This is a genomic window from Microbacterium californiense, assembly GCF_047246625.1.
In the GTDB taxonomy this organism is placed as follows: domain Bacteria; phylum Actinomycetota; class Actinomycetes; order Actinomycetales; family Microbacteriaceae; genus Microbacterium.
The window spans coordinates 275,367-331,332 of the sequence record NZ_JBFOKQ010000002.1; the positions used below are offsets into that span (position 1 = coordinate 275,367).

The following is a 55,966-nucleotide window of genomic DNA, read 5'->3' on the forward strand; positions in this document are numbered from 1 at the left end:
CTCACGACGCTGACCGGAGTCACGGTTGTAGCCACCCTCACGGCGCTGACCGGAGTCGCGGTTGTATCCGCCCTCACGCCGAGGCGCGGAGTCGCGGTTGTAGCCGCCCTCACGCCGAGGCGCAGAGTCACGGCTATACCCGCCCTCACGGCGCTGACCGGAGTCACGGTTGTACCCGCCCTCACGACGCTGGCCGGAGTCACGGTTGTACCCTCCCTCACGACGAGGCGCAGCGGAGCGATCACCCGAAGGACGACTGCCGCGCGATCCCCTGTCGTCGTTGCGACGCGGGCGGCGCTCTTCGTCTTCCGGCATGATGATTCCTATCTGTAACGCGCTGTAAAACGCAAAATGGCCACCCAGCGTTGGGTGGCCATTTCACTAAAAGGAGTCCGGCGGTGTCCTACTCTCCCACAGGGTCCCCCCTGCAGTACCATCGGCGCTGTGAGGCTTAGCTTCCGGGTTCGGAATGTAACCGGGCGTTTCCCTCACGCTATGGCCGCCGAAACACTATTGATGTTTCAATCAAACACATAACAAAGTCATTGTTGTTATGCGGTTCTCGACCGTACATCGAGAACCACTCAGTGGACGCAAGCACCAACGAACGGTGTGTTATCAAGTCATCGGCTTATTAGTACCAGTCAGCTGCACACGTTACCGTGCTTCCACATCTGGCCTATCAACCCAGTAGTCTGGCTGGGAGCCTCTCACCCGAAGGTATGGAAGTCTCATCTTGAGGCCGGCTTCCCGCTTAGATGCTTTCAGCGGTTATCCATCCCGAACGTAGCTAATCAGCGGTGCTCCTGGCGGAACAACTGACACACCAGAGGTTCGTCCAACCCGGTCCTCTCGTACTAGGGTCAGATCCTCTCAAACTTCCTACGCGCGCAGCGGATAGGGACCGAACTGTCTCACGACGTTCTAAACCCAGCTCGCGTACCGCTTTAATGGGCGAACAGCCCAACCCTTGGGACCTACTCCAGCCCCAGGATGCGACGAGCCGACATCGAGGTGCCAAACCATGCCGTCGATATGGACTCTTGGGCAAGATCAGCCTGTTATCCCCGAGGTACCTTTTATCCGTTGAGCGACAGCGCTTCCACAAGCCACTGCCGGATCACTAGTCCCGACTTTCGTCCCTGCTCGACCTGTCAGTCTCACAGTCAAGCTCCCTTGTGCACTTACACTCGACACCTGATTGCCAACCAGGTTGAGGGAACCTTTGGGCGCCTCCGTTACTTTTTGGGAGGCAACCGCCCCAGTTAAACTACCCACCAGGCACTGTCCCTGAACCGGATTACGGTTCGAAGTTAGATATCCAGAGTGACCAGAGTGGTATTTCAACAATGACTCCACATGAACTGGCGTCCATGCTTCACAGTCTCCCACCTATCCTACACAAGCCACACCGAACACCAATACCAAGCTGTAGTAAAGGTCACGGGGTCTTTCCGTCCTGCTGCGCGTAACGAGCATCTTTACTCGTAATGCAATTTCGCCGAGTTCGCGGTTGAGACAGTTGGGAAGTCGTTACGCCATTCGTGCAGGTCGGAACTTACCCGACAAGGAATTTCGCTACCTTAGGATGGTTATAGTTACCACCGCCGTTTACTGGGGCTTAAATTCTCAGCTTCGCCTTGCGGCTAACCGGTCCTCTTAACCTTCCAGCACCGGGCAGGCGTCAGTCCGTATACATCGTCTTGCGACTTGGCACGGACCTGTGTTTTTAGTAAACAGTCGCTACCCACTAGTCTCTGCGGCCTCCAAACGCTTTCGGAGCAAGTCCTAATACGTCGAAGGCCCCCCTTCTCCCGAAGTTACGGGGGCATTTTGCCGAGTTCCTTAACCACGATTCTCTCGATCTCCTTGGTATTCTCTACCTGACCACCTGAGTCGGTTTGGGGTACGGGCGGCTAGAACCTCGCGTCGATGCTTTTCTCGGCAGCATAGGATCATCCACTTTTTATCCGCATCGTGTCTCAGCCTCATGAGAGACGGATTTGCCTATCTCTCGGCCTACGCACTTGCACCAGGACAACCATCGCCTGGCTTGGACTACCTTCCTGCGTCACACCTGTTAATACGCTAACCGCACCAGAACGGGGTCACGTGCTCCACCACCCGGTGGATCCCGAAGGATCCGGTGAGTGACTTCGGACGTTTAGCACTACTGGATTAGTTTGGGCGGTTCTTCGCCGGTACGGGAATATCAACCCGTTGTCCATCGACTACGCCTGTCGGCCTCGCCTTAGGTCCCGACTTACCCAGGGAAGATTAGCTTGACCCTGGAACCCTTGGTCTTTCGGAGGACGTGTTTCTCACACGTCTTTCGCTACTCATGCCTGCATTCTCACTCGTGTAGCCTCCACGGCTGGGTTACCCCGCCGCTTCGCTGGCCACACGACGCTCTCCTACCCATCAACACGGCTGGACCACGAAGGCCTACCAATAATGTCAATGCCACAACTTCGGTGGCGTGCTTGAGCCCCGTTACATTGTCGGCGCGGAATCACTTGACCAGTGAGCTATTACGCACTCTTTCAAGGGTGGCTGCTTCTAAGCCAACCTCCTGGTTGTCAGAGCAACTCCACATCCTTTCCCACTTAGCACGCGCTTTGGGACCTTAGTTGGTGGTCTGGGTTGTTTCCCTCTCGACTATGAAGCTTATCCCCCACAGTCTCACTGCTGCGCTCTCACTTACCGGCATTCGGAGTTTGGCTGACGTCAGTAACCTTGTAGGGCCCATCGGCCATCCAGTAGCTCTACCTCCGGCAAGAAACACGCAACGCTGCACCTAAATGCATTTCGGAGAGAACCAGCTATCACGAAGTTTGATTGGCCTTTCACCCCTATCCACAGCTCATCCCCTCAGTTTTCAACCTAAGTGGGTTCGGCCCTCCACGACGTCTTACCGTCGCTTCAGCCTGGCCATGGATAGATCACTTCGCTTCGGGTCTAGGACATGCGACTGAATCGCCCTATTCAGACTCGCTTTCGCTACGGCTACCCCACACGGGTTAACCTCGCCACATATCGCTAACTCGCAGGCTCATTCTTCAAAAGGCACGCTGTCACACCTACCAGGGGTGCTCCAACGGTTTGTAAGCAAACGGTTTCAGGTACTATTTCACTCCCCTCCCGGGGTACTTTTCACCTTTCCCTCACGGTACTTGTCCGCTATCGGTCATCTGGGAGTATTTAGGCTTATCAGGTGGTCCTGACAGATTCACACGGGATTTCACGGGCCCCGTGCTACTTGGGATACTCTTCGCGCCAAGAGAAGCATTTCGACTACGGGGTTGGCACCCTCTATGACCGGCCTTTCAAGACCGTTCGTCTATACCTTCTTGTAACGCCGCCATCTCGGCAGAAATGACTGAAAAGTCCCACAACCCCCAACGTGCAACGCCTGCCGGCTATCACACACGCTAGGTTTAGCCTGATCCGGTTTCGCTCGCCACTACTAACGGAATCGCGGTTGCTTTCTCTTCCTGTGGGTACTGAGATGTTTCACTTCCCCACGTTCCCTCTACCCGCCCTATATATTCAGGCGGGAGTCACTAGGTCGGCACGCCGCCCAGCGGGGTTTCCCCATTCGGACACCCTCGGATCAAAACTTGCTTATCAGTTCCCCGAGGCTTATCGCAGATTGCTACGTCCTTCTTCGGCTCCAGATGCCAAGGCATCCACCGTTTGCTCTTAAAGACTTGAAATCACATGAGTTCGAATCAAAAACCCGACCAGTCCGAAGACTGAATCAGAAATTGACTAATGATCTTTAAGATCATCTAACGCAACCAGCAAAAGCCGGTTGCAAGATGCTCGCGTCCACTGTGTAGTTCTCAAAGTACGGGCGGTACCCCTCCTCGCCTGCCCACCGGACAAACAACAAGAGGCCCAGAGTAACCGACTGCTCCCAACCCCCAACGGGGCTGAAGCGCATCCGGTCCCTCAGGACCCAACAGCGTGCAGGTGCGACCTCCGCCACCCTCCCCGTTCCCACCGCAAGCGGCGTACTAGAGAAAGACAACATCCTTCACACCATGTCAAATGTTCCACCCATGAGCTCCCAGCGAAGAACGTACGCCTTCGATCTGGGTTCTGGACCCCGAAGGGTCAGATGCTCCTTAGAAAGGAGGTGATCCAGCCGCACCTTCCGGTACGGCTACCTTGTTACGACTTAGTCCTAATTACCGATCCCACCTTCGACGGCTCCCTCCACAAGGGTTAGGCCACCGGCTTCAGGTGTTACCGACTTTCATGACTTGACGGGCGGTGTGTACAAGACCCGGGAACGTATTCACCGCAGCGTTGCTGATCTGCGATTACTAGCGACTCCGACTTCATGAGGTCGAGTTGCAGACCTCAATCCGAACTGGGACCGGCTTTTTGGGATTCGCTCCACCTCACGGTATTGCAGCCCTTTGTACCGGCCATTGTAGCATGCGTGAAGCCCAAGACATAAGGGGCATGATGATTTGACGTCATCCCCACCTTCCTCCGAGTTGACCCCGGCAGTATCCCATGAGTTCCCACCATTACGTGCTGGCAACATAGAACGAGGGTTGCGCTCGTTGCGGGACTTAACCCAACATCTCACGACACGAGCTGACGACAACCATGCACCACCTGTTTACGAGTGTCCAAAGAGTTGACCATTTCTGGCCCGTTCTCGTATATGTCAAGCCTTGGTAAGGTTCTTCGCGTTGCATCGAATTAATCCGCATGCTCCGCCGCTTGTGCGGGTCCCCGTCAATTCCTTTGAGTTTTAGCCTTGCGGCCGTACTCCCCAGGCGGGGAACTTAATGCGTTAGCTGCGTCACGGAATCCGTGGAATGGACCCCACAACTAGTTCCCAACGTTTACGGGGTGGACTACCAGGGTATCTAAGCCTGTTTGCTCCCCACCCTTTCGCTCCTCAGCGTCAGTTACGGCCCAGAGATCTGCCTTCGCCATCGGTGTTCCTCCTGATATCTGCGCATTCCACCGCTACACCAGGAATTCCAATCTCCCCTACCGCACTCTAGTCTGCCCGTACCCACTGCAGGCCCGAGGTTGAGCCTCGGGATTTCACAGCAGACGCGACAAACCGCCTACGAGCTCTTTACGCCCAATAATTCCGGATAACGCTTGCGCCCTACGTATTACCGCGGCTGCTGGCACGTAGTTAGCCGGCGCTTTTTCTGCAGGTACCGTCACTTTCGCTTCTTCCCTGCTAAAAGAGGTTTACAACCCGAAGGCCGTCATCCCTCACGCGGCGTTGCTGCATCAGGCTTTCGCCCATTGTGCAATATTCCCCACTGCTGCCTCCCGTAGGAGTCTGGGCCGTGTCTCAGTCCCAGTGTGGCCGGTCACCCTCTCAGGCCGGCTACCCGTCGACGCCTTGGTGAGCCATTACCTCACCAACAAGCTGATAGGCCGCGAGCCCATCCCCAACCGAAAAATCTTTCCAAACGCAGACCATGCGGTCACGTCACATATCCAGTATTAGACGCCGTTTCCAGCGCTTATCCCAGAGTCAGGGGCAGGTTGCTCACGTGTTACTCACCCGTTCGCCACTGATCCACCCAGCAAGCTGGGCTTCACCGTTCGACTTGCATGTGTTAAGCACGCCGCCAGCGTTCATCCTGAGCCAGGATCAAACTCTCCGTAAAAAAGAAATGCATACACCCCGGGGAAAAACCGGACTGCAGCGAGTTTGATGCTGACCAAAGAGATATTCATTGCTGACTATCCGTTGCCAACCCCACAAAGGAGGTCGGTCTTTGATCCAAAGGAATCTCATCCAGCCGAAGCTGAATCGAGGTTATTTGGCATTTGACAAGTGCACGCTGTTGAGTTCTCAAGGATCGGATGCTCCCACGACCCAGCCATCACAACCAGGCCCGCAGGGCAACTTCTCTATCTTACCCATCTCATCTCGCCTGTCAAATCGGCGTGTCGAGCGGATCGAGGATCCACTGCACAGCCGAAGCGGCCGTAGATGAGGTGGGTATCCCATCCTAGACGCAAGCGTCTGATCTCTCAAGAGAGAAGAAGGAGTGGGATTTGTTCTCCGCTTGAGGGGGGTGAGGCTCTCGGCCTCTCCGCTTCCCTGTGGGGCGAACAAGTAATAAGTTACGCGGATCCGGGAGGTCTGGCAAATCGGGGCCCACCGCCCGGGCGTGTCGCAGACGCCGACAGCTGGCATTCGTCCCGGTCAGCGGGGCTTTCGTCGCGCGACGCGCCGGGAATACGATCGAGCGCATGGGATCCCCCCTCCTCTCCCGCGTCTTGGCGGACCTCGACGAACCCGTCCTGCGGGCGCGGGCCGACACCATCGAGACGTCGACGGCACCGCTCGCGTCCCGCCTCGCCACCGGACTCCTCGCGTGGTCGAGCGTGACCGCCGCCTCCCTGCTGGCGGGGACCGGAGATGCGCTGCCCGACCCGGAGCGCACGGCCGTCGCCTACCGGAGCGAGCGCGTCCTGCGGATCGACGGCGCCGAACCGCCGGTGTGGGCTCCGTTGTCCGGGTTCTGGCGGACCGGCGACGGCTGGATCCGCACCCACGCGAACTATCCGCATCACGCCGCGCGCCTGTGCGCTGCCCTGCGACTGCCTCCCGCCGCCGCGCCGGACGACCTCGAGCGCGCACTCCTGCGGCTCCCCACCGACGAGATCCTCCGCGACCTCGCCGTCCACGGCGCGCTCGGCGTGAAGGTGTCGGCGGAGGATCCCGAGACGGACGCCCGGCTCCGCGACACTCCCCTCCTCGCAGTGAGCCACCGGCCCGGTGGCCACCGCCGCGCCCGGACCCTCCCCCGCGGTCATCGCTCGACCCCACGATCGAGGGACGCGCTTCCGCTCGACGGCATCCGCGTCGTCGACCTCACCCGCGTCATCGCGGGCCCGATCGCGACGCGCACGCTCGCCCTGTGGGGTGCGGATGTGCTGCGCGTCGATCCCCCGGGTCTTCCCGAACCCGAGTGGCAGCACCTCGACACCGGCCAGGGCAAGCGATCGACCGTGCTCGACGCCCGGTCCTCCCGCATGGAGGAACTGCTCGCCGCCGCGGACGTCGTCGTCCTGGGGTACCGCCCATCGGCGCTGACCCGCCTCGGGCTGGATGTCGAGTCGCTCGCGGACCGCCACCCCCATCTCGTCGTGGCCCAGCTCAGCGCCTGGGGGCTCGATCACCCGTCCCGCGCCGGTTTCGACAGCCTCGTCCAGGCGGAATCGGGGATCGCCTGGATCGAGTCACCCGACGGCTCACGCCCCGGAGCGCTCCCCGCACAGGCGCTCGACCACAGCGCCGGGTACCTCCTGGCCGCGGCGACCCTGTCGCTCGTCCGTCGACGGGAGCGCGAGGCCGGCACGTGGGCTGTGCGCACGTCGTTGCGCCGTATCGCTGCGGAACTGCTCGGGATGCCGCGGGCGGACGAGCCTCCCGCACTCCCGCCGATCGACTCTGCCCCGCACGTCGACCGGTTCGTGGTCGGCGGACGGGTCGTCACGACCGCGGCATCCGCGCTGCCCGGGAGGGACTACGCGCCGCCTCGTCCGTGGGGTCTCGATCAGCCCGCCTGGTGAGGGCGGCGCATCGCGAGCACCGGGCAGAGGACCAGCGTGATCGCCGCCCAGAGCGCGCACGCCGGGGGCAGCACCCGATAGGCGAGGTGCGCGACGGTGAAGTCCGCCGTCAGCGGCCCGAGCGCCGCGAGGCCACACACCCACGCCCCCGCGAGCAGGACGGGAAGCGACAGCCACCAGCTGAGGCGGACGGCCACCGGCGTCCGAGATGCGAAACCGATCCGCGGCGCGGTCCGACGCAGGCGCAGGACCGCCCAGATCCCGAGGATCGCAAGCCCGATCACGCTCGATCCGTGCTGCAGCCACTTGTAGCCGGGCAGGGGTCCCCACGCCTGCGCGAGTGCGGGGACGAGGTCCACGCCCCAGCGGCCCTCATGCGTGAACAGATCCCAGGCGATGTGGGAGAGCACGCCGAGCACCAGCGAGACCGCGAGCAGCACCGGGAACCCGCGTCGCTCCCCCCGGCCGACCGCTCGGCCCGCCGCGCTTACCCCGCCCTCGCTCCACTCCGACGGCAGCCGCCGCGCCAGCCACCCGGGCGCCAGGTCGAGCGACGCCGGACGGAGTACCACCCGCCAGACCAGGAAGAGCACGAAGGCGAGCAGAGCCGTCCAGACCACGTTCGCGAAGCCGTGCAGGAACGCGTAGTTCAGCCCGAACCCTCGCAGGAACAACGGGAGGTCCGGCGTCATCGCCCCGATCGCGATCGCCGCCGGCACGAGCGGGGTACGCACGAACGGCAGCGCCACGACCGCATGACTCGGCGTGAACGGCATCCGTCGACCTGCGGCGCCGGGATCAGGACGGGAAGACGCCGGCGAGCGTCTTCTTGCCTCGGCGCAGCACCGACACCCCACCGGGAAGGGTTCCCCGCACGGTCGCCGAGTCGTCGTCCACCCGCACGCCGTCGAGCGACACACCGCCCTGGGCGATGGCGCGGCGCGCTTCCGACAGGCTCGCCACGAGCCCGGTCGCCACGAGCGCCTCGACCACGGGCGACCCGCGCTCGACGGCGGCATGGGGCAGTTCCTCGAGCGCGGTGCGCAGCGTCGACGCGTCGAGCGTCGTCAGGTCGCCCTGGCCGAACAGCGCCTCGGACGCGGCGATCACCGCAGCCGCGGCGTCCTCTCCGTGGACCGTCGCCGTGACCTCGAGCGCCAGCCGCTTCTGAGCGGCACGACGGAAGGGCTCGGACTCGACGAGCGCGGCGTACTCCTCGATCTCGGCGCGGCTGAGGAACGTGAAGACCTTGAGGCGGTCGACCACATCGGCGTCGGCCGTGCCCAGCCAGAACTGGTACATGCGGTACGGGCTGCACATCTCGGCGTCGAGCCAGATGGCGTTGCCCTCGCTCTTGCCGAACTTCGTGCCGTCGCTGTTCGTGATCAGCGGGGTGCCGATCGCGTGCACGGACGCGCCCTCGACCCGGTGGATCAGATCGGTCCCGCTCGTGAGGTTGCCCCACTGGTCGGAGCCTCCGGTCTGGAGCACGCAGTCGTACTGGCGGAACAGCTCGAGGTAGTCCATGCCCTGCAGGATCTGGTAGCTGAACTCGGTGTAGCTGATGCCGGCGTCCGAGTTCAGACGCGCCGCGACGGCATCCTTCTTCAGCATCGTGCCCACGCGGTAGTGCTTGCCGATCTCACGCAGGAACTCGATGGCCGACATCGGCGCGGTCCAGTCGAGGTTGTTCACCATACGGGCGGCGTTGTCGCCCTCGAAGCTCAGGTAGCGCTCCACCTGTGCCCGCAGGCGGCCCACCCACTCGGCGACGGTCTCGGGCGTGTTGAGGGTGCGCTCGGCCGTCGGGCGCGGGTCGCCGATCAACCCGGTGGATCCGCCGACGAGGCCCAGCGGCTTGTGACCCGCGAGCTGGATGCGCCGCAGGGTCAGCAGCTGCACGAGGTTGCCGAGGTGCAGGCTCGGCGCGGTCGGGTCGAAGCCGCAGTAATACGTGATCGGATCCCCGGCGAGCAGGGCGCGCAGCGCCTCCTGGTCGGTGGACACGTGGACGAGGCCACGCCACACGAGCTCGTCCCACACGTTCTCGAACGTGGGGTCGATCGCCGGCGTCGCAGTCGTCAGAGCGGGATCAGACACGCGCTCCAGGCTATCAGCGCCCGGGGTGTCAGCTGTGCGCCGCCCACCACACGAGGAACGCCGCCCCGAGGGCGATGACCCAGCTCACCAGACTGCCCACCAGGAAGTACTCCGCCCGCGCCCCGGTCTCACCGTCTCGGGAGATCTCGGGGAAGCGCACGATGCCCTTCGCGGCGAGCATCGCCGCGAGCAGCGGATACGCGGCTGCCAGGGTGAGCAGCAGCACGAGCAGCCGCTCGAGCGGTCCGATGAGCCGGCCGCCCTGGAACGCGCCCCGTCGGTCGAGCGCGGGAGCGGATGCCGTCGCCGGCGCGGTCGCCACGGGCTCCGTCGCCGGTGTATCCGTCACCGGGGTCTCCGTCACTGCCGCAGCCGTGTCGGGGATCTGCTCGGTCGGACGCCACGTGTGCTCGCCGTCCAGCGCGGCACGGACGACGAGATTGGAGGATTCGAGCAGGAAGGCCGCGACGCCGAGCGCCAGGACGGCCAGATCGAACGAGAGGGGGCCCCAGGGGGACTCCAGGCGCCAGACCTCGCCGACCAGGCCGCTCCCTCCCCGGTCTCCTCCGACGACGACCGCGACGACGCTGACCGCGGCGAGTGCGACGGCCGGCCAGAACCCCGCGCGCGCGGGACGGTCGTCGGGCATGCTCCACACCCAGAGGGCGCCGGCGGCGAGCGCCGCGACCATGGGCAGGAGCGCGTCGGCGACGCTTCCGAGCAGCAGGAGGAGGACGGCGACGACGAGGTACCCGATCCACCGCCGCGGGGCGAAACGCCGCACCAGGTCGGCGAGACCGACCGCGAGCAGGATCAGCCCGGTGAGGATCATGACGCTCCTCCTCGAAGGGCGGCCAGCCCGTCGATCACGGCCTGGGACCCCGCCCGTCGGAGCGACTTCGACACGCTCGGCTGCGTGATGCCCTCCTCGTCGGCGATCTCCTCCTGGGAGCGGCCGAGCAGTCGGCCGTACGTGAGACGCCGTTCGCGTTCGCTCATCGCTCCGACCAGCTCATCCCTCACGAGCAGGTAGGCGTTGGACGCGCGGATCGTGGACTCCATGACCTCAGTCTGCTCCGGGGCGCCGACAATCCAGCTCCGCGACCGCGGGACGGCGCGTCGCTCGCGGGCGTGCGCGATCTCGATGGCCTCGCGCGCTGCCCACCAGCCAGGACCGTCCGACAGATCCGTGTGCGCCGAGTCGACGGCGCGGATGTCGCCGACGCCGATGCCGAACCGGAAGCCGACGCCGTCCGGCAGGGCGAGCTGGATCATCAGCAGCGCGGCGAGGGCGTCGGCGAGCTGCGGGTAGACGCCCTGCTGCTCGTCGCCGACCGTCGGGGTGAGCGGCTGGACGGCCGACGGTGCCTCCGCCTCCACCCGTGCGATCGTGCGCTCCAACGTGCGCTGGGCTGCGGTCCGGTCGCGGAGGGACCGGGAGCCGACGATGTCGGCGATCACTGCGATGACCATGGGATAACCATATCAGGAATATGTCGGGTTTATGCCCAAATGGGCTATAGTCTCGGAATATGCCGGATACGCACATGATCCCGTGGACCGCGGGAACCTGGACCCGTCGCCCGATCACCATCGCCGAACACGACGGAGCACTCGTCGCCGCCGCGGCCGAGGGAAGCGATGCGTGGCGTCACACCGCCTACGGCTTCGTGCATGCAGACGAGCACGCGCTCCTCGCTCCCCTCGGCGTCGGCGAGGCCATGGAGGTCACCTTCCGTGCGCCGTGGAGCGGCCAGTTCGATCAGGCCGGGATCCTCCTCCGCGCGGACGCGGAGAACTGGGTGAAGGCGGGCATCGAGTTCGCCGACGGGCACCTGGGAGTCGGCGCCGTCGTCACGCGGGGCAGCTCCGACTGGTCCCTCGGCCGAGCCGACGACTGGATGGGGTCGGACATCACCGTCCGCCTCAGCCGCTGGCCGGATGCCGTCATCGTGCGGGCGCGCGCCGAGCACGCGGAGTGGCGCCTGGTGCGGGTGGCCCCGTTCGACGGCGCGGCGCCGGCCTCCGCCGGTCCGCTCCTGGCGGCACCCACCCGCGCGGGCCTCACCGTGACCTTCACCCGCTGGGTGCGGACCGCCGCCGACGCCGCGCTGCACTGACGTCGGAAGCGGTCGTCCTCGGCGGACTCAGAGACCGAGGGCGTGGGCCGCGGCCTGCGCCCGGGTGACGAGTTCGACACGCTGCTCGTCGACCCGCTCGGGAGCGGTGCCGCCGACCCCCGTGCGAGAGGCGACGGAGCCCTCGATGGTGAGCACCGCGCGGACCTCGGGGGTCAGATGCGGCGACACGCGGGCGAGCAGTTCGTCGGACGCATCCTCCAGACCGATGCCCTCCTCCTCGCAGGCGCGCACGAGCGCGCCGGAGATCTCGTGCGCGTCGCGGAAGGGCACGCGGCGCTTCACCAGCCATTCGGCCACATCGGTGGCGAGGGAGAAGCCCTGCGGCGCGAGCTCGGCCATCCGATCCGTGTCGAAGCGCAGGGTCGCGATCATCCCGGCGAACGCCGGGAGCACGACCTCGAGCGTCCGCACCGAGTCGAACACCGGCTCCTTGTCCTCCTGGAGGTCGCGATTGTAGGCCAGCGGAAGGCCCTTGAGCGTGGCGAGCAGACCGGACAGGTTGCCGATCAGGCGCCCCGACTTGCCGCGGGCGAGCTCGGCGATGTCGGGGTTCTTCTTCTGCGGCATGATGCTCGACCCGGTCGAGTAGGCGTCGTCGAGCGTGACGAAGCCGAACTCCCGGGTGTTCCAGAGGATGATCTCCTCCGCGAGGCGCGAGATGTCGACGCCGATCATCGCCGTGACGAAGGCGAACTCCGCGACGACGTCGCGGGCGGCGGTGCCGTCGAGCGAGTTCTCCGCCGGACGGTCGAGGCCCAGCTCCGCGGCCACGAGCGACGGATCGAGACCCAGCGTCGAGCCGGCCAGGGCTCCCCCGCCGTACGGGGAGACGCCGGCACGCCGACGCCAGTCGACCAGCCGTTCGAGCTCCCGCACGAGCGGCCACCCGTGTGCGAGGAGGTGGTGGGACAGCAGCACCGGCTGCGCGTGCTGCAGGTGCGTGCGCCCCGGAAGGATCGCATCGGAGTGCGCCTCGGCCTGCGCGACCAGCGCATCGATCACCCGGAGGATGTCGCGGGCGATGACGCTCGCATGGTCGATCAGATACAGCCGGATGAGGGTGGCGATCTGATCGTTGCGGCTGCGGCCGGCGCGCAGGCGCCCGCCGAGCTCGGGTCCGACCTCGGCGATCAGCGCCTGCTCCAGCGCGCCGTGCACGTCCTCATCGGTCGGCATCGGGCGGAGCGTCCCGTCCGCCACCTTGCGGGCGACCGCCTCCAGCCCCTCGCGCATCCGAGCGGCCTCCTCGGCCTCCAGGTAGCCCGCCGCCTCGAGCGCCGTCGCGTGGGCGAGCGATCCCGCGATGTCGTACGGAGCGAGGATCCAGTCGAAGTGGGTCGACCTGCTGAGCTCGGCCAGCTCCGCTGACGGGCCGCTGGCGAAGCGGGCGCCCCACAGGGCTCCCTCGTTCGTGCCCTCGTGCGTGCCGCCGGTCATGCGCCTGCTCCTTCACGTCGGGGGGCGTTCTGGCGGAGGAGCCAGACCAGGAGGGCCTTCTGCGCGTGGAGCCGGTTCTCGGCTTCGTCCCACACCACGCTGCGAGGCCCGTCGATGACCTCGGAGTCGACCTCGTAGCCGCGATCGGCCGGCAGACAGTGGATGAAGATCGCGTCCGGTCCGGCCAGCGCCATGGTCTCGCCGGTGACCTTGTAGCCGCCCAGGTCGCGGATGCGGGCGATCTTCTCCTCCTCCTTGCCCATCGAGACCCAGGTGTCGGTGACGATGACGTCGGCGCCGGCGGCCGCCTCGACCGGATCGGTGAGCAGCGTGATCGATCCGCCCGTCTCCGCCGCCCGGCGGTCGGCCGCCTCGACCACGTCGGCCCGCGGCGCATAGTCGGCCGGCGAGGCGATGCGCACGTGCATGCCCGCCGTGACGCCGGCGAGCGCGTAGGAGTGCGCCATGTTGCTGCGGCCGTCGCCGAAGAACGTGAGGGTCAGCCCGGCGAGATCGCCCTTGTGCTCGCGGATGGTCAGGAGGTCGGCGAGCAGCTGACAGGGGTGGAAGTCGTCGGAGAGCGCGTTGATCACGGGGACCCGGGTGCCGGCCGACATCTCCTCCAGTCCCGACTGGGCGTAGGTGCGCCAGACGATCGCGGCGACCTGGCGCTCGAGCACCCGCGCCGTGTCGGACGGGGTCTCCTTGCCGCCGAGCTGGCTGTTGGCCGTCGAGATGATCAGCGGCGAGCCGCCGAGGTCGGCGATGCCCACGGCGAAGGAGACGCGCGTGCGAGTGGACGACTTGTCGAAGATGACCGCCACGGTCTGCGGACCGGCGAGGCTCTTGTCGGCCCAGCGGTCCTTCTTCAACTCGATCGCCAGGTCGAGGATCTCGCTCTGCTCGGCGGGCGAGAGGTCGTCGTCGCGAAGGAGGTGGCGGGTCATGCGAGAACCTTTCCGGGGTGGGCGGAGTGCACATCGGCGAGCGCGGCGGCGAACAGCTCGCGGAACTCGGCGATCTCCGCATCGCCGATGGTGAGCGCCGGCGCGATGCGCACGGTCTCGGGGTTGGCGGCGTTCACGATCAGCCCGTGCCGTTGCGCCGCGGCCACGACCTCGCCGGCGACGGGTTCGCTCAGCGCGACGCCGATCAGCAGTCCCCGGCCGCGCACGCCGGTCACCAGGGGCGATCCGAGGTCGAGGATGGTCTCGCGCAGCTCGGTCCCGCGGCGTGCGGCGTTGTCGACCAGACCGGCGTCCTCGATCTCCGCGAGCACGGCGTCCGCGACGGCGGTGGCGAGCGGATTGCCCCCGAAGGTCGAGCCGTGCGACCCGGGCGTGAAGAGGTCGCTCGCGGCGCCGTAGGTCACCAGGGCGCCGATCGGGAACCCTCCCCCGATGCCCTTCGCGAGCGTGATCGCGTCCGGGGTGATGCCCTCGTGAGAGAAGCCGAACCAGCCGCCCGTGCGTCCGGCGCCGGTCTGGATCTCGTCGACGATGAGGAGCGCGCCGTGCGCGAGCGTGAGCGAGCGGGCCGCAGCCAGGTAGCCCTCGGGGAGCTCCACGACGCCGGCCTCCCCCTGGATCGGCTCGACGAAGACGGCCGCGACGCGATCGTCCAGAGCCTCCTCGAGCGCCTCGACGGTCGCCGGGATGTGCTCGACGCCGCCGGGCATCGGCTCGAACGGAGCCCGCATGGTCTGCTTCGCGGTCAGCGCGAGCGAGCCCATCGTGCGCCCGTGGAACCCGTTCTCCAGTGCGAGGATGCGCGGCCTCTCGGCGCCGCCGTGCAGGCGGGCGAGCTTGAAGGCGGCCTCATTGGCCTCGGCGCCGGAGTTCGAGAAGAAGACCCGGCCGCCGATCCCGGCACCGGCGAGCCGCTTGAGGCGCGCGGCGAGGGCGAGCTGCGGAGGCGTCGCGAAGTAGTTGGAGACATGGGCGAGCGTCGCCGCCTGCCGGGACACGGCCTCGACGAACACCGGGTGGGCGTGGCCCAGCGAGGTCACGGCGATGCCGGCGAGGAAGTCGAGGTGACGTCGGCCCTCGGAGTCCCACAGATAGGAGCCCTCGCCGCGGATCAGCAGCGCGAGGCGCTCTCCCGCGTTGAGGACGAGATCGCGGTCCGCGTCGTCCTGCCAGATGGTCATCCTGCCACCACTTCCGTTCCGATTCCTTTGCTGGTGAAGAGTTCGACGAGCACCGAGTGCGGCACGCGCCCGTCGATGATCGCCGCGGCGTCCACCCCGTTCTCGACCGCGTCGAGGCAGGCGCGCATCTTGGGGATCATGCCCGACTCGAGGCTCGGCAGCATGTCGACCAGAGCGGACGACGTCAGGTGCGAGACCAGGGAGTCGCGATTCGGCCAGTCCGCGTAGAGGCCGGGCACGTCCGTGAGGATCACGAGCTTGCGGGCGCCCAGCGCGATGGCGAGCGCGGCGGCCGCGGCATCCGCGTTGACGTTCAGCGTCTGACCCGGGTGGTCCAGATCGGGGGCGATGCTGGAGATCACCGGGATGCGTCCGGCGCTCAGGTGGTCGATGACCGCGGTCGGATCGACCTGCACCACATCGCCCACACGACCGAGGTCGACCTCCTCCCCGTCGATCACGACACCTCGGCGCCGCCCGCCGAACAGTCCGGCGTCCTCGCCGCTGAGACCCGTGGCGATCGGGCCGTGCGAGTTGATCTTCGACACCAGCTGCGGGTTCACCTGTCCCGTGAGGACCATGCGAACGACACCGATCGCCTCGGTGTTCGTCACCCGGTATCCGCCCTTGAACTCGCTCGGGATCTCGAGACGGCCGAGCATGTCGGAGATCTGCGGACCGCCGCCGTGGACGACGACCGGCTGCACGCCCACGTACCGGAGGTAGGCGATGTCCTGCGCGAACGCGTCCTGGAGCTCGTCCGAGACCATGGCGTTGCCGCCGTACTTGACGACCACGATCTGGTCGCGGAACGTCTTGAGCCACGGCAGGGACTCGATGAGGGTGGCGGCCTTCTGCGCGGCGACGTCGGCCGGGGTGTCCTGGATGTCGGTCATGAGGCGTACGCGCTGTTCTCGTGCACGTAGTCGTGCGTGAGGTCGTTCGTGAGGATCGTCGCCGTGGCGTCTCCCACGCGCAGGTCGACGACGAGGTGCGTCGCCCGCGGGGTCAGGTCGACCTCGTCGCGCGGCCGGTCGGGGCCGCCCGCCGTGCAGACGCGCACGCCGTTCATGACGACGTCGACGTCGTAGGGGTCGAAGCGCGCGGAGGTGGTGCCGATCGCGGCGAGCACGCGGCCCCAGTTCGGGTCGTTCCCGAAGATCGCCGCCTTGAAGAGGTTGTTGCGGGCGATGGAGCGCCCGACCTCCACGGCATCCTGCTCGGAGGCCGCGCCCCGGATTTCGATCGTGATGTCGTGGCTCGCTCCCTCGGCGTCTCCCTGGAGCTTCACGGCCAGCTCCTGGCACAGCCCCGAGAGCGCCGCCTGGAACGCCTCGATGTCGGGCCGGATCCCGCTCGCGCCGTTGGCGAGCAGCGTGACCTGGTCGTTGGTCGACATGCATCCGTCGGAGTCGAGCCGGTCGAACGTGACCCCCGTCGCCGCGCGCAGCGCCGCATCGGCCTCGAGGGGCTCCAGGTCGGCGTCCGTCGTGAGCACGACGAGCATGGTGGCCAGCCCGGGTGCGAGCATGCCCGCCCCCTTCGCCATCCCGCCGATCGTCCAACCGTCGCGGGTGACGACCGCCGTCTTGGCGACGGTGTCGGTGGTCATGATGGCCTCGGCCGCCTGGTCGCCGCCCTGTGCGCTGAGCGCGGTGATCGCGGCCTCCGTGCCGGCGAGGACCTTGCTGCGGAACACCTCGTCGCCGGTGCCGATCAGCCCGGTGGAGCACACGAGCACGTCGCCGGCGCTCACCCCGAGGAGCTCGCCGGCCTTCTCGGCCGTCTGATGCGTCGTCTGGAACCCGAAGGCCCCGGTGAAGCAGTTGGCGCCGCCGGAGTTCAGGACGATCGCCTCGACGACCCGATCGGCCACCGCCTGCTGCGACCAGATGATCGGGTTCGCCTTGGCCCGGTTGCTCGTGAAGACCGCCGCGCCGACCTTGCGGGGTCCGCGGTTGACGACGACCGCGACGTCGGGCCTGCCGGTCGACTTCAGACCGGCGGCCACGCCGGCCGCCTCGAATCCTGCGGGGGCGGTGACGCTCACGGGGCGACTCCGTTCACTGAGAGGGCGCGGTCCTCGGGGAGGCCGAGCGCGATGTTCATGGACTGGATGGCGGCGCCGGCGGTGCCCTTGACGAGGTTGTCGACGGCGGTGATGACCGTGACGCGCCCGGCTGCCCGGTCGATCGCGAGGCCCATCAGCGCGGTGTTCGCCCCGATCACGTCGGCGGTGCGCGGGAAGCTCCCCGCCGGCAGGACCTGGACGAACGTCTCGTCGCCGTATCCGCGCTCCCAGGCCGCGCGGATCTCCTCGTCCGACGCGCCGCCGGCGATCGGGGCGCTGCACGTGGCGAGGATGCCGCGGGCCATCGGCACGAGGACGGGCGTGAAGGAGACACGGATGCCGTCGGCATCCGACGCTTCCGTCGAGGGCAGGGCGGCCGCGAGCGCCTGACGGATCTCCGGGATGTGCCGGTGCGTGCCGCCCACGGCGTAGGGGTTCGCCGATCCGAGGATCTCGCTCGCCAGCAGGTTCGTCTTGAGGCTCTTGCCCGCACCAGACGGTCCCACCGCGAGCACGGCCACGATGTCGCCGGGATCGATCACGCCGGCCGCGACGCCGGGGGCGAGACTGAGGCTCACGGTCGATGCGTTGCATCCCGGCGCGGCGATGCGCGTCGCCGCCCGCAGCACCTCGCGCTGCCGGCCCGGTCCCACCGGAAGCTCCGGCACCCCGTATGCCCAGGGTTCGTGGAAGTCGCCGCCGTAGAAGGCGTCCCACGCCTGCGGGCTGGTGAGGCGGTGGTCCGCCCCCGCGTCGATGACGAGCGGGGTGTCGCCGAGTGCGTCGGTGTACTGACCGGACTGGCCGTGCGGAAGGGCGAGGAAGACGATGTCGTGCCCGGACAGTGTCTCGGGCGTCGTGTCCTGCAGGGTGAGGTGGGCGAGCGAGCGGAGATGCGGCTGGTGCTCGACGAGCGGCTGTCCGGCGTTCGAATGCGCGGTCACGGTGCGGATCTCGATGTCGGGATGCGCCGCGAGGAGGCGGAGGATCTCGCCGCCCGCGTAGCCGGATGCGCCGGAGACGGCGACGGAGTACGTCATGCTTCTACCTTAACGGTCGGGGCTGTCGGGGACCGGGGCGGCGACACCGGTGCTCGACGGCCGCTCGCCGTAAGGGCGGGCCGGAGCGCGGGGTCGCCTAGCGTCGGCGGTCGCGACGACGTCGGCGCACCGGGACGACGCTCGGGACGAGCGTCGGGAAGGCGGTGGCGGCCGAAGGCATGCCGCGACGATAGCGCGGGCGCGACGGCATCCGCAAATCCCGCCCGCGTCTCACGCGCCGAGGGGCGCCAGCAACTCGACCTCCTGCTGCCGGGTCAGCCCCGCACGTCGCGGGCGGTCGATCCCGCGCGCGACCTCGTCGTCGCACACGTCGGCCACCGTCTCGACGAGAGGACGGAGACGTCCGCCGTCGGCCGTGTATCGCGCATGGGAGCGGGTCGCGAAACCGGGCATGTCCGGCGGGAGCCACAGCGGCAGCGAGCGCTCCCCCATCCAGTACTCGACGTCGCGATCGCGCAGCCATCCCTCGGCCGCCTCGATGACGCGGCCGCGGTGACCCGTCGCCTGACGGAAAAGCTGCACCACCTCGGCCAGCGGGTGGGGATCGCCGACGGCGTTCACGGGACCGGACGCCCGCGCGTGCACGATGTACGCCGCGAGATCGTCGACGTGGATCACCTGCGTGAAGCGTCCGTCGAGCGGCGGGAGGAGCACCGGACCGCTGCCGGCGCGGAGGAATGCCGCCGCCCAGTAGCCGAAGCGGTCGCTGGGATCCCCGGCGCCGACGATGAGTCCCGGCCGCACGACGAGGGCGCGGTCCCCGAGGGCGGAGACGGCGTCCTCCGCGGCGACCTTCTCCCGGCCGTAGTCGCCCTGCTCGTCCGGGAGCGCCGGCGGATGCCGCGGCGCCGACTCGTCCGCCCCCACGGCGGCGTCGTCGGCGTAGACCGAGAGCGACGACACGTACGTCCACCGGCGCGCGCGGCCGCCCAGCGCGTCGACCGCCCGCGCGACGTGCACGGCGCGCGACGAGACGTCGACCACGTGGTCCCAGTCGCCCGCGGGGACGCCGGCGTAGGCGTCGGGAAGCTCGCGATCACCGCGGACATGCGCGACGCCCGGCGGCATCGGCCGCTCCCCGCGCGTCAGGCAGGTCACGTCCGCGCCCGCCGCCGACCACCTCCGGGCGACGCGTCCGGACAGCCACCCGCTGCCCCCGAGGATCAGCACCTTCGTCATGCCTCCATGCCACCAGCATCCGGGCCCGATCGGAAGGGCATCCGCTCAGGGCAGCGCTCTGTCGGAGGCCGATGCGAGGATGAGCCCATGCTGACCACGCTCGCCGTCGCCGGTTACCGCTCCCTCGTCGACGTGGTGCTCCCCCTGCACCCGCTCACGGTGATCACGGGGGCGAACGGCACCGGCAAGTCGAACCTCTACCGCGCGCTCCGCCTCCTCGCGGCGGCCGGGCACGGGCGCGCGGTGGGAGCGATCGCCCGCGAGGGCGGCCTCGACAGCGTGCTGTGGGCCGGACCCGAGACGCCCCAGGGGCCCGGCGCCCAGGGCACGGTGCGCACGCGACCGGTCTCGGTGCGTCTCGGGGTGGCGTCCGACGACCTCGGCTACCTTCTCGACCTGGGCCTGCCCCAGGCCGAGGGCCGCAGCCTCTTCACCAGGGACCCGGAGATCAAGCGGGAGCAGGTCTTCACCGGACCGTTCGCCCGGCCCGGCACCCTCGTCGTCGACCGGCAGCGGGGCGGCGTGCGCGTGCGCGGCGACGACGGATGGGTCTCGCTCGCTCAGGTCATGGGTCCCGGTCAGAGCGTGCTGCTCGACCTCGCCGACGGCACGGCGCAGTGGGAGACGCTGGCCCTCCGGCACCGCATCGCCTCGTGGCGGTTCTACGACCATTTCCGCACCGACGCCGCCGCCCCCGCGCGCCTGCCGCAGATCGGCACCCGCACGCGCTGGCTGAGCGACGACGGCGCCGATCTCGCCGCGGTCTGGGCGACCACGGCGGAAGCGGGGAGGAGCGGCCCGCTCGACGACGCCGTGGAGCGGGGGTTCCCCGGCTCACGCGTGCGCATCGTCGCCGGCGACGGGGGTTTCCGGCTGCAGTTCCACCAGCCCGGTCTGCTGCGTGCGCTCGACGCCGCGGAGCTCTCCGACGGCACCTTGCGCTTCCTGCTGCTGTGCGCGGCGCTCCTGCCGGCGGACCCGCCGCCCCTGCTGGTCGTGAACGAGCCCGAGTCGAGCCTCCACGAGAGCCTGCTCGAGCCCCTCGGCGCCCTCCTCGCGACGGCCGCGGCTCAGACCCAGGTCATCGTCGTGACCCATTCGGCCGAGCTGCTCCGCGCCCTCACCGCCGCGGGCGGCGAGCCCGTCGAACTCGAGTCCACAGGGTACGGCACCCGGGTGCGCGACCAGTTGCCGCTGGAGCGCCCCAGCTGGCACTGGCCCTCGCGCTAGCGGTGCTCCGCGCGAGGGCCGGTGCCGGCGAGCACGAACATCAGTCGCGCAGGGCCGCGCCGAAGCGCTCGGTCGCGACGGCCACCCCGGCGAGCTTCGCCTCCGTGGCCTCCGCCGCGGTCAGCGTGCGGTCGTCGGCGCGGAAGCGCAGTGCGAAGGTCAGGCTCTTCGACCCCTCCGGCACCCCCTCGCCGCGGTAGTCGTCCACCAGCCGCACGGACTCGAGAAGGGCGCCGGCGCCTTCCTGCAGGGCATCGCGCACGTCCGCGGCCGCCACGTCGGCGGGCACCAGGAGCGAGACGTCCTGCGTCGCCGCCGGGAACGTGGAGAGCGACGCGGCGACACGACGGTCGCCGGCCAGCGTGAGGATCAGGTCGAGGTCGAGCTCGAGCACGGTGGCGCGACCGGGGAGGTCGGCCTCCTGCGCGACCGCGGGGTGCAGTTCGCCCACGTAGCCGACCATGCGGTCCGCGACGCGGAGCTCGCCCGTGCGGCCCGGGTGGAGCGCCGCCCGACGGCTCTGCACGACGTCGATCTCGACACCGGCCGCCGTCGCGATCACCCGCACCGCGTCCAGTGCCTCGGGAAGACCCGCGGCCTCGGCCGCACGCCCGGGCTGCCGCGGCGAGACGTTGCCCGTCAGGAGCGCCGAGACGAACCGCTTCTGCGGCGGGATCGACGCATCGAGTGCCGCGAGGATCTCGTCGGACGGGCGCTCGCCCAGGGGCGGCACGTCGTCGGTGCCGTACACCACGCCCGGCTCGGGCACGAACACCGCGCCCGTCTCGAAGAGGGCGAGGTCGGTGAGGCCCCGGGAGATGTTGCGGTGAGCCGTCTGCAGCAGCCCCGGGATCAGCGAGCGACGCAGCGCCGGCGCCTGGCCGTCGAGCGGGTTGGCGAGTCGGATGCTGGGCACGTGCTCGCCCGACGCCGAGCCGTGCAGGTCGTTCTGCGCGTCGGTGGTGAACGGGAAGGCCGGAGTCTCGACGAAGCCGGCGGCCGCGAGCGCATCGGCGACCCGACGGCGTCCGCGCTGGAGCGCGGTGAGCCCGCGACCGGACGGCGGGGTGGGCAGCACGGCGGGGATGCGATCCAGACCGTGGATGCGCGCGACCTCCTCGGCCAGCGTCCACTTGTCGGTCAGGTCGGGGCGCCAGCTCGGCGGGATGACCGCCCATCCGCCGTCGGCATCCACGACCTCCGCGCCGATCGTCGTGAGCGCTCCGGTGATCTCGTCGGCCGAGTAGTCGACGCCGATGAGCCCCGCGACGAAGCCGGCCGGCAGGGCGATCTCGGGGATGAACACCTCGGCGAACAGCGCGCCGCCCTCGTCGGTGAGCGTGCCGCCGGCGAGCTCGACCATGAGGTCGGCGGCCCGGCGGGCGGCCACGAACGGCACGAGCGGATCGACGCCGCGCTCGAACCGCTTCGACGCCTCGCTCGGGAGCTTGTGGCGGCGGGCGGTGCGCGCGATGGTCGTGGGGTCGAAGGTGGCCGCCTCGATGAGAACGTTCGAGGTCGTCCCGCTCATCTCGGTCGTGCCGCCGCCCATGACGCCGGCGAGGCCGATGGGCCCTGACTCGTCGGTGATGAGGAGGTCCTCGACGTGGAGCGTGCGCTCCTGCCCGTCGAGCGTCGTCATCTTCTCGCCCGGCAGCGCGCGGCGCACCGTGATCATGCCCTCGAGTTTGTCGAGGTCGTAGCCGTGCAGCGGCTGACCCAGCTCGAGCATGACGTAGTTGGTGATGTCGATGAGGATCCCCAGCGAGCGCATGCCCGCGAGCGAGAGCCGCGCGATCATCCACGGAGGGGTCGGACGGGCGGGGTCGACGTCACGGACCACACGGGTGACGAACTCGCTCGCGCCCACGCGTCCTCGCACCGGCGCCTGATCGTCGACGATCGCCGTGTGGCCGGTTCCGGGCTGGAGCTCGGCGAAGTCCCGCTCCGCGGGGTCGCGGAACGTCGCGCCCGTGGCGTGCGAGTACTCGCGGGCCACACCGCGGAGGGAGAACGCATAACCGCGGTCGGGAGTGACGTTGATCTCCACTGCCACGTCGTCGAGCCCGAGCAGCGCGATCGCGTCGGTGCCCACGGGAGCGTCGATGCCGAGGTCCGAGAGGACCAGGATGCCGTTGTGCTCCTCCCCCAGACCCAGCTCGCGCGCCGACGCGATCATGCCGTCGGAGACGTGGCCGTAGGTCTTGCGGGCGGCGATCGGGAACGGACCGGGCAGCACGGCTCCCGGCAGCGTCACGACGACCTTGTCGCCCGCGACGAAGTTGTGCGCGCCGCAGACGATCCCGCGGACGCCTCCGTTAGCGGGACCCACGTCGACCTGGCACCAGTTGATGGTCTTCCCGTTCGACTGCGGCTCGGCCTCGAGGGAGACGACCTGTCCGACGACGACGGGACCGGTGATGTCGAACCGGTGCACGTCCTCCTCTTCGAAACCGACGGAGACCAGTGCCGCCAGCACATCGTCCGGCGTGGCATCCGCTGCCACGTCGACGTATTCACGCAACCACGAGAGCGGGACGCGCATCACACCACCATCCCGTACTGCTCGCTGAAACGGACATCGCCCTCGGCCATATCGCGCATGTCCTGCACATCGCTGCGGAACATGAGTCCCCGCTCGATGCCCATGCCGAACGCGAAGCCGCTGTACACCTCCGGGTCGATCCCCGCCGCGCGGAGCACGTTGGGGTTGACCATGCCGCAGCCGCCCCACTCGATCCAGCGCGCGCCGCCCTTGAAGGTCGGGTGCCAGAGGTCGAGCTCAGCAGAGGGCTCGGTGAAGGGGAAGTAGTTGGTGCGGAACCGCGTCTTCGCCTCGGGGCCGAAGAGCTGCTTCGCGAAGTGGTCGAGCGTGCCCTTCAGGTGCGCCATCGTGATGCCCTTGTCGATCACCAGGCCCTCGAACTGCGTGAACACCGGCAGGTGCGTGGCGTCGAACTCGTCGGTCCGGTACACGCGGCCCGGGCAGAGAACGTAGATGGGAAGCTCGCGGTCGAGCATCGACCGCACCTGCACGGGGCTCGTGTGGGTGCGCATGACCAGGTGCCGCGACGTGGGGTCGACGTAGAAGGTGTCCTGCTCCTGGCGGGCCGGGTGGTCGACGTCGAAGTTCAGGGCGTCGAAGTTGAACCACTCGTGCTCGAGCTCCGGCCCCTCCGCGATCTCCCATCCCATGCCCACGAAGATGTCGCAGACCTGGTCCTGGAGCAGCGAGAGCGGATGACGTGCCCCCACGCGCGTGCGCGACGGGACCGCCGTGATGTCGACGCTCTCGGCGTCGAGACGCGCGGCGACCTCTGCCTCCGCGATCTCCGCCTCCTTGGCGGCGAGAGCCTGGGTCACGCGACCGCGGCCCTGGCCGACCAGCTTCCCGAACGCGGCCTTGTTCTCGGGCGCCACCTGGCGCATCGAGGCGTTCAGCACGGCGAGCGGCGAACCGTCGGCGACATGCGCGGCTCGGGCCGCCTTCAGCTCGGCGCTGTCGGCGGCGGCGGCGACGGCCGCGAGCGCGGCGGCGACGGCCGCTTCGACCGCCTCGGGGGTGATTTCCGGAGACTCAGACACGAGAGACGAGTCTACCGGCGCGCGCCGGGGCGCTCAGACGACGCCGCGCTCATCCCCCGGTGCTCGTGCCGTCGTACTTCCCCGCGCCGCGCTGCAGCGAGATGAGCTCGGTGTTGGTGCCCTCCTCGTGCGTGCGGGGGTCTGCACCCGCATCGGCGGCCAGACCGCGCACCTTCGTCGACCGCCGCGTGCGCACCTCGACCCACTTCGCGATGCCGGAGAGGATCAGGCACATGAGGATGTAGATGCCGCCGATGACGAACGCCGACTGCAGGATCGGGCGGCCCTGCTGCGCGGTCAGCTGCTTCGCGTAGTACAGCAGCTCGGGGTAGGTGATGATGAAGCCGAGGGCGGTGTCCTTCATCGTGACCACGAGCTGGGCGACGATGACGGGCAGCATCGCGCGGATCGCCTGTGGCAGGAGGATGAGGCGCATGACGCCGCTCTTGCGCAGGCCGATCGCGTACCCGGCCTCCTTCTGGCCCCGAGGCAGCGACTCGACGCCGGCGCGCAGCACCTCCGCGAGGACGGAGCCGTTGTAGGCCATGAGCGCGAGGACGACGGCCCAGTATGGGTCCATCCGCAGGCCGAGGACCGGGAGACCGTAGTAGAGCAGCATCATGAAGACGAGGACCGGCACCGCACGGAAGAGCTCGGTGACGGCGGTGACCGGGACGCGCACCCACGCGTGGTCGGAGAGGCGTCCGATCGCCAGGACGAAGCCGAGCACCAGGCTCAGGACGCCGGCGAGCGCGAAGGCCGCGAGCGTGTTGCCGAGCGCCCGGACGATGCCCATCCAGACGTTCGAGAATGTGAAGACGTACCACTTCTGCGGCGAGAACTGGCCGGTCTCGATCATGCGGTAGACGACGAAACCGACGGCCGCGAGCACGACGAGGATCGTCACGACGGCGAGGATGCGGTTGCGGGCGATGGCCCGGGGTCCGGGGACGTCGTAGAGCACGGAAGTCATCGCGCGATCCTCCATCGGTTCTCGAGATGGCGCTGGAGCCAGCTCATCAGCAGCACGAGGACGACGAAGACGACCGCCACCCAGAGCAGCACCTCCATCGGGTTGCCGGGACGATCGGCGGAGTCGTTGATGGTGGAGCGGAGCGCCGCGAGCTCGGCGACCGAGAAGCCGGCGGCGACGGTCGTGTTCTTCAGCAGGGCGATGAACACGCTCATCATGGGGGGCACCACCGAACGGAACGCCTGCGGGAGGATGACGAGGCTCATGACCTGCCCGAACGGCAGGCCGATGGCCCGTGCGGCCTCCGCCTGCCCGACCGGGACCGTGTTGATGCCCGCGCGCAGCACCTCGGCGACGTAGGTGGCGGTGTAGATGCCGATCGCGAGGATGCCGAGCACCAGGTTGGACAGCTCGGGCAGCCCGAGCTGCGGATACCCGAACACGAAGAAGAAGAAGACCAGCGTCAGCGGGGTGTTCCGCACGACGTTGACGTAGACAGTGCCGACACCGCGCGCGATGGGCACGGGTGAGACCCGCATGGCGCCCACGATGATGCCCAGCACCAGGGCGATGATCCCGCCGACGAGGAAGACGAGCAGCGTGTTGCTGATCGCCTGTCCCCACAGGTCGAGGTTGCCGAAGATGACGTCCACGCCACCCTCCCCTTCTTCAGGAGGTTCGGGGCGGCCTCCTCCGCGGAGGCCGCCCCCTGTCGGATCAGATCGGTTCGCGTGTCAGTACGCGTCGACCTCGGGCTGCTCGACCTCGATGCCGCTCGAACCGAGGTTCTTGTCGAAGATCGCCTGCCAGATGTCGGGGTTGTCGGTGAAGAGGTCGTTGATGTGCGCACGCAGTGCGTCATCGCCCTTCTCGAGGCCGACGCCGTAGCGCTCCTCGGTGAAGAGACCGCCGGTGACCTTCACGTCGTCCGGGTACTGGGCCGCGTAGCCGATCAGGATCGCCTGGTCGGTGGTGACCGCGTCGACCTTGCCGTCGATCAGGTCCTGCACGCAGGCGGAGTACAGGTCGTACTCCTGCGTCTTGATGTCGGGGAAGTTCGCCTTGATGTTCTGGATCGGCGTCGAGCCGGTCGCGGAGCAGACGGTCTTGCCGTTGAAGTCCTCGAGCTTGTCGGCCTCCTCGGCATCCGCGGCGACCAACAGGCCCTGACCGGTGATGAAGTAGGGGCCGGCGAAGTCGATCTGCTCCTTGCGCTTGTCGTTGATCGAGTACGTGCCGACGTAGTAGTCGATGTCGCCGTTCACGATCGCCTGCTCGCGGTTGGCCGAGGCGATCGGCTTGAACTCGATCTTGTCCTCGTCGTAGCCGAGCGATGCGGCGATCCAGCGGGCGATGTCGACGTCGAAGCCGGTGCGCTCCCCGGAGGTGACGTCGAGGAAGCCCAGACCGGGCTGGTCCTCCTTGACGCCGATGACGACCTTGTCGCGGTCGGTGATCGCGTCGAACGTGGGGCTGCCCTCGAGCGTGACGTCCTCCGCCACCTCGAACCAGGTGCTGTCCTCGCCGGCCTCGTCGCCACCGGTGCCTCCGCCGGGGTTCGAGGGGCTTCCGCTGTTGCAGGCGGTGAGCGCGAGCAGCGCTGCCGCCGCGATCCCGATGCCTGCCAGTGTCCGTGTGCGTCGCATTGCGTCTCCTTCGTGTGCTGTGGTGCAGGGTCTGTGGGTGATCAGTGGGTCAGGAGCTTCGAGAGGAAGTCCTTCGCCCGATCGCTCTTCGGCGCCGTGAAGAACTCCTCCGGCACGGCCTCCTCGACGATGCGCCCGTCCGCCATGAAGACCACGCGGTCCGCGGCCTTGCGGGCGAAGCCCATCTCGTGGGTCACGACGATCATCGTCATCCCCTCGTGCGCGAGCTCGACCATGACGTCGAGGACCTCGTTGATCATCTCGGGATCGAGGGCGCTGGTGGGCTCGTCGAAGAGCATGACCTTCGGATGCATCGCCAGGGCGCGCGCGATCGCGACGCGCTGCTGCTGGCCGCCCGAGAGCTGCGCCGGCAGCTTCGAGGCCTGCTTCGCGACGCCGACGCGCTCGAGCAGCTCCATCGCCTCGCGCTCCGCGTCGGCCTTCTTGAGCCCGCGGACCTTGATCGGGCCGAGCGTCACGTTCTCGAGGATCGTGAGGTGGGCGAAGAGGTTGAAGGACTGGAAGACCATGCCCACGTCGGCGCGCAGCGTCGCCAGGGCACGGCCTTCGGCGGGCAGCTCCTTGCCGTCGATGCTGATGCTGCCGCTGGTGATGGTCTCCAGGCGGTTGATCGTGCGGCACAGGGTGGACTTGCCGGAGCCGGAGGGACCGATCACGACGACGACCTCGCCCGCGTGCACGGTGAGGTCGATGTCGGTCAGCGCCTGGAAGTCGCCGTAGTGCTTCTGCACGTTCTCGACCACGACTAGGGGCTTACCAGAGGTCATGTGTTCTCCAAACTCGTCTGGTCGTTCTGCATTGCTCGATCGGGTTCGGCTTCGGGGCACGGGGCGGTGCGCCCACCGTCCCCAGGGGCGTCCGATTTCTCCCTTGAAAGCGGGCGCGATCGACCTCACGATGGCAGAGCGGCCCGCCGGTGTCAGACTTCTTGAGGATTTCTTGAGCGTTGTTGCACGGCTGTAACACACCGCCCGGAACGGACCGTCCCGGGGTCACCCGCGCTCGTCCCGGTAATACCGCACGGCGCCGGGATGGAGCTCCACGGGCTCGGTGAAGATCGCCTGCCGGCGGTTGAGGAGCGCCGCCGCCGGCACCTCCCTCGCGACCCGCGACCGTGCTGCGAAGAGCACGTCCAGGACGTCGTGGACGACGGCGTCGGGGGTGTCGGCGGCGACGACGAGGTAGTTCGGCACGGCCATGGTGGGCACCGAGCGATCCACGCCGTACACGCCCGCGGGGAAGTCCGAGGGCCGGTACGCGTCGGAGTACCGCGCGTTGACGGTGTTGACCCAGTCCTGCTCGATGGGCAGCAGTCGGAGCGGCAGCGCTCCCGAGAGGTTCTCGATGCCAGGGGTCGGGAGCCCGCCGACCCAGAAGAACCCGTCGATGTCGCCCTGCTCCATCGCGTCGATGGACTCGCGCAGGTCGAGCCGCGCGTTGCGCACGGAGGCGGGATCGACGCCCGCCGCGTCGAGGATGCGCGTCGCGATCACGGCGACGCCCGAATTCTCCGCCCCGAGCGACACGTCCCTGCCCACGAGGTCCGTGATCTGGTCGACGTCCGAGTCGGCACGCACCACCACGTGCACGTACTCGTCGTACAGCCGGGCCGCCGCCCGGATCGGGAGCGGCTCATCGAACGCGCCCCTCCCGGCGACGGCATCCGCCGCGGCGTCGCCCTGGGCGAATCCGAGCAGCGCCTCCCCCGCCCCCACCCGGCGCAGGTTGTCGACCGACCCCTCGGTCTCCTCGACCGCCGCGGGCACCCCGAGCGCGACCGACAGCTCCTCCGCGAGGTGTGCGCCGTAGTCGTGATAGACGCCCGTCGTGGTCCCGCCCGCGATCATCGCGGTGCCCCCGTCCCATTCGGCCGCGCGCGGAGAGCATCCGGTCGCCGCGAGGACCGCGAGGACCAGCGCGACCGCGATCGCCGCACGCACCGGCCGCCTCATTCGAACGCCCCGTTCTCCACCACGAGCGACACCCTCAGCCCGCCGTCGTCCGGAGCCGTCACCCGGAGCTCGCCTCCGATCGAGGCGAGGAGGTCGGTCGCGATGGCGAGCCCGAGGCCCGTGCCCGGGACGTCGCCGGCCTCGGCGCCGCGCCAGAAACGGTCGACGGCGTGCTCGAGCTGATCGGCCGTCAGGCCCGGCCCGCGGTCGCGCACGGCGATCACGCCGGCGACCTCGTCACCCGTCACGTCGACCTCGACCTCCGAACCCGGTGGGGAGAACTTCACGGCGTTGTCGATCACGGCGTCGAGCGCGCTCTCGACGATGGTCCGGTCGGTCACGCACATCACCAGGTTCTCCCCCGTCCGCCGGAACCGCACGCCGCGCGGACCCGCGACCTCGCTCCAGGCGTCGACGCGTCGCTGGACGAGCGTCGCCAGATCGACCGCGGAGAAGAGCGAGTCCGCGCGTCCGCTGCGCGCCAGTCCGAGGAGCGTCTCGAGGATGCGGGCCATCCGCCTGCCCTCCTCGCGGGTCTCCTCCACGTCGTCGCGCCATTCGTCGCCCAGCCCGGTCGCGAGGTGCTCGACGCGGAGCAGCAGGGCGTTGAGCGGGTTGCGCAGCTCGTGCGAGGCGTTCAGCGCGAACTCCTGCTGACGGGCGAGGACCTTCTCGATCTCCTCCGCCATGCCGTTGAAGACCCGCGTCATGCGGCGCAGCTCCGGCGGCCCGGTGTCCTCCGAGACGCGGGCGTCCATCTCCCCGCGCTCGATCGCGGCCATCGCCTCGTCGAGCCGCCGCACGGGCGACAGCACCCAGCGCGCGAGTCCCACGACGAGCAGGACGCCGAGGGCGATCGACACGAGGGCGATGGCGGTGAGGATCAGCAGCTGCTGCAGGATGGCGGTGCGCGGAGCATCCACCTCGGCCGAGATGAGGACCGCGCCGATCACGTCGCCGTCGTCGAACACCGGCTCGACGAGCACCGAGTCCGGCACGATCCAGGGGAACACGGCATCCGGCGCCTCCGGTCGGCGCCCCGAGAGGGCCAGCCGCACCTGCTCCGCCTCGTCCTCGTCGAGCACCGGCGGGTCGGCGTCGCTCGACGCCCACACCGCTCCGGCGAGGTCGTAGACGGCCACGCGGATGCCGTAGACCTCCTCGAACCGTCGTGCCTCGCCCTCGAACACCGTGGCGGTGTCGGATCGGAGCGCCTGCCGGGCCGTGGTGGCGAAGTAGCTGAGATCGCCGATCTGCTCTGTGTAGACGGCCTGCTGGATGCTGCGCGCGGCACTCCACCCGGCGGCCCCGCCGAGCGACAGCAGGATCGCGATCAGCGGGACGAGGAAGACGACGATGAGGCGGGTGCGCACCGGTCACGACCCCACGAGCCGGTAGCCCACGCCCCGAACGGTCTCGATGACGCGGTGGGCGCCGGTCTTCTTGCGGATCGCCCCGACGTGCACCTCCAGGGAGTGGGCGAACCCGCGCCAGTCGGTGTTCCAGACCTCGCGGATCAGCCGGTCCTTCGGGACGGGCACCCCCGGGTAGCGCGCGAGCACGGCGATGATGTCGAACTCCTTCGGCGTCAGTTCGACCGGTGTGCCGTCCACCGAGATCTGGCGGGCGATCAGGTCGATCCGCACCGCCCCGTCGTGGATCGTCACCAGTCCCTCGGCCTCGGCGCGCACCGGCCTCGACCGCCGCGTCACGGCCTCGATGCGCGCGAGCAGCTCGTGGACGTCGTAGGGCTTCACGACGAAGTCGTCGGCCCCGGCACGCAGGCCCTTGATGCGCTCGGTCACCTGGCTGCGCGCCGTGACCACCACGATCGGCACGTCCGAGCGCCCGCGGATGCGGCGGCACAGGTCGATCCCGTCGACGTCGGGGAGGCCCAGATCGAGCAGCACCACCTCGGTGTCGGCGCCCAGCAGCTCCATGGCCGCGGCGCCGTCGGCCGCGCGGACCGTCGCGTACCCGGACCGCGCGAGGAAGGCGTCGAGGGCCGCAGCGACGCGGTCGTCGTCCTCCACGATCAGAATCCGCATCCGCGCCTCTCCTCCTGCCCCACGCGCCCGTCGTCGCCGGGGCGCGCAGAGCAAAAGTACCAGCCGGTCGGCACCCGTCCTGCGGGCGCCCGACTCAGGCCCGGTCCGCCCTCTGCGCGAACGCGCTCTCGTACAGGCACACGCTGGCGGCGGTGGCGAGGTTCAGCGATTCCGCCCGCCCGAAGATGGGCAGCCGCAGCACGCGATCGGCGAGGTCGAGCGCCTCGTCCTCCAGGCCCCGCGCCTCGTTCCCGAACAGCCACCCCGTCGGCTCGGCCAGCACGCCCTCAGCGCGGGCGGCGAGCAGGTCGTCGCCCTTCACGTCCGCGGCCAGGATGCGCAGACCCGCGTCGTGGGCGCGCGCGATGACGTCGGCGAGATCCCCGCCGACCGAGACGGGCAGGTGGAAGAGGGAGCCGGTCGTGGCGCGCACCACCTTGGGGTTGTACGGATCCACCGTGCGACCGGTCAGCACCACGGCATCCGCTCCGGCCGCGTCGGCCGCGCGGATGATCGTGCCGAGGTTGCCCGGATCGCGCACCTCCTCGCAGATCGCCACCAACCGGGGCGAGGAGGCGAAGACGTCGCGGACCGAGGTCGGCGTCTGGCGGACGACCGCGACGAGCCCCTGGGGCGTCACGGTGTCGGCCATCGCGTTGAGCACGTACTCCGTGACGTATTCGACCTCGACACCGGCGTCGCCCGCCATGCCCCGGATGTCGGCATGCCGCTCCCAGCCGGTCGGCGTCGCGAAGAGCTCGACGATCGCCTCGGGGCGGTACGTCAGCGCCTCGCGGACCGCCTGCGGACCCTCGAGGAGGAACAGGCCGGTCTCGGTGCGCGCACTGCGCTTGGTCAGTTTGGCGACGGCACGGACTCGGGGGGAGCGGGGGTTCTCCAGCACGATCCCAGTCTACGAGCGCCGACCTCGCCCGGCGGGGATCCACGCGGGGTCGATCGGGGAAACACCGAGGGCGCCCTCCCACAGGAGAGCGCCCTCGGATTTCGGAAGCTGCGGCTTACGCGGCGGACTTCGGAGCGTTGACGTCGGAGGGCAGAGCCTTCTTGGCCGTCTCGACGAGCGTGGCGAACGTCGCCGCGTCGTTGACCGCGAGGTCGGCGAGCATGCGACGGTCGACCGTCACACCCGCGAGGCCGAGGCCCTGGATGAAGCGGTTGTACGTGATGCCGTTCTGACGGGCCGCAGCGTTGATGCGCTGGATCCACAGACGACGGAAGTCGCCCTTGCGCTTGCGACGGTCCCGGTACGAGTAGACCAGGGAGTGGATGACCTGCTCCTTGGCCTTCCGGTACAGACGCGAACGCTGGCCGCGGTAACCGGAGGCGCGCTCGAGGATGACCCGACGCTTCTTGTGGGCGTTGACCGCCCGCTTGACTCTTGCCATTTTCCTGTGTTCCTATCGTGCGTTCGGCGCGTCAGCGACCGAGAAGCTTGTTCGCGACCTTGGCGTCTGCCTTCGACAGAACCTGGTCCTGGTTGAGGCGACGGGTGCGGCGGCTCGACTTGTGCTCGAGGTTGTGGCGCATACCGGCCTGCTGCTTCTTCAGCTTCCCGCTGCCGGTGATCTTGAAGCGCTTCTTCGCACCCGAGTGGGTCTTCTGCTTCGGCATCTTCTCTTCCTTCGTATGGCGCCTTCTCAGGCGACGGTGTCAACCCGCGGTGCGGGAGTCTGTGGGGCGGTGTTATTCCGCGGCGGCCTCGGCCGGAGCGTCCGACTCGCTCTTGGCCTCGCGGGCCGCCTGCTTGTTGGCTGCACGCTGCGCGTCGCGCGCGGCGTTCTGTTCCTGCTTCGCCTCGGACTTGCTCTTCAGCGGAGCCACGATCATCACCATGTTGCGGCCGTCGATCGTCGGGTTCGACTCGACGGTGCCGAGCTCCGCGACGTCCTCCGCGAACTTGCGGAGCAGCCGCACGCCCTGCTCGGGACGCGACTGCTCGCGACCGCGGAACAGGATCATGGCCTTGACCTTGTCGCCCGCCTTGAGGAACCCCTCGGCGCGCTTGAGCTTGGTCGTGTAGTCGTGCGCCTCGATCTTCAGGCGGAAGCGCACCTCCTTCAGGACCGTGTTCGCCTGGTTGCGGCGAGCTTCCTTGTCCTTCTGGGCGGCCTCGTACTTGAACTTGCCGTAGTCCATGATCTTGACCACGGGCGGCTTCGAGTTGGGGGCAACCTCGACGAGGTCGAGATCGGCTTCCTGCGCGAGGCGCAACGCCGCCTCGATGCGGACGACGCCGATCTGCTCACCCGCGGGGCCGACGAGGCGGACCTCGGGGACGCGGATGCGCTCATTGGTGCGGGGATCGCTGATGCGGAACTCCTTAGACGATGGGATTCGGCCACCGGGATACTGTCGGCATCCCGGGCGAAATCGGAATCGTCCCCACCCGCCGGCATTTCAGACGCCGGCTCCGCACCCTGCCTGCCGGATCGTCTGTGCGACGAACCCGGCGGAGTGCAAGACCCGGTAGCCTGGAACGGCAAGCGCGGGTGGGAAGTGAATCCTCTTTCGTGCCGGAGCATGACGCTCCGGAGCCCGACACAGTCTAACAGAAGGCAAGGCGAAGTGACGAACCAGGCATCCCACGAGGCGGACCGCGAGCGCGAAGAGCGCTGGGCACGGCAGGAGGAGGCCGCGTCGTCCGCGACGCGCGACATCGCCGACGTCCCCGCCGTCGAGGTCATCACGACCGCGGCCGTGCACCTCATGAGCGCCGCTGCCGTCAAGCTCGGCCTGGCCGACGACCCCGAGGCGCAGGCGCAGGTCGACCTCGACGAGGCGCGCAAGCTCATCAACGCCCTCGCGGGCCTCATCACGGCCGGCGCGCCGGAGATCAGCGACATGCACGCGCGTTCCCTGCGGGACGGGCTCCGCTCGGTGCAGCTGGCATTCCGCGAGGCCTCGGTCATCCCCGACCCGATCGGCAAGGGTCCCGGCGAGAAGTGGACCGGTCCGGTCACCTGACCGGGCCGACGCCCGTCAGGCGCTGCGGCGCAGCTTGACGGTCAGCGAGTCGACGAGGACCGCGATGCGGTCGTCGGATGCCCAGCGCTGCGCGAGCCGCGCCAGGACCGCGTCGAGCACCTCGCGGGCGAGGCCGTCGACGAGCTCGAGGACCACGATCAGCTCGGGGCCGCGCAGCCGGGCGTCGGGATCGCCCGCGGCGACCGCGATGTCGATCACGGCCAGCTCCTGCGCGATGCTCTCCTGGAGCGCCGAGAACACCTCGGGCGAGAGGAAGCTCGGCTCCCACGGCTGCTCCTGCGCGATCGCCCACACGGCGGGGCGGCGGATCACGAACTCCGTGTCGGACGTCGGATCGAGCACGATCAGATCGGTGTCGTCGGCGGAGGCGGCGAGAGCCGCGCGCACGGCCTCGACCGGGATCGGCCGCGCCGCGGCATCCCACCGCTGCATCGTTTCGACCGAGGAGAAGACCGGCTGCACGCGCCGGCCGTCGGGGGCCGCGACCGTCACGATCGAGAGCTCCTGCGTCTTGTCGACGGTCAGTCCGCTCGGGGCCACGCCCTCCTCGCCCTTCTCGGCGACGAGCGGGATCAGCACGCGAGACCGGCGGAACGCGTCGACCACCTGCACCTGGCTCCCCGTCCCCGCGCGGAAGTCGTGGAGCGCCGCCCGCAGCGCGGGATCGGCCGAGCCGTCGTCGGCCGTGTGCGGGTTGGCCTCGAAGCTGCGTCCCGCCCAGGGGACGCCCGCGGAGTCGCCGGCCTCGTGCGAACCGCGGTCGTGCGAGCCGTGGTCGCCGACGCCGTCAGTCTCCGGCGACATCCAGCGCCTCGGCCAGCGTGAAGGCTCCCGCGTACAGCGCCTTGCCGACGATCGCGCCCTCGACGCCGAGCGGCACCAGGGCGCGGAGGGCGATGATGTCGTCGAGGCTCGAGATGCCGCCCGACGCGACCACGGGCTTCGGGGTGCGGGAGGTCACCTCGCGCAGCAGGTCGAGGTTCGGACCGCGCAGAGTGCCGTCCTTCGTCACGTCGGTGACGACGTACCGGCTGCAGCCCGCGTCCTCCAGGCGGTCGAGGACCTCCCAGAGGTCGCCGCCCTCCTGGGTCCAGCCGCGCGCCGCCAGCGTGGTGCCGCGCACGTCGAGCCCGACGGCGATGGCCTCGCCGTAGCGGCTGATGACGTCGGCCGCCCACTCCGGGTTCTCCAGCGCGGCCGTGCCCAGGTTGATGCGCGTCGCACCGCTCTCGAGAGCGGACTCGAGCGTCGCGTCGTCGCGGATGCCGCCCGAGAGCTCGATGTTCACACCGCGGTACTGCTTGATGACCTTGCGGAGGAGGCCGGCGTTGCTGCCGCGGCCGAAGGCGGCGTCGAGGTCGACCAGGTGGATCCAGCTCGCGCCCTGCGAGACCCATTCCCCCGCCGCGTCCACAGGGTCGCCGTAGCTGGTCTCGGTGCCCGCCTCGCCCTGCGTGAGCCGGACGGCCTTGCCTCCGGCGACGTCGACCGCGGGGAGCAGGGTGAGCGAGGGGGACTGCGCGAAGTCGTTCATGACGTCCTTGGGTGGAGGGGTTCAGGCCCGTTCGGGCACGAGAATCGAGGGTACTCCGCGGTCGGGCGCGCCTCAAACCGCGCCCGACGAGCTCAGAGGCTGCGCGTCCAGTTGCGCAGCAGGCGGATGCCGGCCTCGCCGGACTTCTCGGGGTGGAACTGCGTCGCCGACAGCGGACCGTTCTCGACCGCGGCCAGGAACGGATCGCCGTAGGTGCTCCAGGTCAGCACGGGCTGCGGGAACGGAGGGATCACGTCGAGCTCCCACGACTGCGCGGCGTAGGAGTGGACGAAGTAGAACCGCTCCTGCTCGATGCCGTCGAAGAGGATGCTGTCCTTCCCCGGCGTGACGGTGTTCCAGCCCATGTGCGGCAGGACCGGCGCGTTCAGCTCGGTGACGGCGCCCGGCCATTCGGCGAGACCCTCGGCATCCTGTCCGCGCTCGACGCCGTGCGTGAAGAGCACCTGCATGCCCACGCAGATGCCGAGCACCGGGCGCCCGCCCGCGAGGCGGCGATCGATGATCTCGTCGCCTCCGTGCGTCCGCAGCGCGTCACGCACGGCCGCGAACGCGCCGACGCCGGGCACGACGAGCCCGTCGGCCTCAAGGGCGACCTCGCGGTCGCGGGTCAGCACCGCATCGGCTCCGGCGGCGGCGAGGGCCTTGACCGCCGAGTGGACGTTGCCGGACTCGTAGTCGAAGACGGCGACCCGGGGCGTGCGGCTCACAGTGCGCCCTTCGTCGACGGGATGCCCTCGACGAGTGGGTCGGGGGCCTTGGCCTGGCGGAAGGCGCGCGCGAAGGCCTTGTATTCGGCCTCGGCGATGTGGTGCGGGTCGCGGCCGCCCAGCACGCGGACGTGCACCGTCAGCGCGGCGTTGAAGGCGATCGCCTCGAAGGTGTGGCGCACGAGGGATCCCGTGAAGTGGCCGCCGATGAGGTGGTGCTCGAAACCGGCCGGCTCGCCCTCGTGGACGAGGTAGGGGCGGCCGGAGATGTCGACGACGGCCTGGGCGAGCGCCTCGTCGAGCGGGACGAGCGCGTCGCCGTAGCGGGAGATGCCCGCCTTGTCGCCGAGCGCTTCGCGGATGGCCTGGCCGAGGACGATCGAGATGTCCTCCACGGTGTGGTGCGCGTCGATGTTCGTGTCGCCCGAGGCGCGGACGGTGAGGTCCGTGAGCGAGTGCTTCGCGAACGCGGTGAGCATGTGGTCGAAGAACGGCACCGAGGTGTCGATGCGGCTCGCGCCCGTGCCGTCGAGGTTCAGTTCGAGCTCGACGGTGGACTCCGACGTGCTGCGCACACGGCGGGCGGTGCGCGGGGTCAGGGATGAGGCGCTCATACCACCGATTCTATCGAGGCCAGGGCGTCGAGGAACGCCGTGGTCTCGGCCTCCGTGCCGGCGGTGACGCGGAGGTGCCCGGGGATGCCGACGTCGCGGATGAGCACTCCGCGGTCGTACAGACGATGCCACGTCGCCTTCGGGTCGGCCACCCCTCCGAAGAGCACGAAGTTCGACCACGACTCGTGCGGGGTGTAGCCGAGCGCCTCGAGGGTGGCGGTGATGCGATCGCGCTGTCCGACGATCTCGTCGACCATGCCCAGCATGACGTCCGCGTTGCGGAGCGCCGCGGACGCCGCAGCCTGGGTGAGCGCGCTCAGGTGGTACGGGAGCCGCACCAGACGGAGGGCGTCGATGAACGCGGGATCCGCGGCGAGGTAGCCCACGCGCGCGCCGGCGAACGCGAAGGCCTTGCTCATGGTGCGGGAGACCGCCAGCCGGGGCCGCCCCTCGAGCAGCGTGAGCGCGGACGGCGCATCGCGGGGGGCGAACTCCTGATAAGCCTCGTCGACCACGACCACGCCACGCGCGGCCTCGTAGACCGCCTCGACGACGTCGAGTCCGAGCGGAGTGCCGGTGGGGTTGTTCGGGGCGCAGAGCAGCACGACGTCGGGATCGACCTCCCGCAGCTGCGCCACGGCATCGTCGGGGCTGAGGGTGTAGTCGTGGTCGCGCCGCCCGGCGACCCAGCGTGCCCCGGTGCCCTGCGCGAGCAGCGGATACATCGAGTAGGTCGGCGCGTAGCTGAAGACCGTGCGACCAGGACCGGCGAAGGCCTGCAGGATGTGCTGGAGCACCTCGTTCGACCCGTTGCCCGCCCAGATCTGCGACGCGTCCAGGCCGTGGCCGAGGTAGTCGGCGAAGCCTTCGCGCAACGCGGTGAACTCGCGGTCGGGGTACCGGTTCACGTCGCGCAGCGCGACGGCGATGTCGTCGAGGATGTCGCTCGCCACGGCATCCGGGACCGGATGCGTGTTCTCGTTCACGTTCAGGGCGACGGGAAGAGGGGCCTGGGGTGCCCCGTACGGGGTGAGGCCCCGCAGATCGTCGCGAAGCGGCAGGTCATCGAGGGAAGCAGTCACCCCTCCATGCTAGGACGGACGTCGGGCGGCATCGTCGAAGGGCGGTCCCTCGCCGGCCGGCTTCCCGCGATCAGTGCGAGAACTCGGTGGGGATCGACAGCTCCTGGCCGATCTGCAGCGTGCCGCCCTCGAGCACGTTGAGGCGCGTGATCTCGCCGATCACCTCGCGCGGGTCAGCCTCGGGCGCGACGGTCTCGGCGATCGACCACAGGGTGTCGCCGGGCAGCACCGTGACGGTCTCGAAGGTGACGGATGCCGCGCTCTCCCCCGAGGCGAGGGCGCTGCCGCCGCTCAGAGCCGCGAAGGCGATGCCGCCGGCGAGCGGGACGGCCGCGAGGGCGAGCAGCACCCGGCGTCCGCGGGGCGTCAACCGAAGGCGCGTCGGACGCGCGGGGACGACTGCTGCGGTGCCGAAGGTGATGGTGCTCATCTCGTTCTCCTCTGCCTCTCCTCCGTGGACCGGAGGTCGTCACCGCCGGAGACGGTGACCACGTTGGCGTAGCGTTCGCATCCACCCCTCGGCCGGGAGCGGTGGGTGCGAAGCTACGTTCCGAAGATATCTTCGAATTCGAACATCTGTCAAGCTTTCTTCGAATCGATGTCGGGCGATTCCCCGACACGCTCGAACAGATATTCCCGTTCGGTCGAAATCTCGGATACGGTTTCGATACAGACAGCCCATCACGGGCCACCGACATTCGAACGACGACGTCGGATCCGCGCACTCAAGGAGCACGATGAGCGAGATCACCGCCCCCGACCCCGAGGCGCAGCGCACGCGTCGTCGCAAGAGCCTGAGCCCCAAGCAGATGGCGATCCTCGAGGTCATCCAGGCCTCGATCGCCCAGCAGGGGTATCCGCCCAGCATGCGCGAGATCGGCGACGCGGTCGGCCTGAAGTCGCTGTCGAGCGTGACCCACCAGCTGGGGCAGCTCGAGCTCAGCGGGTACCTGCGCCGCGACCCCGGCAAGACCCGGGCGATGGAGGTCCTGATCGATCTGCCGGGCGCCAGCACCGAGAACCCCGCCGACATCGCGACCCCCGTCGGCGACGCGGCCCTCGTCCCGCTCGTCGGACAGATCGCGGCGGGCGTGCCGATCACCGCGGATCAGCACGTCGAGGAGATCTTCCCCCTTCCCCGCCAGCTCGTCGGCAAGGGCGACCTGTTCATGCTGAAGGTGTCGGGCGAGTCCATGATCGACGCCGCCATCTGCGACGGCGACTGGGTCGTCGTGCGTTCGCAGAACACCGCGGAGAACGGTGAGATCGTCGCCGCCATGCTCGACGGCGAGGCGACCGTGAAGACCTTCCGTCGACGCGACGGCCACACCTGGCTGCTCCCCCGCAACTCCGCCTTCGAGCCCATCCTCGGCGACGAGGCGGTCGTGCTGGGCAAGGTCGTGGCGGTGCTCCGCGCCGTCTGACCCCGGGCCGGACGACGACAGAACCGCCCTCCCCGTTCGTCGGGGAGGGCGGTTCTCGTGGGGTCGGTCAGACCGCGACCGCGACGTCCTCCCGCACGCGACGGGTGGCCTCGACGATGTTCTGCAGCGAGGCGGTGGTCTCGTCGTAGCCGCGGGTCTTCAGACCGCAGTCGGGGTTGACCCACAGCTGGCGCGTCGGGATCTCCTCGACCGCGCGACGGAGCAGCGACTCGATCTCCTCGACCGCCGGAACCCGGGGCGAGTGGATGTCGTAGACGCCCGGGCCGATGCCGTGGTCGAAGCCCGCCTCGGCGATGTCGGCCACGACCTCCATGCGGCTGCGTGCGGCCTCGATCGAAGTGACGTCGGCGTCGAGGGCGCGGATGGCGTCGATGACGACGCCGAACTCCGAGTAGCAGAGGTGCGTATGCACCTGCGTGCCGGCCTTCGCGCCACCGGTCGAGAGACGGAAGGACCGCACCGACCAGTCGAGGTAGGCCGGCTGGTCGGCCTTCTTCAGGGGCAGCAGCTCGCGCAGTGCCGGCTCGTCGACCTGGATGATGCCGATGCCGGCCGCCTCCAGGTCGGCGATCTCGTCGCGCAGGGCGAGGGCCACCTGATTCGCCGTCTCGCCCAGCGGCTGGTCGTCGCGCACGAACGACCAGGCGAGGATCGTGACGGGTCCCGTCAGCATCCCCTTCATGTGCTTGGTCGTGAGCGACTGCGCGTAGGCGGACCAGCCGACCGTGATCGGCGCCGGACGCGACACGTCTCCCCAGAGGATGGAGGGACGTGTGGCGCGCGACCCGTAGGACTGCACCCAGCCGTTCTCGGTCACGGCGAACCCGTCGAGGTTCTCCGCGAAGTACTGCACCATGTCGTTGCGCTCGGGCTCGCCGTGCACGAGCACGTCCAGGCCGAGGTCCTCCTGCAGCGAGACGACGCTGGCGACCTCGCGGCGGAGGAAGTCGTCGTAGTCCTCGGCGGGGATCTCCCCTCGGGTGAAGCGGGCGCGTGCGCGCCGGATGTCGCCCGTCTGCGGGAAGGACCCGATCGTGGTGAGCGGCAGGACCGGCAGTCCGAGAGCCTCCTGCGCACTCTCGCGCTCCGCGTAGGGGACGCGGGAGAAGTCGGCCTCGGCCAGGTCGCGGGCGCGCACCGAGCCGTCACGCACGCCGGGTGCCGCCAGGCGGTCCGCGAGGGCCGCGGATGCCGCGTCCAGCGCGTCGGCGATCGCGGGCCGGCCCTCCGCGAGGCCGCGCGCGAGGGTGACGACCTGCTCCACCTTCTGGTCGGCGAAGGCGAGCCACGACACCAGGCGCGCGTCGAGACGGGACTCGTCGGCGACGTCGTGCGGGATGTGCAGCAGCGACGTCGAGGGCGACGCGGCGACCGCTGCGGCCCCCAGGCCGCGCAGCGCCTCGAGCTTGTCGAAGGCCGCCGCGAGGTCGCCGCGCCAGATGTTGTGGCCGTCGACGACGCCGCCCACGAGCACCTTGTCCGAGAGGCCGGCCGTCGCGGCGGGGACGCCGCCGCGGACGAGGTCGACCGCGATGGCCTCGATCGGCGCCGCGGCGAGCACGGGGAACACCTCGCCGAGATCGGCGTAGGGCGCCGCGACGAGGATCGCCGGGCGCGTCTCGGCCTCGCCGAGGACGGCGAGGGCGCGTTCGGCGGCGGCGGACAGCTGGGCGACGGATGCCGGGAGCGACTCGCTCACGAGGGCGGGCTCGTCGAGCTGCACCCACTGGGCACCGGCGTTCTTCAGGCGCGCCAGCAGGTCGACGTAGACCGGCAGGAGGTCGTCGAGCCGCGACAGCGGATCGAAGCCCTCGGGCGCGGCATCCGAGGCCTTGGCCAGCGCCAGCAGCGTGACCGGCCCGACGATCACGGGCCGCGTGACGAACCCGGCCGCGACGCCCTCCGCGACCTCGCGGACGAGGCGGTCGCTCGAGAGCGAGAAGCGGGTCTCGGGGCCGATCTCGGGGACGAGGTAGTGGTAGTTCGAGTCGAACCACTTGGTCATCTCGAGCGGGGCGCGATCGCCCTCACCGCGCGCGATCGTGAAGGCCGCGGCGAGGCCGACGGTGCCGTCCTCCGCGCGCAGGTCCTCGAATCGTGCCGGGATCGCGCCCACGGTGACCGCGGCGTCGAGCACCTGGTCGTAGTACGAGAACGACTCCGGGATCGCGGAGTCGTCGCGGCCGAGACCCAGCGCGGCCAGCCGCTCCCGGGTGACGCCGCGCAGCTCGGCGGCGGTGCGCTCGAGCTCCTGCTCGTCGATGCGGCCGGCCCAGAACGCCTCGACGGCCTTCTTGAGCTCGCGTCGACGGCCGATGCGCGGGTAGCCCAGGATGGTTCCTCCGGGGAATGCGGTCATTGTCTTTCCTTTCGGCGGGGTCTATCGGCGCAGGGCCGGGAGGATGCCGGCCTCGGCGAGGACGGTGAGGACTGTGTCGTGCTGGTTGAAGGCGTACAGGTGCACGCCGGGAGCCCCGTCGGCGACGACGTCGCGGACGAGCCGCGCGGCCCACTCGATGCCGATCTCCCGCCGCCCCTCCGGCGTGGGCTCCACGTCGAGGGCGATCGCGAGCTCGCTCGGGAGGTCCTCCCCCGTGAGCTCGAGCACGCGGGCGAGGCGGGCGGGCGAGGTGATGGGCATGATCCCGGGGAGGATCGGGATGGTGACGCCGGCGGCGCGGGCGCGCTCGACGAACGCGGAGTAGTCGTCGGGGTGGAAGAACAGCTGCGTGATCGCGAAGGTCGCACCCGCCGCCTGCTTGGCCAGCAGCGCCTCGACGTCCTGCGTGCGATGCGCCGCTCTCGGGTGCCCCTTCGGGAAGGCGGCTACGGCGATACTGACCTTGCGACGCGGCGACACCCTGACCGCTCCCGGGTTGCCGGGGACGGGGATCTCCTCGTAGGGCGCGCGCTCCGCCTGCACCCGGTCGATGAGCTGCACGAGCTGCGCCGCGCTCTCGAGATCGCCGAGGAACCCCTCGCTCTGCCCGGCGGGCGGGTCGCCGCGCAGGGCGAGGAAGCTGAGGATGCCGGCGTCGAGGAACTCGCGGATGAGCCGTGCCGCGCCCGCGTACGTGTTGCCGACGCAGGTGAGGTGGGCGAGCGGCTCCACGGCGGTGTGCTCGCGGATGAAGCGCAGCACGTCGAGCGAGCGCCCGCCCGTCGATCCTCCGGCGCCGTAGGTCACCGACAGGAAGTCCGGGCCGGCGGCGGCGAGCCGGCGCACGGTCTCGTGCAGCGCTCCCTCGCTGGACTCGGAGCGGGGCGGGTACAGCTCGAAGGAGAACGGCACGCGGGGGGCGCCGAGGGGCTGCGTCTCGAAAGACATGTGTTCTCCTGGGGACAGGGCGGGCCGGGGGCCGCGCACGACGCGAGAGGGCATCATTCGCGGGCGGGTGCCGGGCTCGGCTGTCGCTCCACGCCTCGGCGGACCGGGCGTTTCCAGAACCGTAGAACACCCGGCGCGGTGGCCGCACGCTGTGTGACGCCGTGTGTCGCCGGCCGCCTAGGCTCGAGGCATGTCGTCCGCCCACGGTTCCTGGTCCTCTCCATTCAGCCCGGCTTCGGTCGCGGCATCCTCTCCCCGTCTGGACGGCGCGCGCTTCGTCGGCGAGGAGATCTGGTGGGCCGAATCCGTGCCGTCGGAGGGCGGCCGGGTGACGATCCGGTCGTCGCTGGGCGAGGAGATCCTGCCCGCTCCGTGGAGTGCGCGCTCCCGCGTGCACGAGTACGGCGGCGGGGCGTGGACGGCGGATGCCGAGGGCACGCTGTTCTTCGTCGACGCCGGTGATCAGCGCGTGTACCGCGCACGCCGGGGCGACGCCCCCGTGCCGCTCACCGTTCCGGGACCCGCGCACGGCGGCCTCCGGGTGCAGGGCGGCCGGCTCCTCGCCGTGCGGGAGGACCTGGCCGTCGAGCCGCATCGTCGCGCGATCGTCGAGATCCCGACCGACGGATCCGCCGCCGAGCATGCCGCGCGCGTGCGCGTGCACGCGGAGGGCACGGGATTCTTCGCCCATCCGTCCCTGTCCCCCGATGGATCGCGGATCGCGTGGGTCGGCTGGGACGGCGCACGGATGCCGTGGGACGCGGCGCGCCTGCGGGTCCGCGACCTCGCGACGGCCGACGAGACGGAGATCCCGACCCGGGCCGCGCTGCAGCCGGAGTGGGAGGACGACGACACCCTCCTGTACGCGGACGATCCTTCGGGGCGGTGGGGACTCCACCGCGCCCGCCTCGCGCGCACCAGGCTCGAGGGGGCACCCGTCGCGGTCGCGCCGGACGACTCGGACGTCGGGTACGGCCTGTGGGTGCTCGGCAACCGCTGGTTCCGTCCGCTCGACGACGGACGCATCGTCGCCGTGCGCACCCAGGGTCGCGACACGGTGGTCGTCGTCGACCCGGACGGCTCGGAGCGCGTGCTCCCCGTACGCTGCGACGGGCACGTGAGCGTCGACGATGCGACCGGGTCGCTCGTGCTTCTGTCGGGGAACGCCTCGAGCGCCGCACCCGGCGTGTGGTGCGTCGACATCGACTCCGGCGAGGCCGTCGCGGTGCGCGGAGGCGAACCGGTCGACGCGGACTGGATGCCGCCGGCATCCCCTCTCACCGTCGACGGGGCGCACGGCCCGGTGCACGCGTTCGTGTACGCACCGGCGAACCCCGGGCAGGCGGAGACGGACGAACTGCCGCCCTACGTCGTGCTCGTGCACGGGGGTCCGACCGCGCACGTCACGGGCGCGGCCTCCGCGGCGATCGCCTTCTACACCAGTCGAGGGATCGGCGTGCTCGACGTCAACTACGGCGGCTCGACGGGCTACGGGCGCGCCTACCGCGAGCGCCTGCTCGGGCAGTGGGGCGTGGTCGACGTCGACGACGTGATCGCCGCGGCCGAGGGCCTGGCCGCGGCCGGCCTGGCGGATCCCGACCGCATCGCGATCCGCGGCGGCTCGGCCGGCGGGTGGACGGTGCTGTCGGCGCTGGTGCGCGGCGGCGCCTTCGCGGCGGGGATCTCGCGCTACGGGGTGGCCGACCTGCGGATGCTGGCGCAGGACTCGCACGACTTCGAGCGCCCCTACCTCGACGGCCTGGTCGGACCGCTGTCGGAGGCGGAGGAGCTGTACATCGCCCGGTCCCCGCTGACCCATGCGGATCGGATCGACGTGCCCGTGCTGCTGATGCAGGGCGAGGACGACCGCGTCGTGCCGCCGTCGCAGTCGGAGGCGATCCGCGATGCGCTGGCCGAGCGCGGCGTCGACCACGACTATGTGCTCTACCCCGGAGAGGGCCACGGCTTCCGTCGGGCGGAGACCATCGTCGACGCCCTGGAGCGCGAACTGGCCTTCCTCGGGCGCGTGTTCCGATTCACCCCCGCGGTCGACGAGGGCTGAGCCCGGCGGCCGCGGCCGTCACTCCCCGACGCGATTGCGCAGCCGCATGGCGCGCTCTGCCTCGCGCGTGTCCTGACGCTCGCGCAGGGTCTGACGCTTGTCGTACTCGCGCTTGCCCTTCGCCAGGGCGATCTCGACCTTGGCGCGACCGTCGGAGAAGTACAGCCGCAGCGGGATCAGCGTGTACCCGCCCGCCGAGACGGCGTGGGCGAGCTTCGCGATCTCCTCGCGGTGCAGCAGGAGCTTGCGGATGCGCTTGGCCGAGTGGTTGGTCCAGTGGCCCTGCGAGTACTCCGGGATGTGTACGGAGTCGAGGAACACCTCGTTTCCCTTCACGAACGCATAGCCGTCGCTGAGGTTCGCGCGGCCCTGACGCAGCGACTTCACCTCGGTGCCGGTGAGCACCATCCCCGCCTCGTACGACTTCTCGATGTTGTAGTCGTGACGCGCGCGACGATTGGTCGCGATGACCTTCTCCCCGCGTTCCCTGGGCATGATGCACTCCTGATCCGCGCTGTGCCGGTGTCTCCGGAGCCCCGGGCGGGCGCACAGCAGCCTTTCACTCTACCCTCCGGCAGCCGCACGCGGCCAGTCGAGGGATGCCGTCGGACTACGTGCGCAGCCAGCGGCGAATCGCGAATCCCGCCGACAGGGCGGCGAGCACGACGCCGATGCCGATGAGGATCGGCACCACGTACGCGGCATCCTGCATCGTGATCCACGTCGTGATGAACGGCACCCGCCCGCGGAGGTAGCCGTTGACACCGAAGTGCACGCCCGCGACCACGGCGGCGCTCGCGAGAGCCGATCCGAGGAGCGCCGCGAAGACGCCCTCCAGCACGAACGGCGTCTGGATGAACCGGTTCGAGGCGCCCACGAGCCGCATGATGCCGATCTCCTTGCGGCGGGCGTAGGCGGAGAGACGGATGGTCGTCGCGATCAGGAGGGTCGCCGCGATCAGCATGAGCACCGCGATCCCGACGGCGATGTAGGTGGCCACGGTGAGCGCCGAGAACAGCGGGTCGAGGTACTGCAGCTGGTCCTGCACCTGCTGCACGCCGGCCTGCCCGCTGAACGCCTCGGAGAGCACCTGCGACTGACCCGGGTCCTTCATGGTCACGAAGAACACCTCGAAGGCCTGGTCGGGCGTGATGACGCTCGCCTGCTCCTCCCCCAGCTGCTCGACGAGTTTGGCGTAGGTGTCTTCCTTGCTGTCGAAGCTGACCGAGCTGATGAGCGGGGCGAGGGCGTCGCCCTCCAGCTGGGTGCGCACCGACTCCACCTGCTCCTCGCTGGCGGCGCCGTCGACGCACGTGTCGGACTCGGAGACCGAGGAGCACATGTAGACCGCGACCTGCGCGCGCTCGCTCCAGTACCCGCGCATGACGCCGATCTGCGACTGCATCAGGATCGCCGCCCCGACGAAGGTGAGGGAGACGAAGGTGACGAGCACCACCGAGATCACCATCGAGAGGTTGCGGCGCAGGCCCACGAGGGCCTCGGTGAGGATCAGACCGATTCTCATGAGGTCGGCCCCACTTCCTCGTCGTCGGCGTCCGACAGGCCGAGCCGGTCGGCGACGCCGAGCTCGGCGACGTCGACCCGAGGAAGCACGATCGGGTGGGTGCGCGGACCGGTGGTGGTCGGCTGCTCCTCGACGGGCGCCTCCGGCGCGGGGCGGTCGTCCGACGCGGGGCGAGACGCGAGAGGCGCTGTCGTGACCGGTCGGGGGTCGGCGGCCGGCTTCCGGATCTCCGGGGCGGGAGCGGATGCCGCGGCCTTGCGCTGCGCGCTGAGCTCCTCGGCGAGCGCGGCGCGGACGACCGACAGGTCGGCGGTCTGGCGCTGTACCTCCTGCACGGCGGTCAGAGCCGCGGTCGCGGCGGCCCCGCGCACCTCCTCCGGCACGAGCCGCGGGATGTTCGAGGTGTCGCCGTAGCCGCCGTGCACCTCGTCGCGCACCATGATGCCCTCGCGGAGCTCGATCACGCGACGCTGCATCTGATCCACGAAGGCCGCCTCGTGCGTGGCCATCAGCACGGTCGTGCCGCCGGCGTTGATGCGGGCCAGGAGCTGCATGATGTCGACCGACGTCGCCGGGTCGAGGTTTCCGGTGGGCTCGTCGGCGAGCAGCACCTGCGGGCGGTTGACGAGCGCGCGGGCGATCGCGACGCGCTGCTGCTCGCCGCCCGAGAGCTCGTGGGGCATGCGCTTCTGCTTGCCGTCGAGGCCGACCAGGGCGAGAGCCTCGGGCACGGCCTGCTGGATGAATCCGCGGGAGGATCCGGTCACCTGCAGCGTGAACGCGACGTTCTGGTACACCGTCTTGGACGGGAGCAGACGGAAGTCCTGGAACACCGACCCGATGTGCCGGCGGAAGTACGGGACCTTCCGGTTGGCCAGAGCGCGGAGATCGCGGCCCATCACGGCGACGCGGCCCGAGGTGGGCACGTCCTCGCGGAGGATCAGGCGGAGGCAGGAGGACTTCCCGGAGCCGGAGGCGCCGACGAGGAAGACGAACTCCCCGCGCTGGACTTCGAAGTCGACTCCGGACAGGGCGGGCTTCGACGTCCCGCGGTAGCGTTTCGTGACGTTCTCGAACCGAATCATGGCCATACGAGCCTATGCGCGCCGTTCTCTCCGGCCGGGCGCGACACCCCGGGGCGTCGACGCCGGGAGATCGCGCTCGATGGGGAATCATCCCCATCCACACCCCCTCCGCAGCGGCGCGCGGCGCTGCTATACATGGAGTGTCCGGCCGCGTCCGGCGGGGCGCACTCACATTCCGAGGGGGATCCCATGACGACACCTGCAGGCTGGTACGACGACGGTTCGGGCCGTCAGCGCTGGTGGGACGGCCAGCAGTGGACGGAGCACTTCGCTCCGGAGGTGCCGTCGCCCGAGGCCGAGACCCCCACCCCCGAGACTCCCTCTCACGACACGGTCTCCCCGGACTCGAGCGCCCCCGAGACCACCGCCCCGGACTCGCCGGAGGTCCCGACGTCCGCCCAGGTCGACGCTGTCATCGACGATCCCGACTCGGCGCTCCCCGGCACCGCAGCCGACGCAGCCGTCGAGCCGCCCGCGTACACCCCGCCCGGCGCGCCCACGTCGTACCCGGAGACCGTGACCCCTCCCGACGCGGCACCGTCCCCCGGATACGCGGCGTACCCCGGCTCAGCACCCGCGGCATACCCCGGCTCGGCGCCCGCGGCGTACCCCGGTTCTGCCCCGGGCGCGTACCCCGGGCCCTCGGGACCCGGTGCCGGATACGGGTCGCCGAGCCCGTACGGTGCGCCCGGGATGTACCCCGGCGCCGCGGTGGATACGCCGAAGCCGATGTCCATCGTGGGACTCGTGGGGCTCGGGCTCGCCGCCGTGGGCACCATCCTCGTCTGCTTCCCCGTGACGATGATCTTCGGCTGGATCCTCCTCGTCGGCGGATTCGTCGTGTCGCTCGTCTCCCTGTTCCTGAAGGGGAAGAAGTGGCCGGGGATCACCGGTATCGGCGTCTCCGTGCTCGGAACCATCGTCGGCATCATCATGTTCTTCGTGTACCTCGCGGTCGGACTCACCCAGACGGCGATCGACATCGCGGAGTCGGCTCCCACTCCCTCGATCGGATCGGACGACGGCACGACCGACGACGACTTCGGTTCGGGCACCGTGCAGGAGGGCACGCTCGGCGAACCCGTGACGATCCAGCAGATGGACGGCACGAGCGAGGTCACGATCACCGCGGCCACGTGGGGCACCACCAACGGATCGAGCTTCGAGGCGGAGAACGGCGGGTACCTGACGATCGAGCTCACCTGGGAGGGTGTCGAGGGCACCACCCACGTGAACCCGCTCTACTTCACGGTCATCGACGCCGAGGGCAACGAGGGGATGTACGACATCTTCAGCGATGCCACCCTCGAGTCGGGCGAGCTGGCGGCGGGCGAGGCCCTGCAGGGCTCCCTGTCGTTCGACGTCGCGCAGAGCGACTCGTACACCGTCATCATCACCGACGAGCTGCTGCAGGACGCGGCCGAGGTGACCATCGAGGCCAGCGCACGCTGACCTGCGGTCGGAAACACAGCGCGCGGTTCCCCATGCGGGGGCCGCGCGCTGGTCGTTCGGGGCTCGCTCGAAGGGTCAATCCTCGTCGCGGCGCTTGCGCCAGCGGATGCCGGCGGAGATGAAGCCGTCCAGGTCGCCGTCGAAGACGGCGGCGGGGTTGCCCGACTCGTGGCCGGTACGGAGGTCCTTCACCAGCTGCTGGCCGTAGAGGAAGTACGACCGCATCTGGTCGCCCCAGCTCGCGGTGATGTTGCCCGCGAGCTCCTTCTTCTTCGCCGCCTCCTGCTCCTTCTGCAGCAGCAGGAGCCGGGTCTGGAGCACGCGCATGGCTGCGGCGCGGTTCTGGATCTGCGACTTCTCGTTCTGCATCGAGACGACGATGCCGGTCGGGAGGTGGGTCAGGCGCACAGCGGAGTCGGTGGTGTTGACCGACTGCCCGCCGGGACCGGACGACCGGAAGACGTCGACGCGGATGTCGTTCTCGGGGATGTCGACCTCGGTCGCCTCCTCCATCAGCGGGATCACCTCGACGGCGGCGAACGACGTCTGGCGCTTGTCCGCCGAGCCGAACGGGCTGATGCGGGCGAGGCGGTGCGTGCCGGCCTCGACCGAGACGGTGCCGAAGGCGTACGGGGCGTCGATCTCGAACGTCGCGGACTTGATCCCCGCTCCCTCGGCGTAGGAGGTGTCCATGACCTTCACCGGGTACTTGTGACGCTCCGCCCAGCGCAGGTACATGCGCATGAGCATCTCGGCGAAGTCGGTGGCGTCGTCGCCGCCCGCGCCCGAGCGGATGGTGATGATCGCGGAGCGCTCGTCGTACTCGCCGTCGAGCAGCGTCTGCACCTCGAGCTGGTTGATGAGGTCGGTCAGCGCGCCGAGCTCGTTGCGGGCCTCCTGCGCGGAGTCCTCGTCGCCCATCTCGTTCGCGAGGTCGACGAGGACCTCGAGGTCGTCGAGGCGCTGGGCGATGCCCGTGATGCGCGCCAGCTCGGCCTGCCGGTGGCTCAGCGCGCTCGTGACCTTCTGCGCGCGCTCGGTGTCGTCCCAGAGGTCGGGCGCGCCGGCCTCCTCGCTGAGACGGGCGATCTCGTCGCGGAGACGCGAGACGTCGACGACCTCGCTGATGTCGCCGAAGGTGTGCCGGAGAGCCTGGATGTCGGCGGAAAGATCGAGTTCGAGCATGATCTACGAGCCTATCCTGTCTCGCCGCCGGAGTAGCCTCGAACGGTGAGCAGCGCATCCACGGTCCTGAGACGTTTCGGACCGATGGTGTACCTGCCGACCGTCCTCTTCTCGCTCGGCGAGGGCGCGGTGATCCCTCTCATCCCGGTGATCGCGTCGGAGATGGGTGCGGACGTCGCGTTCGCCGCTCTCGTCGCCTCGGCCCTGGTCGTGGGGCAGCTGTGCGGCAACCTCCCGGCCGGGTGGGCGGTGGCCCGGATCGGCGAGCGCTTCACGATGGTGATCGCGGGTGTGATCGCGATGGCCTCGGCCGCGGGCCTCATCTTCGCTCCCTCGATCGGCGTGCTGGCGGCATCCGTCTTCGTGCTGGGGTTCTGCGCCGCCGCCTTCGGCCTCGCCCGGCACGCCTTCATGACCACCCGCGTTCCGCTGGCGTTCCGCGCCCGGGCCCTGTCGCTGCTCGGGGGCAGCTTCCGACTGGGAATCTTCATCGGGCCGTTCGTCGCGGCGGGCCTCCTCCAGCTGTTCGGGTCGGAGACGGCGGCCATCTGGTTCTTCCTCGCCTGCCTCGCCGTCATGGTGGTGCTCGTGCTCTTCGGACCGGACCCCGAGAAGACGATCCCTCCGGCGATCACCGCCATCCGCACTCCGACCGCGGAAGACACGGGCGAGCCGGTGAGCGGCGCCATCCCCGTCACGCCGCCGACGGGGGTCTTCCGCACGATGTGGCGTCAGCGCAGTGTGCTGAGCCGGCTGGGGCTCGCCGCGGCCTCCCTGTCTGCGGTGCGCTCGGCGCGGCAGGTGGTCCTGCCGCTGTGGGGCCTCTCGCTGGGGCTCGACTCGCAGACGATCGCCTTGGTGGTGGGCGTCTCGGGGGCGATCGACTTCGCCCTCTTCTACGCGAGCGGCCAGGTCATGGACCGCTTCGGGCGCGTCTGGGCGGCGATGCCCGCGATGGTGCTCATGGGACTCGGGTTCCTCGCTCTCTCGCTGACGCACGATCTCGAGGCGTCGGTGCTCTGGTTCGGCATGTTCGCGGCGCTGCTCGGCGTGGGGAACGGCCTGTCCAGCGGCATCCTCCTGACGCTGGGTGCGGACGTCGCTCCCAAGAAGGAGCCGGCGGCCTTCCTCGGGTCGTGGCGCACGCTGACGGATGCCGGAGGGGCCGTCGCTCCCCTGCTGGTGTCGGCGGTGACCGCCGTCGCGTCGCTGCCGGTCGCCGCGGCGGTGATCGGCGCCATCGGGCTGATCGGAGCGGTCGGCTTCGTCCGCTGGATCCCGCGGTTCGTGCCCCGCGCGGAACGCGGCGGCGACGGGGGCTGAGGATCGGTCCGACGCGGCGACGCTCTCACTGCAGGGCCGTTCGGGTGGTGGCGGTGGCTCGCAGCAGCACGCCGTCGGGGATCAGCGGGGAGAAGAGCGCGATGCCGCTCGAGCGATCGTCAGATCTCAGAGATCCCAGCGCCCGCTGGAGGTCTCTCGTGTGGCAGCACGGCGCGCACCTCACTCCCAGAAAGTTCTCCGGCGTTGTACCGCCATTCATATCTATCGTCAGCCGTAGCCATCCTGATCGTCACGTCGATGCCAGGCACACGTCCGGCGAAGACTTCTAGGAGCATGACGACCGCGCCGGTGCCTAGAAACTTGAGCGACAGATTAGAGCGGTCGGCGAACGGACTGTGGCCGAGCATCATGTCCACCTGCGTGGCCCGCAGGTCAGACAGGGGCACTGGAGGCATACCGTCCTCGTGAGGAAGGAACGGATATCCAGACGCGGGATCGACGTGCTCACGCCATCGCAGGCCTTGCTGCTCGATCAAGTCGACGAGGATCTGCAACCACCCCAATCCGTCAGCGCGCGCGGGAACCTCACCTACGAGCTGCGACAGCGGCTCGACGAGTGCACGCCTCCCCCAGATTGTCACGTCGTAGCCGTTCGACAGCTCTCGTTCACTTTGCACGTGCACCTCCTTCATCGAGCTTTACATACCGGCCGACATCGTTGGTCGTGACGTGTACCCGACGAGACCCGTTCGGACTCACGATCACCTGAACTGCGTGGAGCGGACACGGATGCCGGAGGGGCCGTCGCTCCGCTGCTGGTGTCGGCGGTGACGGCCGTCGCGTCGCTGCCGATCGCCGCAGCGGTGATCGGCGCGATCGGACTGGTCGGCGCGGCCTGCTTCGTGCGGTGGATCCCCCGGTTCGTGCCGCGCGCGGAACGGGACGGCGACGCGGGCTGAGGACCGGTCCGGCGCGGGGTCACGTCACTGCAGGGCCGTCCGGGTGGTGGCGGTGGCGCGCAGCAGCAGGCCGTCGGGGATCAGCGGGGAGAAGAGCGGCGGATGCCACAGCGCTGAGACCGTCACGCGCGCCGAGGTGCCGTCGGGCGCGCTGGCCTCGACCAGGTGCACATCGCCGGGATGCGCGTCGAGGATCGCGGCGGCCTGGATGCGCACCGCGTCATCGGTCAGCTCGGCGAGGACGGTCCCGTCGCCCAAGACGATCGCGAACCCGTCTGCCCCGGCGAGCGAGGCCGCATCCGCCACGGCATCCACCCGCTTCTGCGCGAGATACAGGTCGGTGGCGGAGACGCAGACCCACACCGCGGCGAGCGCCAGCAGAACGTAGCCGAGGGTGAGCAGCAGAACGCTGCCCTCTTCGTCCCGCCGTGCGTCGCCAGTCATCCGCTGTCCCACAGCCGCGAGGTCTTGTGGACCGAGGTGGCCTCCACCGGGATGACGGCGGCTTTCTCGAGACCGAAGACCGGCGGCACGAAGGGCAGGCGCACCGTCGCCGAGATCGTCACCGTGACCGTGCTCCCCGAGGCGGGGCACGGGGTTCCGGCGGGCTGACACGCGATCTCGACCGTCAGCGAGTCGCGGTCGATGCCGTATTCGTCGGCCACGCCGTCGAGCACCCTCTCGCCGCGCTCCGCGGCCGTCTCCCGGTCGGGTCCGGCCGACAGGGCGCGCGCCGTGTGCCGCGCCGCCGCCTCGACGCCCAGGGCGTGCTCCTGCACCGCTCCGAGGATCAACACGAGGTAGACGAAAGGCACCAGCAGGATCACGCCGACCGTCACGAACTCGAGCGCCGCCGATCCGTCGTCATCCGGCCTCGGCTTCCAGACTCTCCCCCGGAGCATACGCATTCACCTCCAGAGCGGACGGGATACCGATCAGGCCGATGAGCGGGAGCGTCGCGCGGACGGTCACCTGGATCAGGTCCTGCTCGCCCGCCTCGATGGCGCGGACCTCGATGTCGTCGGCATACGACGCGCCGATCGCGCGGGACAGCACGAGGCGCGTGCGCTCGGCGCCGTCCTCGAGCGAGGTGTCGGCCAGTGCCGCGTGGTAGGCGCCTTCCACCGCGGCATCGTGCGCCACGTTGCGGACGTAGATCGCGAACGCCAGCTGGAGGACCGCGAGGGTGAGCACGGTGAGCAGCGTGCCCACGAGCACGAACTCCACCGGGCTGGATCCCCGCTGTCCGGCCAGGAGGCGCGACCGTGGCACGTCAGAGTCCGGACACGCGCTGGATCGCCTGCTCGAACAGCGCGGTGAGCGCCGGCCCCGCGACCGCCCAGATCAGGACGACGAGCCCCGCCGTCATGAGTGTGACGAGCACCCACCCGGGCACGTCGCCCCGGTCGTCGTGCGCCAGCGCGTGCAGCCACGTGCGCGCACGTCGCGAGGTTCTTCGGATCGTCGTCATGGTGGTGGTCCTCTCTGGAGGGGTCAGCCGATGCCCAGTCGGAGGATGAAAAGGCCCGGGTAGATGGCGAACAGGACGGAGAGCGGCAGGATGAGGAACACGAGCGGGAGCAGCATGAGGATCTCCTTGCGCCCGGACTGCTCGATGAGCAGACGTTTGGCGTCGTCCCGCGCGTCGACGGCCTGAGCCTGCAGCACCGCAGCGAGCGGGGCGCCGTGCTCGATGGCCGCCGTGATCTGGTCGACGGCGCGGGAGAGGCCGCCGAGCTGCAGCCGAGACGCCATCTCGCTCAGCGCTCCGGCGAACGGGGATCCCGTTCCCACGGCCAGCACGACACCACGGAGCTCCGCGGTCAGCTCCCCGGAACCGACGGACGACACGCGCCGCACCGCGTCGAAGAAGCCCTCGCCGGCCGACAGGCACAGCGCCAGGAACTCCAGGGTGGTAGGGAGCTCATCGCTCAGCCGTGTCCGCCGGGCCTTCACCCGCGCCGAGAGCTGCACGTCGTACAGGGCGCCGGCCCCAGCCCCGGTGAGGAAGGGCAGCAGCGCCACCGGGGCGCTCATCCGGCCCGCGAGCACGAGCGCGACGACGACCGCCGCCCCGGTGCCGATCCCCGCGACCGTCCAGCCCAGCTGCCGCGCGCGGAACGACGACGCATCAAGCGCGGCGCCGGCCTGCGCGAGCCTGTGCCGGAGCGCCTCTCCCCCTCCGAGCACGCGCTCGAGCAGGCGCTGCGCCTCGAGCCAGAGCGCGCGTCCGTCGACGGGCAGGGCACCGGCGCTCGGCAGCACTCCGCTCGGCAGGCGGCCGTCCGGAACCACGTCGCGCACGTAGGGAGCGATCCGCCAGACCAGCGACTCCGCGCGCCACCGAGGGATCGCCGCGGGCAGGCAGAGGAGGCCGCCGGCCAGTCCCCCGCCGAGCAGGACGGACACCGCGAGGGTCGAGACGGCGTTCACCCGAACCACCGCCGTGGCTCGGGCAGGCGTCCGATGCGCACCATGATCCGGAACGCCAGCGTCGAGACGCCGGCACCGACGCAGATCACCAGCATGCCCTCGGGGGTGCCGTACGCCTCCGCCCCCTCGGGCCGCAGGACGAGCAGGCCGAGAATGACCCAGGGAGCGACGGCGCCGAGCACAGCGGCGCCACGGATCCACGACTGACGCGCCTCGACCTCGCCGCGCAGCGCGGCATCCGACCGCACCGATGCGGAGAGGGCGCGCAGCACGGCGGTGAGCTCGGTCCCGCCCACCTGCCGGGCCATGCGGAGGGTCTCGATGATGCGGTCGCCGATCGGATCGGCCAGCGTCGCCTTGAGGCGGTCCAGGCTGGTCTCGAAGCGACCCGTGGCGCGCACGTCCTGGGCGAACACGACGAACGCCGGCCGCAGCATCGCCGGCGCGGACTCCTCGAGCGCGGCGACGGCGTCGGGCAGGGAGAGACCCACGCGGATCGACGCGATCAGCAGGTCGCACACGTCCGGCCACATCTGTCGTCGGAGCCGACGGAGCCGGGTACGTCGTGCCCGGAGGAGGGCGACCGGTGCCGCGGCCGCCGCCGTTCCGGCGAGGAGCGCAAGCACGGGCAGCCCCGTCAGCAGCCAGGCCATCGCGGCGGCGGCCGCACCCGATGCGACGATCGTCGTTGCGACGCTGCGGGGCGTCGCGGAGAGACCGGCCTCTTCGGCCAGGCGCGCCAACCTGCCGCAGCGAGCGGGGCGCACCCCGCGCATCCCCGCCGGCCAGAGCCACGGCGACAGGGCGAGCAGGAGGCCTGCGGCGAGGAGGGCCCCGAGCAGGAGAGTCATGGGGCGCCCACCCCTGGGGTCGGTGCTCCGGTCTCGATGCTCCCCTCCCGGGGAGAACCGCGCCGGGCGGCGTAGATCTGCCGCGTCCGGATGCGCCCTTCGACGACCTCGCCCGTGGGTGCGATGACCTCCTGCACCCTCCGACGGCCCTGCACGTCGCGTTCGCAGTGGACGACCAGGTCGACCGCGGCGGCGAGCGCGGGCACGACGAAGGACCGGTCGATG

Annotated in this window: 53 protein-coding genes and 3 rRNA genes (1 of these 56 running past the window's edge); 9 read left to right on the forward strand and 47 right to left on the reverse strand. The window is 69.6% G+C overall.

Going from position 1 to position 55,966, the window contains the following annotated elements:
- Positions 1 to 390 precede the first annotated feature (390 nt).
- The 3 genes from rrf to AB3M82_RS12630 form a co-directional block, all read right to left on the reverse strand.
- Positions 391 to 507 (reverse strand): 5S ribosomal RNA (gene rrf / locus AB3M82_RS12620).
- A gap of 107 nt (positions 508 to 614) precedes the next feature.
- Positions 615 to 3,716 (reverse strand): 23S ribosomal RNA (locus tag AB3M82_RS12625).
- Positions 3,717 to 4,134: 418 nt separating this feature from the next.
- Positions 4,135 to 5,657: ribosomal RNA gene (locus AB3M82_RS12630) — 16S ribosomal RNA — on the reverse strand.
- The 16S, 23S and 5S rRNA genes sit together here, the layout of an rRNA operon.
- A gap of 592 nt (positions 5,658 to 6,249) precedes the next feature.
- Here AB3M82_RS12630 and AB3M82_RS12635 point away from each other — a divergent pair.
- A complete protein-coding gene (locus AB3M82_RS12635) occupies positions 6,250 to 7,575 on the forward strand; it encodes a CoA transferase (protein WP_412958291.1) in 1,326 nt (441 codons plus the stop codon).
- Here the strand turns inward: AB3M82_RS12635 and AB3M82_RS12640 are convergent.
- Genes AB3M82_RS12640 through AB3M82_RS12655 form a run of 4 tightly spaced genes read right to left on the reverse strand, consistent with a single transcriptional unit; the run spans position 7,560 to position 11,148 of the window.
- A complete protein-coding gene (locus tag AB3M82_RS12640; protein WP_412958292.1) occupies positions 7,560 to 8,351 on the reverse strand; it encodes a DUF4184 family protein in 792 nt (263 codons plus the stop codon). The two genes, AB3M82_RS12635 and AB3M82_RS12640, sit on opposite strands and share 16 nt — an antisense overlap.
- A gap of 22 nt (positions 8,352 to 8,373) precedes the next feature.
- A complete protein-coding gene (gene tyrS, locus AB3M82_RS12645; protein ID WP_412958293.1) occupies positions 8,374 to 9,675 on the reverse strand; it encodes a tyrosine--tRNA ligase in 1,302 nt (433 codons plus the stop codon).
- Positions 9,676 to 9,703: 28 nt separating this feature from the next.
- Positions 9,704 to 10,507 carry a hypothetical protein gene (locus AB3M82_RS12650; RefSeq protein WP_412958294.1) on the reverse strand — a complete coding sequence of 268 codons (804 nt, stop codon included), beginning with the start codon at positions 10,505 to 10,507 and terminating at the stop codon, positions 9,704 to 9,706.
- A complete protein-coding gene (locus tag AB3M82_RS12655; protein WP_412958295.1) occupies positions 10,504 to 11,148 on the reverse strand; it encodes a SatD family protein in 645 nt (214 codons plus the stop codon). The genes AB3M82_RS12650 and AB3M82_RS12655 overlap by 4 nt, the downstream gene beginning before the upstream one ends.
- A 59-nt stretch (positions 11,149 to 11,207) precedes the next feature.
- On the opposite strand from AB3M82_RS12655, the gene AB3M82_RS12660 reads away from it, so the two are divergent.
- Complete coding sequence (locus AB3M82_RS12660) at positions 11,208 to 11,795, forward strand: DUF1349 domain-containing protein (protein ID WP_412958296.1); 588 nt, start codon at positions 11,208 to 11,210, stop codon at positions 11,793 to 11,795.
- 27 nt (positions 11,796 to 11,822) lie between these two features.
- Here the strand turns inward: AB3M82_RS12660 and argH are convergent, their stop codons facing one another.
- The 7 genes from argH to AB3M82_RS12695 all read right to left on the reverse strand — a co-directional run bounded on the left by argH (position 11,823) and on the right by AB3M82_RS12695 (position 19,713).
- Complete coding sequence (gene argH, locus AB3M82_RS12665; RefSeq protein WP_412958297.1) at positions 11,823 to 13,253, reverse strand: argininosuccinate lyase; 1,431 nt, start codon at positions 13,251 to 13,253, stop codon at positions 11,823 to 11,825.
- A complete protein-coding gene (argF, locus tag AB3M82_RS12670; protein WP_412958298.1) occupies positions 13,250 to 14,200 on the reverse strand; it encodes an ornithine carbamoyltransferase in 951 nt (316 codons plus the stop codon). The genes argH and argF overlap by 4 nt, the downstream gene beginning before the upstream one ends.
- Positions 14,197 to 15,402: an acetylornithine transaminase gene (locus tag AB3M82_RS12675; RefSeq protein ID WP_412958299.1), complete on the reverse strand. Its 1,206-nt coding sequence runs from the start codon at positions 15,400 to 15,402 to the stop codon at positions 14,197 to 14,199. Before AB3M82_RS12675 ends, argF begins: the two co-directional genes overlap by 4 nt.
- Complete coding sequence (gene argB, locus AB3M82_RS12680; protein WP_412958300.1) at positions 15,399 to 16,298, reverse strand: acetylglutamate kinase; 900 nt, start codon at positions 16,296 to 16,298, stop codon at positions 15,399 to 15,401. The genes AB3M82_RS12675 and argB overlap by 4 nt, the downstream gene beginning before the upstream one ends.
- Positions 16,295 to 17,452 carry a bifunctional glutamate N-acetyltransferase/amino-acid acetyltransferase ArgJ gene (gene argJ / locus AB3M82_RS12685; protein WP_412958301.1) on the reverse strand — a complete coding sequence of 386 codons (1,158 nt, stop codon included), beginning with the start codon at positions 17,450 to 17,452 and terminating at the stop codon, positions 16,295 to 16,297. Before argJ ends, argB begins: the two co-directional genes overlap by 4 nt.
- Entirely contained in the window at positions 17,449 to 18,513 is a 1,065-nt protein-coding gene (gene argC, locus AB3M82_RS12690; RefSeq protein WP_412958302.1) for an N-acetyl-gamma-glutamyl-phosphate reductase, read from the reverse strand. Before argC ends, argJ begins: the two co-directional genes overlap by 4 nt.
- Before the next feature lie 231 nt (positions 18,514 to 18,744).
- A complete protein-coding gene (locus AB3M82_RS12695) occupies positions 18,745 to 19,713 on the reverse strand; it encodes an NAD-dependent epimerase/dehydratase family protein (RefSeq protein ID WP_412958303.1) in 969 nt (322 codons plus the stop codon).
- Positions 19,714 to 19,800: 87 nt separating this feature from the next.
- On the opposite strand from AB3M82_RS12695, the gene AB3M82_RS12700 reads away from it, so the two are divergent.
- On the forward strand, positions 19,801 to 20,943 hold the full coding sequence (locus tag AB3M82_RS12700) for an AAA family ATPase (RefSeq protein ID WP_412958304.1): 1,143 nt from the start codon (positions 19,801 to 19,803) through the stop codon (positions 20,941 to 20,943).
- A gap of 40 nt (positions 20,944 to 20,983) precedes the next feature.
- Here AB3M82_RS12700 and pheT read toward each other — a convergent pair whose 3' ends face one another.
- The 13 genes from pheT to infC form a co-directional block, all read right to left on the reverse strand.
- Complete coding sequence (pheT, locus tag AB3M82_RS12705; RefSeq protein ID WP_412958305.1) at positions 20,984 to 23,488, reverse strand: phenylalanine--tRNA ligase subunit beta; 2,505 nt, start codon at positions 23,486 to 23,488, stop codon at positions 20,984 to 20,986.
- Positions 23,488 to 24,528, reverse strand: coding sequence for a phenylalanine--tRNA ligase subunit alpha (gene pheS, locus AB3M82_RS12710; RefSeq protein ID WP_412958306.1), 1,041 nt, complete (start codon positions 24,526 to 24,528; stop codon positions 23,488 to 23,490). The genes pheT and pheS overlap by 1 nt, the downstream gene beginning before the upstream one ends.
- Before the next feature lie 49 nt (positions 24,529 to 24,577).
- On the reverse strand, positions 24,578 to 25,501 hold the full coding sequence (locus tag AB3M82_RS12715; protein WP_412958307.1) for an amino acid ABC transporter permease: 924 nt from the start codon (positions 25,499 to 25,501) through the stop codon (positions 24,578 to 24,580).
- On the reverse strand, positions 25,498 to 26,154 hold the full coding sequence (locus AB3M82_RS12720) for an amino acid ABC transporter permease (protein ID WP_412958308.1): 657 nt from the start codon (positions 26,152 to 26,154) through the stop codon (positions 25,498 to 25,500). Before AB3M82_RS12720 ends, AB3M82_RS12715 begins: the two co-directional genes overlap by 4 nt.
- Positions 26,155 to 26,235: 81 nt before the next feature.
- On the reverse strand, positions 26,236 to 27,147 hold the full coding sequence (locus AB3M82_RS12725) for a glutamate ABC transporter substrate-binding protein (RefSeq protein ID WP_412958309.1): 912 nt from the start codon (positions 27,145 to 27,147) through the stop codon (positions 26,236 to 26,238).
- Between the two features lie 41 nt (positions 27,148 to 27,188).
- Complete coding sequence (locus AB3M82_RS12730) at positions 27,189 to 27,935, reverse strand: amino acid ABC transporter ATP-binding protein (protein ID WP_412958310.1); 747 nt, start codon at positions 27,933 to 27,935, stop codon at positions 27,189 to 27,191.
- 225 nt (positions 27,936 to 28,160) lie between these two features.
- Entirely contained in the window at positions 28,161 to 29,108 is a 948-nt protein-coding gene (locus AB3M82_RS12735) for a TAXI family TRAP transporter solute-binding subunit (protein WP_412958311.1), read from the reverse strand.
- Between the two features lie 8 nt (positions 29,109 to 29,116).
- Positions 29,117 to 30,493: an ATP-binding protein gene (locus AB3M82_RS12740; RefSeq protein ID WP_412958312.1), complete on the reverse strand. Its 1,377-nt coding sequence runs from the start codon at positions 30,491 to 30,493 to the stop codon at positions 29,117 to 29,119.
- Between the two features lie 3 nt (positions 30,494 to 30,496).
- A complete protein-coding gene (locus AB3M82_RS12745; protein WP_412958313.1) occupies positions 30,497 to 31,168 on the reverse strand; it encodes a response regulator transcription factor in 672 nt (223 codons plus the stop codon).
- A 94-nt stretch (positions 31,169 to 31,262) separates the two neighbouring features.
- Positions 31,263 to 32,072, reverse strand: coding sequence for a TrmH family RNA methyltransferase (locus tag AB3M82_RS12750; RefSeq protein WP_412958314.1), 810 nt, complete (start codon positions 32,070 to 32,072; stop codon positions 31,263 to 31,265).
- Between the two features lie 115 nt (positions 32,073 to 32,187).
- Positions 32,188 to 32,574 (reverse strand): 50S ribosomal protein L20, encoded by a 387-nt coding sequence (rplT, locus tag AB3M82_RS12755; protein WP_067200962.1) that lies wholly within the window; start codon positions 32,572 to 32,574, stop codon positions 32,188 to 32,190.
- Between the two features lie 31 nt (positions 32,575 to 32,605).
- On the reverse strand, positions 32,606 to 32,800 hold the full coding sequence (rpmI, locus tag AB3M82_RS12760; protein ID WP_247625340.1) for a 50S ribosomal protein L35: 195 nt from the start codon (positions 32,798 to 32,800) through the stop codon (positions 32,606 to 32,608).
- Positions 32,801 to 32,872: 72 nt separating this feature from the next.
- Entirely contained in the window at positions 32,873 to 33,523 is a 651-nt protein-coding gene (infC, locus tag AB3M82_RS12765) for a translation initiation factor IF-3 (protein WP_412958595.1), read from the reverse strand.
- Between the two features lie 231 nt (positions 33,524 to 33,754).
- Here infC and AB3M82_RS12770 point away from each other — a divergent pair, with 231 nt between their 5' ends.
- Positions 33,755 to 34,153 carry a DUF1844 domain-containing protein gene (locus tag AB3M82_RS12770; RefSeq protein WP_412958315.1) on the forward strand — a complete coding sequence of 133 codons (399 nt, stop codon included), beginning with the start codon at positions 33,755 to 33,757 and terminating at the stop codon, positions 34,151 to 34,153.
- A gap of 15 nt (positions 34,154 to 34,168) precedes the next feature.
- Here the strand turns inward: AB3M82_RS12770 and AB3M82_RS12775 are convergent, their stop codons facing one another.
- The 6 genes from AB3M82_RS12775 to AB3M82_RS12800 all read right to left on the reverse strand — a co-directional run bounded on the left by AB3M82_RS12775 (position 34,169) and on the right by AB3M82_RS12800 (position 38,562).
- Complete coding sequence (locus AB3M82_RS12775) at positions 34,169 to 34,978, reverse strand: SseB family protein (protein ID WP_412958316.1); 810 nt, start codon at positions 34,976 to 34,978, stop codon at positions 34,169 to 34,171.
- Positions 34,962 to 35,708 carry a bifunctional 1-(5-phosphoribosyl)-5-((5-phosphoribosylamino)methylideneamino)imidazole-4-carboxamide isomerase/phosphoribosylanthranilate isomerase PriA gene (gene priA, locus AB3M82_RS12780; protein ID WP_412958317.1) on the reverse strand — a complete coding sequence of 249 codons (747 nt, stop codon included), beginning with the start codon at positions 35,706 to 35,708 and terminating at the stop codon, positions 34,962 to 34,964. Before priA ends, AB3M82_RS12775 begins: the two co-directional genes overlap by 17 nt.
- Before the next feature lie 92 nt (positions 35,709 to 35,800).
- The gene (gene hisH, locus AB3M82_RS12785) at positions 35,801 to 36,436 is read right to left on the reverse strand and encodes an imidazole glycerol phosphate synthase subunit HisH (protein WP_412958318.1); all 636 of its coding nucleotides are present in this window, start codon (positions 36,434 to 36,436) and stop codon (positions 35,801 to 35,803) included.
- Complete coding sequence (hisB, locus tag AB3M82_RS12790) at positions 36,433 to 37,050, reverse strand: imidazoleglycerol-phosphate dehydratase HisB (protein ID WP_412958320.1); 618 nt, start codon at positions 37,048 to 37,050, stop codon at positions 36,433 to 36,435. The genes hisH and hisB overlap by 4 nt, the downstream gene beginning before the upstream one ends.
- Positions 37,047 to 38,132 carry a histidinol-phosphate transaminase gene (locus AB3M82_RS12795; protein WP_412958321.1) on the reverse strand — a complete coding sequence of 362 codons (1,086 nt, stop codon included), beginning with the start codon at positions 38,130 to 38,132 and terminating at the stop codon, positions 37,047 to 37,049. Before AB3M82_RS12795 ends, hisB begins: the two co-directional genes overlap by 4 nt.
- A 70-nt stretch (positions 38,133 to 38,202) precedes the next feature.
- On the reverse strand, positions 38,203 to 38,562 hold the full coding sequence (locus AB3M82_RS12800; protein ID WP_412958322.1) for a LysM peptidoglycan-binding domain-containing protein: 360 nt from the start codon (positions 38,560 to 38,562) through the stop codon (positions 38,203 to 38,205).
- 307 nt (positions 38,563 to 38,869) lie between these two features.
- Between AB3M82_RS12800 and lexA the strand changes: the two genes are divergently transcribed.
- Positions 38,870 to 39,556 carry a transcriptional repressor LexA gene (lexA, locus tag AB3M82_RS12805; protein WP_412958323.1) on the forward strand — a complete coding sequence of 229 codons (687 nt, stop codon included), beginning with the start codon at positions 38,870 to 38,872 and terminating at the stop codon, positions 39,554 to 39,556.
- Positions 39,557 to 39,623: 67 nt separating this feature from the next.
- Here lexA and metE read toward each other — a convergent pair whose 3' ends face one another.
- Positions 39,624 to 41,936, reverse strand: a complete 2,313-nt coding sequence (gene metE / locus AB3M82_RS12810; RefSeq protein ID WP_412958324.1) for a 5-methyltetrahydropteroyltriglutamate--homocysteine S-methyltransferase — start codon at positions 41,934 to 41,936, stop codon at positions 39,624 to 39,626.
- Between the two features lie 21 nt (positions 41,937 to 41,957).
- The gene (locus AB3M82_RS12815) at positions 41,958 to 42,905 is read right to left on the reverse strand and encodes a methylenetetrahydrofolate reductase (RefSeq protein WP_412958325.1); all 948 of its coding nucleotides are present in this window, start codon (positions 42,903 to 42,905) and stop codon (positions 41,958 to 41,960) included.
- Between the two features lie 190 nt (positions 42,906 to 43,095).
- Between AB3M82_RS12815 and AB3M82_RS12820 the strand changes: the two genes are divergently transcribed.
- The gene (locus AB3M82_RS12820; RefSeq protein WP_412958326.1) at positions 43,096 to 44,967 is read left to right on the forward strand and encodes a S9 family peptidase; all 1,872 of its coding nucleotides are present in this window, start codon (positions 43,096 to 43,098) and stop codon (positions 44,965 to 44,967) included.
- 18 nt (positions 44,968 to 44,985) lie between these two features.
- Here AB3M82_RS12820 and smpB read toward each other — a convergent pair whose 3' ends face one another.
- The 3 genes from smpB to ftsE form a co-directional block, all read right to left on the reverse strand.
- Entirely contained in the window at positions 44,986 to 45,462 is a 477-nt protein-coding gene (gene smpB / locus AB3M82_RS12825; RefSeq protein ID WP_412958327.1) for an SsrA-binding protein SmpB, read from the reverse strand.
- A 115-nt stretch (positions 45,463 to 45,577) separates the two neighbouring features.
- Positions 45,578 to 46,492 (reverse strand): permease-like cell division protein FtsX, encoded by a 915-nt coding sequence (gene ftsX, locus AB3M82_RS12830; RefSeq protein WP_412958328.1) that lies wholly within the window; start codon positions 46,490 to 46,492, stop codon positions 45,578 to 45,580.
- Positions 46,489 to 47,577: a cell division ATP-binding protein FtsE gene (gene ftsE, locus AB3M82_RS12835; RefSeq protein ID WP_412958329.1), complete on the reverse strand. Its 1,089-nt coding sequence runs from the start codon at positions 47,575 to 47,577 to the stop codon at positions 46,489 to 46,491. Before ftsE ends, ftsX begins: the two co-directional genes overlap by 4 nt.
- A gap of 189 nt (positions 47,578 to 47,766) precedes the next feature.
- Between ftsE and AB3M82_RS12840 the strand changes: the two genes are divergently transcribed.
- Complete coding sequence (locus tag AB3M82_RS12840) at positions 47,767 to 49,029, forward strand: DUF2510 domain-containing protein (protein WP_412958330.1); 1,263 nt, start codon at positions 47,767 to 47,769, stop codon at positions 49,027 to 49,029.
- Positions 49,030 to 49,104: 75 nt separating this feature from the next.
- Here AB3M82_RS12840 and prfB read toward each other — a convergent pair whose 3' ends face one another.
- Positions 49,105 to 50,214 (reverse strand): peptide chain release factor 2, encoded by a 1,110-nt coding sequence (gene prfB / locus AB3M82_RS12845; protein ID WP_412958331.1) that lies wholly within the window; start codon positions 50,212 to 50,214, stop codon positions 49,105 to 49,107.
- Positions 50,215 to 50,298: 84 nt separating this feature from the next.
- Between prfB and AB3M82_RS12850 the strand changes: the two genes are divergently transcribed.
- Positions 50,299 to 51,537: an MFS transporter gene (locus tag AB3M82_RS12850; RefSeq protein WP_412958596.1), complete on the forward strand. Its 1,239-nt coding sequence runs from the start codon at positions 50,299 to 50,301 to the stop codon at positions 51,535 to 51,537.
- Positions 51,538 to 51,656: 119 nt separating this feature from the next.
- Here AB3M82_RS12850 and AB3M82_RS12855 read toward each other — a convergent pair whose 3' ends face one another.
- Positions 51,657 to 52,190, reverse strand: coding sequence for a hypothetical protein (locus tag AB3M82_RS12855; RefSeq protein ID WP_412958332.1), 534 nt, complete (start codon positions 52,188 to 52,190; stop codon positions 51,657 to 51,659).
- A 126-nt stretch (positions 52,191 to 52,316) separates the two neighbouring features.
- On the opposite strand from AB3M82_RS12855, the gene AB3M82_RS12860 reads away from it, so the two are divergent.
- On the forward strand, positions 52,317 to 52,457 hold the full coding sequence (locus AB3M82_RS12860) for a hypothetical protein (protein WP_412958333.1): 141 nt from the start codon (positions 52,317 to 52,319) through the stop codon (positions 52,455 to 52,457).
- 24 nt (positions 52,458 to 52,481) lie between these two features.
- Here the strand turns inward: AB3M82_RS12860 and AB3M82_RS12865 are convergent, their stop codons facing one another.
- The 7 genes in view from AB3M82_RS12865 to AB3M82_RS12895 are tightly spaced (at most 46 nt apart) and all read right to left on the reverse strand, a layout consistent with a single transcriptional unit that may run on beyond the window.
- A complete protein-coding gene (locus AB3M82_RS12865) occupies positions 52,482 to 52,901 on the reverse strand; it encodes a pilus assembly protein TadG-related protein (RefSeq protein ID WP_412958334.1) in 420 nt (139 codons plus the stop codon).
- Positions 52,898 to 53,359 (reverse strand): TadE family protein, encoded by a 462-nt coding sequence (locus AB3M82_RS12870; RefSeq protein WP_412958335.1) that lies wholly within the window; start codon positions 53,357 to 53,359, stop codon positions 52,898 to 52,900. The genes AB3M82_RS12865 and AB3M82_RS12870 overlap by 4 nt, the downstream gene beginning before the upstream one ends.
- Entirely contained in the window at positions 53,322 to 53,684 is a 363-nt protein-coding gene (locus AB3M82_RS12875) for a TadE/TadG family type IV pilus assembly protein (RefSeq protein ID WP_412958336.1), read from the reverse strand. The genes AB3M82_RS12870 and AB3M82_RS12875 overlap by 38 nt, the downstream gene beginning before the upstream one ends.
- 46 nt (positions 53,685 to 53,730) lie before the next feature.
- The gene (locus AB3M82_RS12880) at positions 53,731 to 53,928 is read right to left on the reverse strand and encodes a hypothetical protein (RefSeq protein WP_412958337.1); all 198 of its coding nucleotides are present in this window, start codon (positions 53,926 to 53,928) and stop codon (positions 53,731 to 53,733) included.
- A gap of 23 nt (positions 53,929 to 53,951) precedes the next feature.
- Positions 53,952 to 54,899 carry a type II secretion system F family protein gene (locus AB3M82_RS12885; protein ID WP_412958338.1) on the reverse strand — a complete coding sequence of 316 codons (948 nt, stop codon included), beginning with the start codon at positions 54,897 to 54,899 and terminating at the stop codon, positions 53,952 to 53,954.
- The gene (locus tag AB3M82_RS12890; protein ID WP_412958339.1) at positions 54,887 to 55,741 is read right to left on the reverse strand and encodes a type II secretion system F family protein; all 855 of its coding nucleotides are present in this window, start codon (positions 55,739 to 55,741) and stop codon (positions 54,887 to 54,889) included. The genes AB3M82_RS12885 and AB3M82_RS12890 overlap by 13 nt, the downstream gene beginning before the upstream one ends.
- Positions 55,738 to 55,966: the end of a TadA family conjugal transfer-associated ATPase gene (locus AB3M82_RS12895; RefSeq protein WP_412958340.1), read on the reverse strand. 968 nt of this gene lie beyond the right edge of the window; only the last 229 of its 1,197 coding nucleotides appear in the window; its start codon lies off the right edge, out of view; the stop codon is at positions 55,738 to 55,740. Before AB3M82_RS12895 ends, AB3M82_RS12890 begins: the two co-directional genes overlap by 4 nt.

Bases quoted from the DNA above. Each gene is read 5' to 3' on its own strand.
- AB3M82_RS12855 (WP_412958332.1), bottom strand. From the start codon at position 52,190: ATGAAGGAGGTGCACGTGCAAAGTGAACGAGAGCTGTCGAACGGCTAC.
- rpmI (WP_247625340.1), bottom strand. From the start codon at position 32,800: ATGCCGAAGCAGAAGACCCACTCGGGTGCGAAGAAGCGCTTCAAGATC.
- AB3M82_RS12840 (WP_412958330.1), top strand. From the start codon at position 47,767: ATGACGACACCTGCAGGCTGGTACGACGACGGTTCGGGCCGTCAGCGC.
- argC (WP_412958302.1), bottom strand. From the start codon at position 18,513: ATGACGTACTCCGTCGCCGTCTCCGGCGCATCCGGCTACGCGGGCGGC.
- AB3M82_RS12870 (WP_412958335.1), bottom strand. From the start codon at position 53,359: ATGCTCCGGGGGAGAGTCTGGAAGCCGAGGCCGGATGACGACGGATCG.
- AB3M82_RS12660 (WP_412958296.1), top strand. From the start codon at position 11,208: ATGCCGGATACGCACATGATCCCGTGGACCGCGGGAACCTGGACCCGT.
- ftsX (WP_412958328.1), bottom strand. From the start codon at position 46,492: ATGAGAATCGGTCTGATCCTCACCGAGGCCCTCGTGGGCCTGCGCCGC.
- AB3M82_RS12890 (WP_412958339.1), bottom strand. From the start codon at position 55,741: ATGACTCTCCTGCTCGGGGCCCTCCTCGCCGCAGGCCTCCTGCTCGCC.
- AB3M82_RS12850 (WP_412958596.1), top strand. From the start codon at position 50,299: ATGGTGTACCTGCCGACCGTCCTCTTCTCGCTCGGCGAGGGCGCGGTG.
- smpB (WP_412958327.1), bottom strand. From the start codon at position 45,462: ATGCCCAGGGAACGCGGGGAGAAGGTCATCGCGACCAATCGTCGCGCG.
- argH (WP_412958297.1), bottom strand. From the start codon at position 13,253: ATGACCGGCGGCACGCACGAGGGCACGAACGAGGGAGCCCTGTGGGGC.
- AB3M82_RS12880 (WP_412958337.1), bottom strand. From the start codon at position 53,928: ATGACGACGATCCGAAGAACCTCGCGACGTGCGCGCACGTGGCTGCAC.
- AB3M82_RS12730 (WP_412958310.1), bottom strand. From the start codon at position 27,935: ATGACCTCTGGTAAGCCCCTAGTCGTGGTCGAGAACGTGCAGAAGCAC.
- metE (WP_412958324.1), bottom strand. From the start codon at position 41,936: ATGACCGCATTCCCCGGAGGAACCATCCTGGGCTACCCGCGCATCGGC.
- pheT (WP_412958305.1), bottom strand. From the start codon at position 23,488: ATGCGCGTCCCGCTCTCGTGGTTGCGTGAATACGTCGACGTGGCAGCG.
- priA (WP_412958317.1), bottom strand. From the start codon at position 35,708: ATGAACGACTTCGCGCAGTCCCCCTCGCTCACCCTGCTCCCCGCGGTC.
- AB3M82_RS12675 (WP_412958299.1), bottom strand. From the start codon at position 15,402: ATGACCATCTGGCAGGACGACGCGGACCGCGATCTCGTCCTCAACGCG.
- AB3M82_RS12725 (WP_412958309.1), bottom strand. From the start codon at position 27,147: ATGCGACGCACACGGACACTGGCAGGCATCGGGATCGCGGCGGCAGCG.
- AB3M82_RS12815 (WP_412958325.1), bottom strand. From the start codon at position 42,905: ATGTCTTTCGAGACGCAGCCCCTCGGCGCCCCCCGCGTGCCGTTCTCC.
- ftsE (WP_412958329.1), bottom strand. From the start codon at position 47,577: ATGATTCGGTTCGAGAACGTCACGAAACGCTACCGCGGGACGTCGAAG.
- AB3M82_RS12865 (WP_412958334.1), bottom strand. From the start codon at position 52,901: ATGACTGGCGACGCACGGCGGGACGAAGAGGGCAGCGTTCTGCTGCTC.
- AB3M82_RS12800 (WP_412958322.1), bottom strand. From the start codon at position 38,562: ATGAGCACCATCACCTTCGGCACCGCAGCAGTCGTCCCCGCGCGTCCG.
- AB3M82_RS12655 (WP_412958295.1), bottom strand. From the start codon at position 11,148: ATGGTCATCGCAGTGATCGCCGACATCGTCGGCTCCCGGTCCCTCCGC.
- argB (WP_412958300.1), bottom strand. From the start codon at position 16,298: ATGACCGACATCCAGGACACCCCGGCCGACGTCGCCGCGCAGAAGGCC.
- AB3M82_RS12695 (WP_412958303.1), bottom strand. From the start codon at position 19,713: ATGACGAAGGTGCTGATCCTCGGGGGCAGCGGGTGGCTGTCCGGACGC.
- prfB (WP_412958331.1), bottom strand. From the start codon at position 50,214: ATGCTCGAACTCGATCTTTCCGCCGACATCCAGGCTCTCCGGCACACC.
- AB3M82_RS12715 (WP_412958307.1), bottom strand. From the start codon at position 25,501: ATGACTTCCGTGCTCTACGACGTCCCCGGACCCCGGGCCATCGCCCGC.
- lexA (WP_412958323.1), top strand. From the start codon at position 38,870: ATGAGCGAGATCACCGCCCCCGACCCCGAGGCGCAGCGCACGCGTCGT.
- AB3M82_RS12650 (WP_412958294.1), bottom strand. From the start codon at position 10,507: ATGATCCTCACCGGGCTGATCCTGCTCGCGGTCGGTCTCGCCGACCTG.
- argF (WP_412958298.1), bottom strand. From the start codon at position 14,200: ATGACCCGCCACCTCCTTCGCGACGACGACCTCTCGCCCGCCGAGCAG.
- AB3M82_RS12745 (WP_412958313.1), bottom strand. From the start codon at position 31,168: ATGCGGATTCTGATCGTGGAGGACGACGACCGCGTCGCTGCGGCCCTC.
- AB3M82_RS12700 (WP_412958304.1), top strand. From the start codon at position 19,801: ATGCTGACCACGCTCGCCGTCGCCGGTTACCGCTCCCTCGTCGACGTG.
- AB3M82_RS12640 (WP_412958292.1), bottom strand. From the start codon at position 8,351: ATGCCGTTCACGCCGAGTCATGCGGTCGTGGCGCTGCCGTTCGTGCGT.
- hisB (WP_412958320.1), bottom strand. From the start codon at position 37,050: ATGAGCGCCTCATCCCTGACCCCGCGCACCGCCCGCCGTGTGCGCAGC.
- AB3M82_RS12775 (WP_412958316.1), bottom strand. From the start codon at position 34,978: ATGTCGCCGGAGACTGACGGCGTCGGCGACCACGGCTCGCACGACCGC.
- AB3M82_RS12820 (WP_412958326.1), top strand. From the start codon at position 43,096: ATGTCGTCCGCCCACGGTTCCTGGTCCTCTCCATTCAGCCCGGCTTCG.
- rplT (WP_067200962.1), bottom strand. From the start codon at position 32,574: ATGGCAAGAGTCAAGCGGGCGGTCAACGCCCACAAGAAGCGTCGGGTC.
- AB3M82_RS12635 (WP_412958291.1), top strand. From the start codon at position 6,250: ATGGGATCCCCCCTCCTCTCCCGCGTCTTGGCGGACCTCGACGAACCC.